Genomic DNA, 57671 nt, shown 5'->3' on the forward strand with positions numbered 1-57671 from the left:
TCAAGTGCACAATGAAAAAAGCCAGTAGAAAATCTACTGGCCTTTGAAAAACCGTCAACCTATTTCAGGACGACACAAGAACTTAAAGCTTATCGCTGTTTGCAGATAAGTAGGCAGCAACACCTTCAGGGTTTGCGCTCATACCTTTATCACCTTCCTGCCAACCAGCAGGACATACTTCACCATGCTCTTCGTGGAATGCTAATGCATCAACCATACGAATCATTTCATCAACGTTACGACCTAAAGGCAGATCGTTAACAACCTGATGACGAACAACACCGTTTGCATCAATTAAGAAAGAACCACGGAAAGCAACACCTGCGTCTGGATGCTCAACGTCATACGCCTGGCAAATTTCGTGTTTAGTATCAGCAACCAAAGTATACTGAACCTGACCAATACCACCGTCGTTGATGGCAGTGTTACGCCATGCGTTGTGGGTGAACTGAGAATCGATAGATACACCGATTACTTCAACGCCACGTTTTTGGAATTCAGCATAACGCTTATCAAAAGCGATCAGCTCTGAAGGACAAACAAAGGTGAAATCCAGTGGATAGAAAAATACAACGGCAGGTTTACCTTTAATTGCTTCACTTAAGGTAAAGCTGTCAACAATTTCACCACTTCCCAGTACTGCTGCTGCTGTAAAATCCGGAGCCGGACGACCAACCAAAACACTCATATTATGTTCCTCAGATTAATTTATAGTAAATATTTATTGCGTGACCATATGTGACTGAATCACTCACAAAGGATTATAGGGTCGAAAGCTTAAAAACCAAGCCGTTGACAGAATTTATTTAAATGTTAATCACTTACAAAGTTATGCATGTATTTACCGTAAAAAACACACTTTTTGAAAATAAAACTTGGCTTTTAGTTAAATGGCAATTATTATCATTTGCAGTTTTAGTTAGAGGTTATGTTGAATGTACGTTTGTCTTTGTTACGCCATTACTGACAAGCAGATCAAACAAGCAGTGCGCGAAGAGGGAGTCGGCTCCCTGCGCGAACTGCGTAAACATTTGGGTGTCGGTGGCCAGTGTGGTACCTGTGTGCAAATGGCACAAAGTATCATTGATAACACCATTATCGATGAATCTTTGTTTAAGGAAGTGTGTTAAACAGCACGCTTTCGCACTAAAAACTGTATTAATAATGAGAATGCTTAACATTCATATCCCATTGTTTTTATTAGGTTTTTTATTTGATTTTCTTGTAATCCCCCAGCAAAAACACTAAAGTTAGCCCACTCTACTGTTCCGTAAGGACTTGTTATGCGTGGTGATAAATTAGCGCTGGAACACTTAGCCAAAGTGTTAACCTGCGAATTAACCTCTATTAATCAGTACTTTCTGCATGCCCGTATGTGTAAAAACTGGGGACTGAAAGGCCTGAATGAAAAGGAATACAAAAAATCGATTCTTGATATGAAGCAATCTGACAAGTTGATTGAACGTATTCTGATGTTAGGTGGCATCCCTAACCTGCAACAACTTGGCAAACTGCATATTGGTGAAGATGTACAGGAAATATTGCAGTGCGACATGAAATTACAACTGGAACATCTGCAAGTTAGCAAACAAGCCATTCAAGCTTGTGAACAACAAGGTGACTTTGTATCCCGCGAAATTCTGGACGAGATACTCACCCAGGAAGAAGATTACATAGACTGGCTGGAAACCCAGCTGCATTTATGGGATCAACTTGGTTCAGAAAATTACCTTCAATCTATGGTCAACGATTAACCGGAGCAACGCGATGAAAGGTCAACAATCGATTATCGATCACATGAATACGTTGCTGGGCGCAGAATTAGCAGCAATGGATCAGTACTTCATTCATGCAAAAATGTATGAGGACTGGGGTTTAAATAAGCTACATGAACGCATCGCACACGAGTTTGATGATGAAAAAGGTCATGCATCATTACTTATCGAACGTATTTTAATGCTGGAAGGCACACCAGATATGAGCAGTCGCAGTGCAGTTCGTATCGGTAAAACCGTGCCAGAAATGCTGGAAAATGACTTGTTGCTGGAGCAAGAGGTCGGTGATGCATTAAAAGCCGCGATTCAGGAGTGTGAAAAAAGTCAGGACTATGTGACCCGTGAAATGCTGGAAACATTGTTAGATGATACCGAGCGTGATCATGCGCATTGGTTGGAGCAGCAGTTAGGTTTAATCAAACTAACCGGGCTGGCTAATTATCTGCAGTCGCAATTATAAGTATTGAACAACAGACAATAAAAAAAGCCTGACATCGTCAGGCTTTTTTGTATTCAGAATAATTTTAACTTATTCGTCTTTAGCAAATTTAGCTGCTGTTTCTTTGATAAGAGGCTGTAATTCGCCCTGTTGGAACATTTCTAAAATGATGTCACAACCACCCACTAACTCACCTTCCACCCATAATTGCGGGAAGGTTGGCCAGTCTGCATAGGCTGGCAGTTCAGCGCGGATGTCAGGGTTTTGTAAAATATCGACATAGGCAAATTGCTCACCACATGACATCAACGCCTGACTAGCCTGGGCTGAGAAACCACAGCTGGGTAATTTAGGTGAACCTTTCATATAAAGCAGAATCGGATTTTCGCTGATCTGCTGTTTAATTTTTTCAATCGTTTCCATTAAATTCGGCCTTTAACACTTGATAATGAGTAATTGGATACCATTTTACCTTTATATGAGCAGATACCCAATAGCAACGAACTGAAATCGACGTTATTAGATATAGCAAATACTTTGTTTAAATCTGATTTTTCGCTTTTACTTCAATGCATAACCGACTAGGATCTGTCTGTTCAACACACACTTTCAACTAAAACGGAGAATGAACATGGCTTTTGAATTACCAGCATTGCCTTATGCTAAAGATGCACTGGAACCTCATATTTCTGCAGAAACGCTGGAATTTCACCACGGTAAGCACCACGCAACTTACGTGACTAAGTTAAATGGTTTAATTGCCGGCACCGACTTAGAAAGCAAATCTCTGGAAGATATCGTTCGCAGCTCAGAAGGTGGTATTTTCAACAACGCAGCTCAAATCTGGAACCACACTTTTTACTGGAACAGCTTAAGCCCGAACGGCGGTGGCGCTCCAACTGGCGCATTAGCTGACGCAATCAATGCAAAATGGGGCTCTTTCGAAGCGTTCCAGGAAGCATTTAACGACAAAGCAGTTAACAACTTTGGTTCAAGCTGGACCTGGTTAGTAAAAACCGCTTCTGGCGACTTAGATATCGTTAACACCAGCAACGCCGGTACGCCTATTACCGAAGCTGGCGTAACACCACTAATGACGGTTGATTTGTGGGAACACGCTTACTACATCGATTACCGTAACGTGCGCCCTGAATACCTGAAAGGTTTCTGGGCCCTGATCAACTGGGATTTCGCAGCGAAAAACTTCGCTTAATCGATTTCTGAGTTAAAAAGCCCCGCTTAGCGGGGCTTTTTTGTTGGGATAATACAACACACCTCATCTAACGCCAGTCATGCTTAATAAAATCAGCCGCACGCTCGGCAATCATAATAACCGGTGCGTTGGTATTCCCACCTACAATGCTTGGCATAACCGACGCATCGGCAATCCGCAGTCCTTTGATACCAATACATTTTAGTCTTGCATCAACCACAGCCATTTCATCATTGTCATGCCCCATTTTGCAGGTTCCGACGGGATGATAAATAGTTTGTGCATTGAGCCGAATATAACTCTCTAATTCCTGGTCGCTTATGCGTTCATTGCCTGGCTCAATTTCAACCGCACCTTTTATCGTATAATTCATGGTCTGCATAATTTGCCGGGCTAGTTTTAACGCGTTAATTAAAACGTTGAGGTCATCCGGTTCAGCCAGATAATTAGCTTTAATTATCGGTGCTGATTCAATACTGGAAGATTGTAATTGAATCTCACCACGACTTTTTGGATACAAATGGCACACGTGCAGGCTGGCACCGTGACCAAAGGCAAGTTGTCTGCCGTGATCTCGCAAAATCGCAGGAATAAAATGAAATTGTAAATCGGCTTTTGTTTGCCGTTTATCACTTTTACAAAATCCCCCTGCCTCAGCCACATTACTGGTTAACATGCCCCTTCTGGATCGATAATAACGCCAGCTTTGGCGAATCAACTGCCCTATACCACTCAAACTAATGCCGTAACCCTGTGAACTTGAATGTCGGCTTTGCACCATAATATCTAAGTGATCCTGCAAATTTTTTCCGACACCCGGTTTGATTACTGTCGGCGCAATATTGTGTTTACACAGCTGTTGCTCGTCACCAATTCCAGACAACATTAAAAGCTGAGGTGTATTAATCGCACCTGCACACAGCACCACTTCTTTGGTGCTTCGAATAAGCGTTTGTTGTTTGTTTAACGTGATATAAACACCAGAAACATGATTATCCTGAATGTGCAGTTTCTCGACTTGTACATCGCACAACACAGTTAAGTTAGGTCGGTGTTTGGCTGTATCCAGATAGGCTTTGGCAGCAGAACAGCGCTGGCCATTAGTTTGGGTAACATCGTAAATACCGACGCCATCCCGGAATTCAGCATTAAAGTCATGGTTTGTCGCCAACCCATGTTTATTGGCCGCTTGAATAAAGGCATCAGATAGCGGATCAGGGTCGGTTAACTGAGTGACTTTCAACGGTCCCTGATTGCTGTGAAATGAGTCAAACCTGGAAGTATGTCCTTCAGCCTTAAGAAAATAAGGCAACACTGATTGCCAGTTCCAGCCTGACGCGCCTGCGTTTTCCCATTCATCATAATCGCTGGCATCACCACGGATATAACACATGGCATTAACACTGCTGCTGCCGCCCAATACTTTACCTCTGGGCCAATATAACTGACGGTTAGCTAAGTGGGACTCTTGTGAGGTCTGATAATTCCAGTTAAGTGATTTAATTCTGGCCAGTGCAGCCAGACCAAACGGAATATGGATAAAAGGATTTGAATCAGCTTTTCCCGCTTCAATTAACAAAACCTGATAATGGGAAACTTCAGACAAGCGACTGGCAATTACGGCTCCGGCAGAGCCACCACCAATAACAATAAAATCGTAGGAAGAATTTATAAACGAAGACATTCCCTATCTCCGTATTTAGATGTGAACCGAAAAACACATTGGGTAGCGTATCACGGTTGTTTTATTAGGTTTAATCAACCAAACCTTTAGGCATGTTTTCACGCACGCTATTCCAGATATCACCGCTTTCTTTGCCATAATCACGCACGAGAACAGGAACAGCTTCAAAATTAGCGTTTTGCGCCAATTCACATAATTGCTGGTAATATTTTCGACTCAGGTCGCGTGCAGCCTGATGTGAAAAATAATAACCACCAATACGTGAATACAGGCGTTTAAACCCATTCATCAACAATACATAAATATAGTTACCTGACGCCATGGCGATATCATGGTTAACCTGGTAGTCATAGTCAGCAAACGCCTGACCATCATCTTCAACCTGCTCATATCCACTTAGAATTTCGCGCACTTTCTCTGGATTGTTTTTGATCGCACCACGAATAAATATGGCGCTGACCGACGTACGGGCAGCCAACAGATTGTCTACTAACTCAGGAATGCCTTCTTCGTCTAAACGTGCCAGGGTTTCCAAAATATTAAGGCTGGACGTTTCCCAGAAGTTATTCACTTTAGTCGGTTTACCATGTTGAATAGTTAACCAGCCATCCCGGGCTAAACGCTGCAATACTTCACGTAATGTTGTGCGTGTGACACCTATTAATTCTGACAGCTCGCGCTCTGCGGGTAAGATGGTGCCAGGAGGAAACCTGCCACTCCAGATAGACTCAACAATATATTCTTCAGCGAAACCTGCAGGACTTTGCGCTTTATAGATCATAAAAGGTAACCAATTGCGATTCTTGTTCTTTTAGTTAACTGATTGTACCAGATGAATTTTACAAGGAACAATTTATGTTTACAGTTTATTAAAGTAATTCTGGTGTTAAATGATTCATATTAGCTATATATGTCTTAATAAATATCGTTGCGCTTCCGTTTTTCCAATCTAAGGCTATGAAAATGAAAGGGTTTATCTTTTTAATATTACTACTGTTACCGAACCTTAGTCAGGTAGAATCAGCAGAGTTACCCTCGACATTTGAGCGCCCACAAAAGTTGCTGGTAACCTACGTCGACCATCCATCCATCAAACCCTATCTCGAATTATTCACCCAGGTCTACCAGCAGGATTTACATATAGACATAGAACTAAGGCCAATCCCTGCTATGCGTGGTCTGATTCAACTGGAAAAAGGATTAACCGATGCTGACGTGATAAGGGTTCCCGAGAGCATTGCTTCTTTTGAAAACATTGTGGAAGTAGAACCGCAACTGGGTTTCGCACAAATTCAATTGTTATGTCTCCCGGGCGAGCTGTGCGACTTAACGATTCTTGAAAATCCGGCACTCGATATTGAAACCAATATGGGTAATAGCTACTTACTGCAAGGCTATAACATCAAAGCCCAGCTACATTTTAACGAAAACATGCAAAGCACACTCAACATGCTAAGAGCCAAACGGATTAAATATGCGATTTTTGTTACACCCAAAAATAACTATCAGGTGTTGCAAGATGAGTTTAACCAACTTCCTTTAAAAACGGTTAAGTTAATTCACATTATCAATAAAAAATACGCTCCTTTGCTGCCAGAACTAACAAAATCACTGCAAAAACGTCTGCCTTCTTTCCAGAAAGAGCGTCACCTAATCAATTTGCCCAGCAATTAAAAATCAGCACTGATGTGGCAATTTAGCTCAAATTTGTAATTTCTATCAGGCCGAACAAGGTCACATTAGGTCTGATTGAAATCAGCAATTCTGCTAACAATGGCTGGTGGTGAAATTATCATCATCTACTATTAAACTGATGGAACCTGTAAGGCAAAAACAAGCATAACTATTCAATTTTTCTTGATTTTTTGCTCGTGAGCTTTTACAACATACTCTGTTAAATCAGCATAAATAAGGATGCGCATTCATGCAGCAATCTGCAGCTACGGCCCTTTTCAGGAATTTTCTTGGACACTCGCCTGACTGGTACAAAAAATTCATCATCGCCTGTTTAGTCATTAATCCCATACTGTTTCAAGTTAACCCCTATATGGCAGGCTGGGCTCTGGTACTGGAATTTATCTTTACGCTGGCAATGGCACTGAAGTGTTATCCTTTGCAACCCGGTGGTCTGCTGGTGATGGAAGCGGTTGCTGTTGGTATGACGTCGCCGGGTCATATCAAAACCGAAATAGTCGCCAATATTGAAGTGGTGCTTTTGCTGGTATTTATGGTTGCAGGTATCTTCTTTATGAAAGATTTACTGCTTTACCTGTTTACAAAACTTCTGATCCGTTTACGCAGTAAAGTCATACTTTCACTGGCCTTTACTTTTTCAGCCGCATTTTTATCGGCATTTCTGGATGCGCTCACGGTAGTTGCAGTCATCATCGCGGTTGCTACCGGCTTTTACAGTATTTATCACAAAGTAGCGTCAGGTAAGGAATATCACCACGATCACGACCATACACATGATGATCATGTTAACCATGTGAACCGTGAAGACCTTGATTCTTTCCGTGCCTTTTTACGTAATCTTATGATGCACGCGTCGGTGGGTACTGCGCTGGGTGGCGTTATGACAATGGTCGGTGAACCACAGAATCTGATTATAGCTGATCGCGCCCACTGGAATTTTGTTGAGTTCTTTATGCGTATGTCACCTATTACCGTTCCGGTATTTTTCGCAGGTTTGTTAACAACCTTCCTGCTGGAAAAGCTTAAATTATTTGAATATGGTGCAAAATTGCCCGACAGCGTGCGGAATATTCTTACCGATTATGCTGCCGAACTGGATAACAAACGCACTCGTCAGGATAACGTTAAACTGGCGTGCCAGGCACTTATTGCCATTTGGTTAATTGTTGGACTGGCGCTGCATCTGGCCGCTGTAGGCCTGATTGGACTATCAATTATCGTATTAGCCACCTCATTCTGCGGTATTGTTGATGAACATAAATTAGGCGCAGCATTCGAAGAAGCGCTGCCTTTTACCGCTTTATTATGTGTCTTTTTTGCTGTTGTATCCGTAATCATTGATCAAGGGTTATTTACCCCTGTCATTAATTGGGTACTCACCTATGAAGGTAAGACTCAGCTCGTTATGTTTTATATCGCTAACGGCTTGTTATCTATGGTAAGTGACAACGTTTTTGTTGGTTCCGTTTACATTAACGAAGTTGCATCCGCTCTGGCCAAAGGTGAAATTACCCGCGATCAGTTCGATATGCTTGCTGTAGCCATTAACACAGGTACTAACTTACCGAGTGTTGCAACACCAAATGGTCAGGCCGCATTCCTGTTCCTGCTGACCTCTGCGCTAGCCCCCCTGCTTCGCTTGTCTTATGGAAAGATGGTTTACATGGCACTGCCTTATACTATCGTATTAACCGTGGTTGGATTGTTATGTACCTATTTCGGCCTGCATGATTTAACCGATTGGTTGTACCAAATGCATTTAATTAATCACCACAACCCTGGTGATGTAGGTGCGCCTCTTACTCACTAAGAGAGCAAGGCTACATGGGAAATAAGAAAATTTATTGCGGAAACAATAATGATAAGAAATATCGCAAACTCGCCTGAATATTCAGGTGCCTGGAAACTACTTTTTATATCAGCTTTAGGCTTAGAACTGGCTGCGCTGTATTTTCAGTATGTGCTGGATTTACAGCCCTGCATTATGTGCATTTACCAGCGAACCGCAGTATTTGGTATTTTATTTAGTTCGCTGGTGGGTATATTTCTTAGCCAAATGTTGATTTTCCGATTGATCGCATTGCTTGGTTGGGGCGTAAGTTCGGTTTGGGGGGCGCTGATTGCCTATGAACATGTTGATATTCAAACCGCCAGCAACCCATTTTTTGCCACCTGCGAAATTGTGCCTAATTTTCCAAGTTGGGCACCATTACATGAGTGGATCCCACAAGTTTTTGCCGCAACAGGTGACTGTGGAGACATTGACTGGCGTTTTATGGACTTAAGCATGCCGCAGTGGATGTTAATTCTGTTTGTCGCGTATAGTGCGGTTATGGCCGCTGTAGTGATTTTACGTCTGGCGTTATTGCGAAAAATCTAATTTCGCTGCTTAATTCAGAATAAAACAAGATCTAAAAAGCCAGCAATTCGCTGGCTTTTTGTTTTCTAACATAAATATCTAATCAAGATCGCTTAATGGCCATAGCGCGATGTAATCTTCAAAGTCATCGATATCCACTTGTGACTCATAAATGGTTTTCCCTCTGACTGACATACCAGCTTTGTGCATAGCAGCTTTCTTATCCCGGTTTAATAAAGGGTGCCAACCCGGCAACCCTCTGCCCTCCTGCAAGCGCCTGTATGTGCAACTTGGAGGCATAAAGAAAATATCTTTAAGGTTAGCTTTGGTTAATTTTACACAGTCTGGTACCAGTTCGGTACGTTTCTGATACTGAGTACAACTGCAGGTCCTGGTGTTTAACAGGTCACATACAATATTGGTAAAATGGACACGCTCACCTTTAAACACCACATCAGTGGGTTGCATGTCGCCTTCTTCATCATCAATAAATTTATGCAGGCAACATTTTCCACACCCATCACATAATGACTCCCATTCAGCATCCGTCATCTGCTCCAGAGATTTTTCCTGCCAGAATGGCTTATCACTCATGGATCAAATACCCGCTTTAATCTTGTCTGCCAGAATACCGACTGCGCTGCCAAAATAGGTGGAACGATTCCAGTTCATCAGTGAATGGAAATTGTTATAAACCAGATATATACGTCCATGTTCATCATCAGGCATTATTAAGCTGGCCTGCATATCACGCACTGGCAGATCACTGCCGTCGTATCGACGCACGCCTAATTCCTGCCATTGCAGTAATGATTTCATCTTGGACTTATTTAGTCCGCTAAGATTCAAATCAAAGCCTTCAGGAATAACAACCTGCCTCCCCCACGTTTGGGAGTTGTTCCAGCCAACTTGCTTGAGATAATTTGCGATTGAAGCAAATACATCCGCTTTGTTTTGCCAGATATTCTTTTTACCGTCACCATCAAAATCCTGCGCATAAGCTAAAAATGAGGTAGGCATAAACTGACTCTGCCCCATAGCGCCAGCCCATGAACCCAGGAAATCATCTTTATCAATATGTCCTTCATCAAGAATTTTAATCGCAGCAAAAAGCTGTTTTTTAAACATGGCTTCCCGACGGCCTTCATAGGCCATAGTCGTCAATGCAGAAATTACCGGGAATTTCCCCATATAGGTGCCGAAGTTACTTTCATTTCCCCACAGGGCAACAATAAACCGCGCCTGAACGCCATATTTGGCAGCGACGTCATCCAGCACCTGTTGATTCTCTTTGTATAATTTAATCGCCTTTTTGACTTTCCAGTCTGGCAGTCTGGATTTCAGGTAGCGATCGAGCGTTAGTTTAAATTCTGGCTGGTTTTTATCGGCTTTAACTGAACGTTGGTGAAACTTAACATCAGCAAATGCCATATCGACTACTTGCTGACTAAAACCTTTTTCCAGTGCTTCCTGTTTTAGCTCAGTTACATAGTCATCAAAATTGGGCTTTGCTTGCGCTATACAACAAAACAACATCGTTGTCAGGGCAATCAGTTTTTTCATAATGGATTATTTCCTTGATTTTTGATTCTGTGTTGCTCAAGTAGGTTTTCTGTTGGAGGAGGCAATTGCAAATAAAACCCCTGCTGCTCAAGTGCAAGTTTAACTGCGTGCGGGTCACTTATTGCCATTTTTCTTGATGGTTTTAACAATAACATCATAACAAACAAAGGTTTACCAAAAGTTTGTAATAGACTGTCAGGCACGTCAGAAAAATCATCTCTTTTATTTACAAACAGGTAGGTTTCCGCTTTTTTACTACTTTTATAAACGGCACATAACATTAGAAAAACTCAATTTAACCATAAATATCAGGCCATTTTAGCACTTAGCAAAGGCTCAAGCTCAGCTTTTAACAGTTCTCCTCGCCAGCCAGTAACCAAATCAGGCATTAAGCCCTTTAAACGTGTTTCATCCTGTTGATACCATAACCACTGAAGTAATTGATTTATCTGTTTTTTAGAGCCCAGCACTTCCACTGGTATACCCACTCTTTCCGCCGTATCAGCACAACGCTGCCTGATTAAATTACTCAGTGATTTATAGTCAGCAAAATCGGTTAATCGTTCAACTTTTTCAGGATAGAGGGCCTCATCCACTTTAGTCGCTTGTTGTACTGCCTCGATAATATTTTGATGGTAACGCCTTATTTCCTGTGGCGACAAACCACTAATCGTATACAAATCACCTTTACTTTGGGGCTGTCGCTTGGCAATACTTAACAAATTAACTTCTTTAACAACAAAGTTCAGAGCCATGTTTTTTTGTCGCGCAAATTCAAGACGCCATTTAGCCAGATACTTCAGGATGTTTAACTGACGACGATTTAATTGCCAGGCATTTTTAATCGTTACATAGGCAAAGTCTGCTGGTAGATCAGCTTTTTTCTTTGCAGCCAACTGCCGAATTTCATCATAAACCCAGTCAAGGCGTCCACGCGCTGCGACTTCTTGTTTCAACGCAGGATATAACTGGAATAAATACAGTACATCATTCGCCGCATAATCGAGTTGCTGTTCAGTTAAGGGGCGAGCTAACCAGTCAGTGCGTGACTCCCCCTTATCCAGCACCACATCTAAGCGCATTTCAACCAGTTTGGCATAACCAAGCATGGTGCCAATTTCGCAAATACTGGCAGCAAACTGACTGTCAAATACCGGCTCGGGCATTACCCCCAACGCAGTTTGAAAGGTTTCCAGGTCTTCAGAACAGGAATGCAGTATTTTTACTACGTTTTGATCAGTCAACAATGTGGCAAGCGGAGATAAATCAGACCCCTGTACAGGATCAATCAATACCAGTCGCTGACCATCATAAATCTGAATCAAGCCTATTTGAGGATATAAAGTGCGGGTACGAACAAACTCGGTATCAACCGCTATCGCTTCCCTGCCAGATGCCTGATGACAAAACTCAGCCACCTCTGAATTAGTTGTTAAATACTCGTACAAAACTCACTTCCAAATAAAAAGCCGGCAATTGCCGGCTTTTACATCGCTATACTTAAAAATAATTTTATTTATCTCTAAGTTCGCGGCGTAAAATTTTTCCAACATTCGATTTGGGTAATTCATCTCTGAATTCAATCACTTTGGGTACTTTATACCCAGTCAGATATTCACGGCAATGGCTAATAATCTGTTTCTCGCTGAGTGATGGATCTTTTCGGACAACATACAGCTTAACAACTTCGCCAGAACTTTCATTTGGCATCCCTATAGCTGCGACTTCCAAAACACCGTCCATCATTGCCACAACGTCTTCGATTTCATTTGGGAAAACATTAAAGCCGGATACCAGAATCATATCCTTTTTACGATCAACAATATAGAAGAAACCCTGTTCATCACATTTGGCAATGTCGCCTGTCGCCAACCAGCCATCATTCAAAATTTCAGCGGTCGCTTCCGGACGGTTTAAATACCCCAGCATAACCTGAGGACCTTTTACGTGCATTTCACCGGTTTGTCCCAGTGGGACTTCATGACCCTGTTCATCAACCAGTTTGATATCAGTAGAAGGCGCAGGTAAACCGATTGAAGCATTATATTTATTAACAGAAGGAGGATTAACTGTTACCAGTGGTGAACATTCGGTTAGCCCATAACCTTCGAGCAGCACATGCCCGGTAACTTTTTCCCATTTTTCGGCAACACTGCGCTGTACAGCCATCCCCCCACCTAACGCAAATTTATAATTTGAGAAATCGAGGTCAGAAAATCCGGGCGTATTTAACAGCCCGTTAAATAATGTATTGACGCCGGTTATTGCAGTAAATGGATATTTGCCCAGCTCCTTAACAAAGCCAGTCATATCGCGCGGATTGGTAATCAGTAAATTTTGACAACCAAATTTAACAAAAGTCAGGCAGTTCGCTGTTAAAGCAAAGATATGGTATAGCGGCAATGCGGTGACGATAATTTCCTTACCACGCTCAAGAAATGGTCCCAAAATCGCTGACACCTGCTCAAGATTGGCAATGAGATTGCGGTGAGTGAGCATAGCGCCTTTAGACACACCCGTCGTTCCCCCTGTATATTGCAAAAAGGCAATATCATCACCTTTTAATTGCGGGCGCTGATAACTATGCGCGCGCCCCAATGACAACATATCATTGAACCGAGTCCGGTGAGGTAACGAAAATGCGGGCACCAACTTCTTTATATATTTAACGACTAAATTAACCACCAGCGATTTTGGAGCACCCAGCATATCGCCTAATTGTGTGGTAACAACCTGCTTAATCCCGGTTTCATCAATTATTTCGGCCAGTGTATGAGCAAAATTCTCAACAATAATGATGGCTTTAGCGTCAGAATCCACCAGCTGATGTTTTAATTCACGGGCTGTATACAAAGGATTTACGTTAACCACTGTCATGCCTGCACGCAAAATACCAAAAATCGACACAGGATTTTGCAACAAGTTTGGCATCATAACCGCCACTGCATCCCCTTGTTTAAGGCCACTATTTTGCAAATATGCAGCAACAGAGCGACTTAATTCATCCAGCTGATTAAAGGTGATCGATTTTCCCATGTTGGTAAAAGCGATATTTTCACCGTAATCAACCACACTCTGCTCAAGCACATCTACCAAAGATGCAACACAATCAGCATCGATTTCGTGGGGAACGGATGGGGAATAACTGTTTAGCCAGATTTTTTCCACTTGGCCTCCTGAACGGGTATTTTTTAATTCTTATTAATAGGGAAAGACAAACAACGTGTGTCAATTTTGTAAACATAATATTAACTGCGTATCTTATCTAACCCATCGGCAAAGATAAATGTGGTCTAACCAGATTTATTACAAAATTTCGCTTAAATTGCACTAAGTTGCGAGATTTTAGCGGGAAACTGAGTGGAACAGGCCTAAACACTTAAGAAGTCGATTATTTTTTGCGCAACCGGAAATGGATAATCCATATGTAAATGATGCCCTCCCGGTGTTTGTGCAATCGTCAGTTTTTTTACCCATGACTGACGCTTTTGCAGATTAAGTTTGAGCTTTTCAAATCCTTCTTGTCCTAACACTGCCAGTACAGGGCACTCAATGGCCTGTAAAAAGCTTTGTGCCTGCGCTTCGGTTTGTCTTAGCGATGAAATCGTTCGCAAACGTCTGTCTGTGCGCCATTGTAACTTACCATCAATTTCAGCAAGGTTGCGGCTAACCAGTAACCGCGCAGAATCAACCGATAAGTCACCCGCGACTTTGCGAGCCTGCACAGCCTGACGCAATGTCTCAGGATGTTTAGCTGTTTTATGTTGGATCGCGATTCGGCTATCTACCGATTTTCTAAGTTGTGCCACACTGGTTTCTTCTGGCTCAGTTAATGGCCCAAAGGATTCGAGTAAAATAAGCTTTTGCACTTTTTCCGGAAAAGTGGCGCTGTACAAACTACCGACAATCCCCCCAAGCGAGTGTCCCAATAAGATTATATCCTGCCAGTCATTCAGGCAGATGAGTTCATGTAAATCCTGTACCCAGTCAACCAGATGATAATGCGCGTCAAGACTGCGATGCTGGCTTTCACCATGTCCTGCCATATCAATCGCAACAAACTGATAATCAGGGAAATGAGCTGCGAGTGGAATGAAGCTCGCTGCGTTATCCAGCCAACCATGAAGGGCAAGTATAAGGGGCTTACCCTGTGCCCCAAAGCGTAATCCAGTCAACTTCAGATGATTCAATTGATATTCTACAGACTGCATTTTTCCTCCCGGAAGCGGCAAATTATTGCCCAATAATCAACAACGCGGCAATGATGACATAAAAAAAGCGGCAATAAATAGCCGCCTTTTCAGAAAAATACACGTCAGAGATTTATTGCATTCTTGGCTCTCTGGTTCTTAAAACTTTTTTAGGTACATCTCTCAGATGCGAACCTGACTTATCAACTGAAATACTGCGTCTGACCCGGTTACTGTTGTTTGAGCTAACACCTGGATTATCATTGCTACGAATAACGACGCGACTGTGATAAGGGTAAAATCCACCATATCCCCATCCGTACCAACGATTCCAATACCCCATGCCATATGAAAAACTGGTTACGTTGACATTTTTCTGAACCTGCCACATGTGATAACCACTGGCCTGCAGTGTAGGGTAGGTATATTTATGTTCCCCGACTTTGCCATTTTCGGTACCAATGACTTGTCCAACAAAGGTAATATCACGCCCGGTCTGATACACCATGGGATCTAAAAAGCTTTTAACATAAACCCTGAAACGCCCCGGACTATCATCAGATGAAACGGGTCGCGTACTTGATTTTAAAGACTGTGACAGCACTTCAACAACGGTTACATCAGCCTTATTATCAATTCTGGCAATGGTTCCACCCCACCGAGCCTGTTTTCCAATATTGATTTGAGGATTAGACATCACTTGTGTATAGGTAACCAATTGCTGTCCTTCAGGCACTTTAAGACTGTCCGGTACCGAAGCACAGGCACTTAACAATACAACACCTGCTAAAACCGTTAATTTCTTAAACATAAATTCCTCGTAACATTTCAATCTGCACATTATTAATAATGGCGATAGGTGTCTGAACCATAACTGAATTTCACCTCAGAAAACAGTAAAAAAGCAGTAACAAATTGAAATCAAAAACGCCGGGTAAAGTACTCAATAGATGATATAAATTGACATTCAGGTTAATACCTGTGATCACACGTAAGTATCGACCCCCAGACTATTGTGAATACCTTCTCGTTGCGACTGGCGTTGTAGGCTTTGATAGGCTTGAATGGCATTCCTGCCACGGGAGTCAGGTTGATCATATATTGCTTTTTGTTCGCGATAATTGTCGGCTTGTTTAAAGGCTTCACTATTACCCTGGCGAATGACAACCTGTGTTTTTGGATGTTCAGTAACAGCACGTTGCTGTTGTTGCTGGCGTGCGTCAGCATCCCGTTGCGGTTCCCTGACCGACGGGTTAATGCCAAGGGCATTTTGTGACGCGATAATAGAAGACTCAATTTCCATCAACTAATCCAAACAACAATAATGGCAACGTTCATTTACTGCTAATGGTAGTGCAGCAGATTGACATTCAAATACCAAATAATGCACTACAAACGCGAAACTCTGCAAAATTTATTCCATTCTAAAATGGATCACCTTATGTTACTCGCGGCCAGGCAGCTTTTTCCAGGTTACTTTATCACGCAGATAAACCGGCTCCACATCTTCAACTGCACTAAATTCACCGCTGGAAATAGCGTATTTTGCTAGTGCCGCCATATATCTGGCATTGGGGTACAACACCGAATCAATTAACTGAATATTTTTGCCTGTATCAAGTTCAGCATAAGCTTGCCAGCCAGTACCAGCTCCAGCAGTGTCCTTATTTGCGACGTTTATAATTAGCTGGTTCGCATCCTGAGGCGCTAAAACCTGCTCATCGTTAACAGGTAACATAATGCCGTTTTTTGCAGCATAGGCGCCAATATACACTTCATTCATGCGTGCATCTGTAGCACTAATAACCTTTTGCAGTGAATATTGTTCATAAACCTGCTGTGCCATGGCTTGCAATGTAGAAATACCTACAACGGGCAAATCGGCGCCTAATGCCAGTCCCTGAATAATCCCGGTGGCGATACGTACACCGGTAAAACTGCCAGGTCCGCGCCCAAATGCCAAATAATCGATATTTTGCAATGTCAGACCCGCCTCAGCCAGAACCTCATCTACCATAGGTAAAATACGCTGACTGTGCTGCTGTGGACAAATTTCAAATCGATGAAAGATATGATTCACACCGGCCAAAGCTACTGAACAGGCTTCTGTGGCGGTATCAATAATTAAAACATTCATTAATGTGTTGAATCCTGCTGATGAATTGCCTCTAAAAAGTCGAGGGCATGACTTAACGTACGAGTACGACGCATGGGTGGCAAACTACTCACAAATATTTTGCCATAATCACGGGTAACCAGTCGATTATCGCATATCACTAATACACCTTTATCCTGTGAATCCCTGATCAACCGTCCTGCACCTTGTTTCAATGCAATGACGGCCTGCGGAATCTGAATCTGGCCGAAGGGATTACCTCCGGCTTTTCGACAATCATCAATCCGGGCTTGTAGCAGCGGATCGTCCGGTGACGCAAACGGAATTTTATCTATCATTACACAGGTCAGGTCACTGCCTCTGACATCAACCCCTTCCCAAAACGCCCCCGTTCCAAGTAACACCGCATTATCAGATGATAAATATTGATTAAGCAATGCCCGTTTACTGGTTGAACCCTGCACCAGAATTGGATTATCAATTTTGTCTTCCAGCATCGCCGCCAGCTGTCGCAACATGGCGTGGCTGGTAAATAACAAAAAACAACGCCCACGACTTGACTGAATCAGTTTAAGTGCAATATCAAATAACACGTCCTTCATTCGTCTGTCACTGGGTTCAGGTAAAAAACGTGGCACGCACAACATTGCCTGTCTGGGATAATCAAAGGGACTGCCTACCAATAAGGTATCAGCAGTATTGAGTCCCATTCGACGGGTGAAATGATTAAATCCACCATCAACCATCAGAGTAGCAGAGGTAAACACCCAGCCACGTTTGGGTTCAGCCATAAATTCGGCAAACTTTTTAGCTATACTCAATGGGGTTAAATTGATCACCAAATGGCGATGAGTGGTTTCATACCAAAGGCTGACTCCCTTGCGTTCAGTATCAGTTAAAATTTTTAATGTCGCCTTTATCTGAATACACCGTTCAAGTATCGAATCCAGATCCTTATCTCTGCCAAGGTGCAGTTTTACCACGTCATAAAATTGTTGTAGCGCATCTTCCACTCGCGCTATCTGAGCAAGCACTTCATCGCGCGCCAGCTCTTCTCTCCAGTTACCTTTTTGCGCTTGTTCCGGGTAGATGATCCTCAAATCAGCACTTACTGCTTTGAGTTTGTCTGCCATTTTAGACAGCTGCTGGGCATCTTTCAGAACCGTACGATAAACAATCTCGGTATCACGACACATGTCATGAATTTGACGTGTGGATAAGGTATCGCCGAAGTACTGGCTGGCAATATCGGGTATCTGATGGGCTTCATCAAATACAATTAAATCCGCATCCGGGATAAGCTCTCCAAAGCCGGTATCTTTTAACGCCATATCAGCGAAGAATAAATGATGGTTAACCACCACTAAATCTGCGGCCAGCGCTTTAGCACGCGCTTGTACCATATAACAATCTTCGTAGGCGGGGCATTCTTTCCCCAGACAATTGTCTACGGTAGAGGTTACAAATGGTAAAACCTTGGCATCTTCCGGAATACGGGTTAGCTCCCCCATATCCCCCGATTTGGTAGTGAGTGACCAGTCTTTGACCTCCCCCAGTTGTGCCAATGTGTCTTTATCCATCAGGTTACTGTGACTACCGTGCTGATTAAGGCGATGAATGCAAAGATAATTTACCCGGCCTTTAAGCAACGCCACCTTTTTATAACTACCCAGCGCTTTTCTCACGACAGGTAAGTCCCGGTGAAACAATTGCTCCTGCAGGTTTTTAGTCCCGGTGGAAATAATGGTTTTTTTATTACTGTTAAGCGCAGGTACAAGATAAGCGAAGGTTTTTCCAGTACCGGTACCTGCCTCAACAACCAGTGCAGATTTTTGTTTAATCGATTTTTCCACTGCCACGGCCATATCTGTTTGCGCCTGACGAGGAGCAAAACCGTCTATTGCTTCTGACAGCAAACCATTTTTAGCAAAGAGTTGTTTAATTGTGGGCATAGGGATAGCCCTTTAGAAACTGCATTAAACCTGACTGATAATAATTGGTATAAATGAACTTGGAGCGCATATTAACACGATTTTGCCAACGATTGGCTGCGACAATAACGTGCAAGCAAGAATATGTTTACTTCAGTATATTTCGTCATATTTTTATTATCTAATTACCATTTTGAACCAATGAGCAGTTTATAGATGAATATAAAAATAAAACACGTCATGGTCTTTTTTCTCACTGGCATGACATCCTGTTTTTTTCAATTACCCCCTGCGTTAGCAGCCGTTCCTTCCAACCCGATTGTACTGATTTCCATTGATGGCTTTCGTTACGACTATCTGGATAAATATCAGGCTCCCAATCTTCAACTGTTGGCTAAACAGGGAGTACGGGCACGAAGCATGCGCCCCAGTTACCCATCGGTAACCTTTCCCAACCATATCACTCTGGTTACCGGCCAATATCCGGCGCATCACGGACTGGTTCACAATGAATTCTACGATCAAAAACTTGATGATATTTACACCATGGGTAAAGCGGCAAAACAGCCCCAATGGATGCAAGCTCTGCCCATCTGGACTTTGGCCGAACAAAAAGGATTAATCACTGCAACTTTCTTCTGGCCTGAATCTGATGCTGAATTAGATGGCGTACAACCTCATTACTTTTATCACTACAACAAATCGACACCATATCAGCAACGCATCGATCAAATTATTAAGTGGTTACAAATGCCAGTGGATAAACGTCCTGTTTTTATTGCCAGTTACTTTTCAAAAGTGGATACCGCAGGACACAACTATGGACCGGATTCTCCTGAAGTGGCAGAGGCTGTGTCCATGGTTGATGCTTACATAGGCGATTTAAAGCAGCGTATCGACCAGCTACACATCCCTGTGAACCTGATAGTTGTATCAGATCACGGCATGCAAGCCATACAAGCAAGCTCACAAATTAACTGGCAGACGATGCCGGGCATTAATAATTACCGGGTAGTAGACAGACACACACAACTGTTTTTATATAATAAACGGAATAAAAGTCAGCAGGAGCTGCGTCAATACGGACAGCAATTACGCGATATTAGTGACGGCCGTTATTCAGTGTACTTAAAAGGAGAGTTTCCCGATTATCTGCACTACAATGACAACGCACGTATTGCCGATATTGTGCTTGATGCCAATCCCCCAGCGTATTTTCCCGGATGGGATCTACGTAAAAAAATCAACACACAACAACAACCTGACAAAGATAATGGCGCACACGGGTTTGACCCGGTAAAAACGCCCAACATGCAAGCATTGTTTATTGCTAACGGCCCTAATTTCAAATCAGGAATAACTATTGACACATTCGATAATATCCATGTTTTCCCCGCTATGATGGCTATTCTGGGCTTACCTTTACCAGCCAAAACAGATGGAAAACTAAAGGTATTAAAACCTATTTTAAAAAACCTGCCTGACTCAAATAACTAAAACCACCTCCAACGCTGTTTTAACACGAATAAGAATGCCGCTTAAAAGCGGCATTCTTATCTATAAGGATTAACTTACTGCTCTAAAAAATATTGACCATCACATTAAACACCAAAGCAGATAACAATCCGGCCGCAGGCAGGGTAATTATCCATGCCAAACCAATGGGTTTCATTAGCGACCAGTTAGTCTGCTGATTTACCATGCCGACTCCCAGCACTGCTCCGATAAGAATATGTGTACTCGACACCGGTAGCCCTAACATAGTCGCAACCATCACAACGGTCGCCGCAGCCAGTTCTGCGGAAAAGCCTGACGAGGGATGCATTTTTGTTAAATTATGCCCAACGGTTTGTATGACTTCCTTACCAATAAACCAAAGACCGACGATAAGTGCCACACCAAACGTCATCATAGCAATACTGGGAACAGCAACTTTATCGCTAATTGCATCGTTGCGCAGTACATCCAGAATAGCCACAAAAGGACCGATAGCATTGGCAATGTCATTTGAACCATGGCTAAAGGCAAACCCGGCAGCAGTGAAGACCTGCATCCAGCTAAACATTAAAAATGTCGAGCGTGAAAGATCCTTACCTTTTAAGGTTTTTGCAAAAATAAACGTTGCCATCCAGATAACAGCACCGATCATGCCCATGATCAGATAGTTATGCAGCGTGCTTAATCCCAGCTCCATATGTTTAAGGCCTTTAAACAACAGCATACCGGAAATCAACATACCGCCCATTGCAGCAAATATAGGAACCCAGTTTTCCAGCGCATGAGTCGCATTAACATTATGTTTATGTTGCTCAATTTTTATTAGCTCCCGGTAATAATCAGATTCCAATTCATCAGGATTAAAATCATCATCGGTGATCACATGAGCATCCCGGGCCATAGCCCCGGTATAGGCAATTTGCTGGATATCCGTTAAGCGTTCAAAAGCCCGCTTATGTTCTTCCTTATGGCGTTTTTTACGTGATTTGATATCGCGCAGCGCCGCTTGTGCTGCATCATTATATTTAAGAACGTGACGTTTAATTTGCGAGTACAACAAATAAGCAACCATGCCGCCCAACAAAGGTGACAATACCCAGGAAATGGCAATCAGGCCTATTTGATCCCATTTAACCAGACTCAGGGCCGCCTCAACACCATTTGCATGAATGCCCAGTGCCATTGAACTGCCTACGATTCCACCAACAATGGAATGGGTGGTGGACACCGGCCAACCTTTTTTTGTCGCAATCAGCAGCCAGACAGCCGCCGCCAGCAGCGCAGACATCATAATGTAGACAAATAGCATCGGATCGAGATCCATGTGTGATAAGTCCACTATGCCCTTGCGTATGGTTTTGGTGACCTCGCCACCAGCAATAACGGCACCACTAACTTCGAAAATAGCAGCGACCAACAGTGCTTGTTTGATGGTTAACGTGCCTGCTCCCACACTGGTACCAAAGGAATTGGCTACGTCATTACCACCAATATTAAAGGCCATAAACACACCAAACAAGGTGGCCAGAATCAGTAACAAAACGTGGTTGTAGTGGGTATATTCCAGCGCCCAGTAAAGAAAGTAACTGGTAAACAAGGTAATCAGTGCAAAGAAAAAACGATTAAAATTGGAGTGAGAATTGTGCGACATGGATGAAATATCTTTTAGTGATGACAGCAGTCATTTTGTTAATAGCGCAACGGCTATAATTTCATCCATTTGTTACAAAAATGTGACCGTTTTCAGGTCGATTTTAGAGCGTGTTGAACTTTGCGGTATATTTTTGCAACGAGTTGCGCGGTATTTAAACAATGAAGCACGAATGTGGTGTAGTTGTTCTACATAAAAGAGTGCTGAAGCAGTAGAAATGCCGCACAAACGTTGCCCGAAGGGTTCGTCCTAAACACTTTTTACTCTTTATGAAAGACTCCTGTCTTTCACCGCTTTGCGGCCAGCTAAAGCTGTTTTATGGCGTTCCCTACGCGTAATGTTGCTTATTTTTGACTTAATCCATTAGGCCTGCAAATAAGCGTCGCGATTAAAAAGTGTTTAGTTAGAACAAAATTCATACAGCAAAGTTCAGCACGCTCTAATTAGAAAATCATACCCTTATTCTCCACAGGTTTAAAAATAGCGCTCCGCATGTAAGAAAGGAGCCATGGCATGGATAATAGCTTGTTCATAGCTGGAGCCCCGGGTTGCATGTCCGTTGGTTAATAATCCAATAGCACCGCCCTTTTGTTTTATATTTTGTGTATTAAACAATTTATCCATTAGCGGGCCGAGTTCTTCTCCCATTGCCAAATCCTGATAAATGCTTGTTGGCAAAGGCAGATTGGCGCTTCTTCCGGTTACTAACCTGTCACCCTGTTTTATAACAACAAAGGCAAAAGTTGCAGCACCATACTCAAAACAATCTACCCCACCTTCAATGGCCACGCTAAAATCAGCGGGATAATGAGCAGAACAGTATTCCACCCGGTTTTTCGCTCCAAGTAAGGTTTCATGTTCCGTCATAGGCTGCTCATCCACTCCTGATGGAGCTTTAACCCCCTGACATTCTATTTCTGAATCACTAAATAATAATTCAAAGGTATTTTTTACTGCGCTAACTTTGACCGGATTAGTTGAGCCAACAACAACTGACAGTTTTTTCATAAAGCAGAACGACTTTCCATTATGTATTCACGCCACTTTTGTAACGCAATTTTAAGATCGGTTAACCCACAACCAGCACCGTTTTCAATGCTCATTATGTGCTCTTCTTCAGCCGTGAGTTGTGCTGAGTATTGCGCATCATATTTGAATTTAAGCTCAACCTCATGCTGATCCATATGCAATACATATTGTGCACTTATAAACTCATGTTCAAGCTTTTGGCGATTTTCCAGCTGCTCAATCATAGTAAGCAATTGGTCAATGACGTGTGCATCAGCGCCAATATCATTCGACATCCAGTCACCAATGGCCTCAAAACCTGAAGAGAATTCAGCCACAGGAGGACCGAAGCTCGATGGAAAAAAGTCGTATTCCATATTAACGCCCCGAATCAAATAGAAAATAGTTAGAAAAACAGTGTCTTTTGCAGTGTGATAATAAAAAAAAAAGCAGATGGCGACAATTCTATGCCGCCAAATAATAACTAGAACAGAATTACAGCAGGCGTATTAGATAAACATCCCTCCCGATGCTTCAATTCGCTGTGCAGTAATCCAGTGATTATCACCAGCCAGTAAACTGGCAACCACACCACCAATATCATCGGGCAACCCCACTCTTCCCAGCGCAGTTTGCGAGGCTAAAAACGCATTCATCTGTTTATCATCCCGCACCGCTCCACCGCGGAAATCCGTTTCAATCGCACCCGGCGCTAAAACATTCACCGAGATACCCCTTGCTCCCAACTCTTTGGCAAGATATTGAGTGAGAACCTCAATTCCCCCTTTCATCATGGCGTAAGCAGCGTAACCCGGTACGCTGAAGCGCGTTAAACCGGTAGACACATTCAAAATACGACCACCATCGGTGATAGACCCCAATAAGGACTGAGTTAAAAAGAACACCCCTTTTAAGTGAATATTCATTAACTGGTCAAATTGCGCTTCGGTGGTTTCAGCGAATGTTGCATGTAAACCAATGCCGGCGTTATTCAGCAGAAAGTTAAAACGCTCAGTTTGCCAATGCTCTTGCAATGCATTGTTTAAATCTTTTGCAAAATCAGCAAACGTTTCTGCCTTCTCAGTATCAAGCTGCAATGCGACCGCTTTGGCCCCCAACTTATTAACCTCAGTGATAACTTCCAGCGCTTTATCCCGATTTGACTGGTAGGTAATCACCGAATCAATCCCCTGCTTTGCCAAATGCAATGCAGCACTTGCCCCTAAGCCCCGGCTTCCGCCTGTAATTAATGCAATTGAATGACTCATATTCGTCTCCGCTATGTAATGAACGCAGACCAGCTTATTGTTTTAATTTGAAGTGATAAACACCATAAAAATGACTACACTGTTTATTATTTAATAACAATTAAAGCACTATGGACCGAATTAGCGCGATTCAACATTTTATTCGGGTAGCCGACCTTGGCAGTTTTACACAAGCAGCTAATCTTGCGGGTGTACCCAAAGCAACAATATCCAACGCTATAAGCCAGCTTGAAAATCAATTAGGCGCACAATTGCTCCACAGAACAACCCGTAAGGTCAGCCTCACACATGATGGACAAACATTTTATGACAGGAGTATTCATCTCCTGTTGGAATTCGATGATTTACACAGTTTGTTTCAACAAACGGATGCCCAACTCACTGGCATAATTCGGGTCGATATGCCCATCGGCCTGAGTAAAAATGTAGTCTGCCCCGCGTTACCGGCATTTTTACAATCGCATCCACAACTTAATATTCAACTTAGTAGCACCGACAGACGAGTTGACCTTATCCGTGAAGGATTTGATTGCGTGGTACGGGTTGGAAAATTAGAAGACTCTGATTTGATCGCCCGTCCACTTGGACATATGCCCATTATCAGTTGCGTTAGTCCAGCTTATATTGCGCAATACGGTGAGCCTGATTCACTTGAATCGCTGGGAAATCATAAACTGGTGCATTATCAGCAAAATCTCAGTGTCCGTGATGATAACTGGGAATACTGGGATGGAAAAAACTATCAAACCATCAAAATGAAAGGGGCGATCACGGTTAATAATTCAGAAGCCTACACTGCTGCTTGTATCGCTGGACTTGGTATCATTCAGGTCCCGGCAATGGGAGCAAAGCGCCTTATTGAGCAAGGCCAGTTAGTACATATTTTAAAACAATATCAGGCCGAAGCCATGCCGGTTAATTTGCTTTATGCCAACCGCCACAATTTGTCAAAACGAGTAAAAATATTTATGGATTGGTTAAGTCAGTTGATCAATCAATATACCGAATAAATCACACACGAGTTACTCGACTACAATTAAGTCAAATACATTATCAGGATGATAATTATGCTCTGGTTTAGCAACTCACAATCTGTTCATTTTCTACTGGTAATACTGATTTATTTCACCGTTTTTTCAGTAGCATCCGCCCCCGTAAAAAACCAAATACCAACTGAACTGGCAAGTGTTTTTAACCAACAACAGTCAATCGAAAACTATTGGATAAGCGAAAAGCTCGATGGCATTCGCGCCAGATGGGATGGCAAACATCTTTTTACACGTCAGGGAAATCGCATTTATGCACCAGCATGGTTTACTGAGGGATTCCCCGACCAGGTGATGGATGGAGAGCTATGGACTGGCCGCCAGAACTTTGAATTTACGGCAGCAACCGTACTCGACGAAGAACCAGGTAAAGACTGGCACAAGGTACATTTTATGTTATTCGATTTACCTACTGAACCTGGCACTTTTTCACAACGAATATTGCAAATGCAGCAGATAGTTTCAAAATCACACAACCCCAGTTTAAAACTGGTTCACCAGTATAAAATTGAAAACCGCAAACAACTGGATGCGGAATTAAATCGTTTGACCAAAGAAGGTGCAGAAGGACTCATGCTGCATCATCAGGATGCTTTATACGAGGATGGACGCAGCCAATACCTGTTAAAACTCAAAACCTTTAAAGACGATGAAGCGCTTGTGATTGAGCATATTGAAGGTAAAGGCAAGTACACTGGAAAAATGGGCGCATTACGAGTGCGATGGAAACAAGGTATCGAGTTTAAAATTGGCACTGGCTTTAGTGATGCAATCAGAGCCAATCCTCCAGCCATTGGCGAAACAATTACCTTTAAATATTATGGTTTAACCAAAAACGGCATACCCCGTTTCGCCAGTTTTTTGCGCATCCGGCCAGATAAAACCATACCCAGCTACACAGCTAAATAAAATGGCGGTTACCCCTTGCTGAAAAGTTCGACCGATGATTAGATTGCGTCGGAGTAACCAAGCCATATGCAGCCATGCGCTACAAACGACATCAGAGCCGTCCCTACAGCATCAAAAAAAACGGTATTAAAGATGAAAATATCGATCGCCAAATATTGGCAATTCATCGCGCAATGGCCACCAAATTGTTAAAACACCCACACTTAATTGAGCAGGTTAGAGAAACGCTTGAAGACCGCAAAGTAACGGGTCGCCTGCCCTACGGTCATCACTTAATCTGGCACAGTATTCTTGATCATATTGACCAGCCCGAGACATTTATTACCAGCATCACAGAAGACAGCCCGCGTATGCGAAAGTTAAGGCGCAATACGCCGCCGGTAGGCATACTCAACGAGCAGGAAAGACAACTGGCCCTGGAGCAAAATGCGCTAGGCCAGCTGGATTCAATTGATACTCTTATTTATTGAATTGGTTATTTCTCACAAACCACCTCAGCCAGCAACAGCTTAACAACAACAGAAGCATTATTGGCCCGCTAATCCCACCTGATTTTTTACCGGCCTTAACCTCCAGGACTTTCGTCACTTTGTTGCTTTGTAATTGCCCGTCAGATGCCGTTACCTCAAAACGCATGGGCTCTGTTGTATTTACATTGCTCAGCGACACCGTTAGTTGATTGCCATTTTTTAACGTATCCACAATAACACCTGAGGTTTGCTGCCAGTTAAAACTCAACTCATCGTCATCAGCATCGGATGCTTGAACACTAATAGTCAGCGAATCACCGGCGGTGATAGAGAAACTCTCCAACGCTGGATCGTGGATAACGGGAGCATCATTTTGTGCTTTCACATTCAGCGTAACTTTTGCCGCAGCGTTAAGCCTTCCCTGACTATCGGCAACTTGATACTCAAAAACGTCGGTTCCATTGAAGTTAGTATCAGGTGTATACACAATTTTGCCCTGCTCTACGCTGGCTACGCCATGATTAGAGGCTTTTGACACGATCAATGACGAATCATCAAGAGGCATCACAGGAAGTTGTTGGGTTGCAACCGCTTTGTAGGTTTGTTCGGTAACCAGCTCGGAATGTATTGCGACAAAAGGCCTTTGTTGATCATTATTTAATACATCAATACTAACAGATGCATCTTCATCAACTACCGCACTGTCATTTTGTAATTGCCTGACCCCGTCCCGAACCTGTAAGTTGGCGGTAATTGAGGCAGTTTCGGGTTGATAAGTCACTAATTTCAGCGTCTTACCATTTGGCGGAATATCCTGCCCCTGACCATCCACATAATAATTTGTCCCAATATCCCCTTGCATATTCTCAGCGCCGATTGTTGCTGATTCAGGCATAGAGGGCACATTGATATAATGGAACCAGATATTATCTGTATTTTGCTCAATCCAAAGCTGAAACAGATAAGGACGGATTTCTGTCTTTTCTCCCATTTCATCTTCAAAATAAGCCAGAATCACATTGTCCCATTCCACCACTAAATAATGACGTTGGTTTAAATTACGTATTGCGGTGCGTAAATAACCACTGCCCTGCACAGATTCAGTTTGGTAACCACTTAAGTAAAATTCACTCCATAATGGCGCAATCACATTATTTAAATTATCCGCCTGAGGAAAAGTCTGGTTAAAGATGGCCGTAAAATCACCAATACTCACGTCGCCCGGCACCACAAAACCATTATCCGAGATCGTCAGGCTGGTATAATCCTGCCCGTTAAATGTAAAGTGAAAATCCACAACGGCGCCAAAAGAGGCGCATTCAAAACCATTTTCGTTGCACGGCACCGGCATAATGCCCTGCTCTCTCAGCAAAATGGTATCTGGCACCTCACTATCAATCAGCTCCATACTTCCGGGTTGCAAGTTACCTTTCCACAACAGCTGATGTTGATCTGGCTTATAGATTAACTGATTTGTCTGGCCATTTTTGGTTGCAACATCCTCACTGGCCTCAACTAACCCGAGCTCAGCAGGCAATAAAATCTTAAGCTCCGGAGGCGCATCAAACCCTTTATTACGTAACTGAACATCTAATTTGAGCATTTGCGAATCTAGTTGATCACTTGTGCGCAAACTGGCACTTAATGCCCCGGCATCGGAAACATCATTGGCATACAAGGCAATGGGCAAATGCTGGGTGCCATTAGTTAACTCAAAACTCAACTGACCAAATTGCCAGCTTCACGGTGTTGCAAGGCTGGTATCGGCGTGCAGAGAAAAGGTTGCACCATCTTGCCCGATTTGTTCCGACTTAATAAAACTATCTATACCATCTAATCTTGCTTCAACAAGTGGGTTCTCAAACTTAACGTTAACGCTCCAGCTGTCCACAGACTCAGTATTATTCAGCGACACTTTATTACTAAAGGAACAGCCGCCAATACAAGCCCCACTAGCAAAAGATACCTGTTCAAACCCAAGGGCAGCTCTTAAAGCAGAATCAATATTGATCCGACCCGCCCCCTGCCAGAAGGGACTGGCTTTTTCCACCCCCAAACGAATGTCATCTGTTGCGGTTGAGGTTAATGCCGACTTGATTTGCCCCACACTCCAATCTGGATGTTGTTGTTTTAATAATGCCACTGCCCCTGCAGCCTGAGGAGTCGCCATACTCGTTCCTGTCATTAGTCCAAATACAACGTCATCCTGCTTTACTGAAGTGCGGGAGGTAGATAAAGGCAATCCCCCAAAGCTAAAAATGTCAGGCGATAGTGCAGACAAAACGTGGGTGCCCGGCGCAGATAAATCCGGTTTTAACACTGCCGGATTATTGTTGGGGCCGGTTGAACTAAAAGGATGCATCATATCCACAAACTGGGGCTCCACATGCGCCTTAAATGTCGCGTCCAGTGTTGCGATGTTTTTACCGGTATAGGCCAGCTCAAATAACGCCAGCCCCGTTTCTCTGGACACACCATAAACGGGAATGACATATTCGCCCTCTAATGGCACAAAAGGTTCGATGGTTGCCATTCCAAAAGCACCGCTTTGATAAACCAACACAGCACCACCACCGGCGGATTTCACATTTTGCGCAACCTGTTCAAGCGTACACATATGGCGGTAATCAACCATAACCAAAGCGTGTTCAAAAATAGCAGAATTAAACGGTGTGCAACCATCATCGGCTAACGGCGCAATGCTGTTTAGCGATGCTAACCTGAATTCAGTCGAGGCAAGTGAATAATGATTATCCCCTGGATAGACAGGGTAGTTTTTTGCAGAAACCTGTAACGTTTGCCCAAAGTAACGGCCATGAGTCGTGTTCGCCACTGCAATACCCGACTCGATACAAGCCGGGCAATTTATGCTTTTACCCTGAGCTGAATGCACATCGTTTCCTGCGGCATTCACCATAACCACTCCCAGAGCTTCTGCATTGGCAAAAACCTGACTAAAAATCGAATTGGCCGGATCAGCTGCAGCGGCCGCCCCCAGGAATTATTGATAATATCAGCGCCGTCTTTTACCGCCAGTTCCAGCGCCTCCAGCAACATGGTATCCGTACCGGTTGCCGCGCCGCCAGGCTCTACGTACAAGGCTTTATATATCATCAGATAACTGGCAGGTGCGACACCACCAACTTGCTGATTGACACCATTAAATTCGATATTCACCGGGGTTCCCAGAGCAATACCTGCCACATGTGAGCCGTGTCCATTAAATCCAAGAGGACTCATATGCTCCTTTTCGTAAACCCATAAACCATGTTGAGCAGGGTCAATCCAACGTGCCACAATCAATTTTTGATTACAAAACTGTGGGTCACCATTTTCACTGCGACAATAGTCAGGGTGTTGTTTAACGTAGGCGTCGTCAGGAATCTGCCACTCTGATACAGATCCGTCGCTAAACATGGGGTTATCATTACGTATCCCGGTATCAATCACCGCAATTTTAATACCTTTACCAGCTAGTTGCTGTCCCCCCACCAGACTCCACGCCTGCGGTGCTTTTATAACCTGCTGCCCCGGCGTCGCGCTGATGTAACGCTTTTTTACAGGGTAAACAGCCTTTACGCCAGGCAAACTTGCAAGTTTGGCAGCTGATGCACGACTACTTTTGACTGCCAATCCATTAAATAAAAACTGATACTGATGCTCTATCTGCAAGTCCGTAATGTGAGCCTTTGCTACTGTTACAAATTTCTGCTGTGCCCGACTAAGCTCCGCGACATAGGCCAGTTTTAACGCCTGAGCAGAAGAATTAACTTTTGACTGTTTTGCACTTGCAGATTGCGATTGCATAAAACGGCTAAGTGGTGCTTTTTGTAACTGCACAAAATAGCGGTCAGCAAGCACTTGTGTATTAGGTTTATGGTCAGTGCCCGCAATACTTTTTGGCATTGCCCGCACCTGTGCAGGGAGTAATTCAGTGCTTTGCACATGTAATGTCACAATGGTAAATAAAAGACATAACTTACAGATAATTTTCACTGTTCTTCTATACGGAACATTAATCACTTTCAGATTCCTTCCAAAAACAAAATTGCACATTTTTCAGTCAAAATTGTGCATGAGTTTTAGGGGATTAACCTGAACAAATCTTAATCAATTGTAATTTTGTGTAATGCTAAAACCTACCATTTAAACTCGATTTGAAAAGGGATAAGTCCCCCTTCTACAGGGTAATTCTGCATATACAAAAATTAATCATGAGTAACTACTGCACACCACTGCCTGTCTGTAGTAGTATTATTTTACAAGCACTTAACAACTATAAATAAAGCTAACTATCTGAATGCAAAAACAAAAACCGGAACTTTCATTTTGGCAGATATGGAATTTATGCTTTGGATACTTTGGCATTCAATTTGGCTTTTCCCTGCAAAACGCCAACTTCGGGCGCATTTTTGAAACCCTGGGCGCCAGTTATTCCAACATGGCCATTTTGTTTGTTGCCGCCCCTATTACCGGCCTGATTGTACAACCACTAATTGGGCACATGAGTGACCGCACCTGGAATCGATTTGGGCGGCGCAGCCCTTACTTTCTCGGTGGGGCATTAGCGGCCAGCGCTGCACTATTTATCATGCCCAACTCCCCAATGTTGTGGGTGGCAGCCGGCATGTTATGGATTATGGATGCCTCAATTAACGTATGTATGGAGCCGACCCGCGCGTTTGTGGGGGATATGTTGCCCAAGCAACAACGCCCCCTGGGTTATGCCATGCAAACCCTGTTTATTGGCATAGCATCAGTTATTGCATCGGCATTACCCTGGCTTCTGACCAACTATTTTGGAGTAAGTAATAGCGCCGCTGCGGGTGTCATTCCAGACTCGGTTAAATACGCGTTTTATAGTGGCGCCAGCATCATGTTAATTGCGGTTGGCTGGACTTTTTTCACTACCCAAGAATACAGCCCGGAGCAACTCAAAACCTTTGCTGAAAATGATAATGAGGAAAACTGCCGTCAGGCATTAAGCCAGGATAAACGCAGCGCAACTGAGTTTATTAAAGCCGGTAAAAAGTGGGTTATTGGTGGACTGATTAGCGCCTTGGCAATGCAAATTTTCATTCAGTATTTACATAACGGCGTATTTATTTTGGCCCTATCAGCAGTGGCATTTGGCTTGTGTCAGTTTGCAGCAGGTTACCTGCTGGAGAAAAACGCTGAAAATGGTTTTACTCATATCATGCAGGATTTATTTGCCATGCCGCCCACCATGAAAAAACTTGCCTCAGTGCAGTTTTTTAGCTGGTTTCCGTTTTTTGCCATGTGGGCATACCTAACCGCGGCCGTTACCTCTTTTCATTTTGGCACGACAATCCCTACCGATGAGGCCTACAACCAGGGCGCCAACTGGGCGGGCATGCTGCATTCAACCTATAACGCTGCGACTATTTTGGCGGCGATTTTGATTCCACTAATGGTGCGTCGATTCAGCTTGCGTTTTGCCCACATCATTAACTTATGTTTGGGTGGTCTGGGCTTTATTTCATTTGCCTTTATTCAGGATCCTGACTGGTTATTGCTGGCAATGACAGGCGTGGGTTTTGCGTGGGCATCAATACTGGGTATGCCTTATGTACTGCTTTCTAACGCCATTCCTTATCAAAAAATGGGCGTGTATATGGGCATTTCCAATTTATTTATTGTGTTGCCACAAATAGTAGCCGCAAGCGTATTGGGCATGATGGTGCATAACTGGTTTAACGACCAACCTATTTATGCGATTGTGGCTGGCGGCGTCAGTATGCTGATCGCCGCCCTGCTCACGTTGCGGATTAAGGATGAATAACGGCTTTTAGGCCAATTGCCCTTAATGCCGGATGTTAACCAGAATATATAGAAGCGAAAATTCAGTCGCCATTCAGCCCGGTCAACTTACTCTTTAGCCATGATGCATTCAGGATACGAATAGAAACGTCACTTTTATCAGTTTTTGCTGACCAGAAAAATTAAATTATCTTTTTATAATCAACATCTTTCACGTCAGCCAAAGATAGGAGTAAACTAAAAAGGAAAATAATAAATCAACGTTAAGGCAGTATCTGCGCCACAGAAATTAAGAGGACATATGTTTCGCACCACATCAATAATGAACAGTTTAACGCTATGTGCTTTTCTGTTGATGTTTGTTACATCCTCAGCCCTTGCTTTGCCAGAACAAAAGCAGCAACAACAAAAACGCCAAATTCAGCGTGATCCGCCCAAAGTGCAACAGCGACGCGAGCACATTGATCGTTCACAAGCCATTCAGCGTGCACGACGTGAAACACAGGGACGGGTACTAAAAGTCAACCAGAACCGGGAGCGTTTCCAAATTAAAATGTTGCAGAAATCAGGCCGGGTGCGCTCCATTCATGTTGACAAGCACTCAGGTGAAGTCACCAATCCTAAACCCAGAACCAAGGATAATCGGTAATGAGATTGCTGGTAGTAGAAGATGACAGCCGTTTATTAATGCAACTGGATGCATTTTTAAGACAAAGTGGCTTTAGCGTGGATTTAGCCGATAACGGCGAACATGGCTTATTCCTTATTCAGGAATATCCTTACGACCTAGCCATCATTGACATTGGTTTGCCTAAAATTGATGGTCTTGAACTGATTCAACAGGCACGTAAAAACCATGTGAACTGCCCTATTCTTATTTTGACTGCCCGTGATCGATGGCAGGAAAAAGTCGAAGGATTAGACAGTGGTGCCGATGATTACCTGACAAAACCCTTCCATAATGAAGAATTACTGGCTCGGGTTAAAGCCCATATTCGTCGTTCATCAGGTCAATCTAATCCGCTTATTGAAAAAGGCCCATTGGTACTGGATACCCGCGCTGAAGAAGTAAAAGTCAATGATATATCAATTGATCTCACCGCCTACGAATACAAAGTGCTGGAATACCTCGCGCTAAATCCGGATAAAATCGTGTCTAAAACCGAATTAACCGAGCACATTTATGATCAGGATTTTGATCTCGACAGCAATGTTATCGAAGTCTTTATTGGGCGTTTACGTAAAAAGCTCGATCCACAAAATAGTTTTAATCCCATTGAAACAATGCGAGGACGTGGTTACCGCCTGAATCGTCACCTGTGAAAAAACTCTCACTTAAACGCCGCAGTACCATTGCCGCATTAATTGTGGTGTTTATTTTTATTCCATTAACTGCACTAACGCTGGAACAGGCTTTTGTAAACAGCTTAACCCAATCCATGTATCAGCAACTTAGCATTCAGAATCTGGGTTTGATTTCTGAATTTGAACTTGAAGACGGCGAAGTTCATATGCCCCAATTGCTGTTCAATGAACAGTTTAACTTACCGGATTCAGGCACATATGCCTTTATCAATATGCATCTTATCCCCGCCTGGCAATCGGCATCCTCAATAGAATGGAAATCGCCTCCGGTACTCGAACAACCGGCGGTAGGCGATGAAATAAGACAAGTTATTATCCTCGATAATGAAGAATATTTTCAGTACAGCTATACCGCAGAATTCGAAGATAATGATCTGTATTTTCCAATTACCTTCCATATCCTGCAAAGTAAAACCGTATTTAATATGGAAGTTTCTAACTTTAGGCAAACCCTGTGGTACTGGATGGGTATGATCGCGTTTTTCCTGATATTTACTCTGGTGTTTAGTTTATCTGCGGCATTGCAGCCGATAGGTCATTTAATTAAACAACTCCAGAAAATAGAGCAAGGTCAGTCTGACAATATTTCAGGTCACTATCCAACTGAATTGGAACACCTTAAATCGAACATAAACCATCTGTTGGCGGTCGAACAAAAGCAACGTTTGCGTTATCAACACAGTTTAAGTGACCTCGCACATAGTTTAAAAACGCCATTGGCAGTATTAACCAATATGCAAAATATGCCTTCCGATGCAAATGCCCCCTTGCAACAAATTAAAAATCAAATTGAAAGGCAATTAAAACGTGCTGTAGGTGGCAAAGGTACAGGCTGGAAACAAGCGGTTGATGTACCGCCGGTGTTAAATCAACTGGTCAATGCAATGCACAAAGTTTATCAACATAAGTCGCTATCAATCAGTTTAAAAGCTGATAAACAATGCCGCTTTTTGGGTGATAAAACCGATTTACTGGAATTATTAGGTAATGTGATCGATAACGCCTGTAAAGCAGCCAGACACAAAGTGCAAATTGCAGCTCAACAAAACGAAAATCAGTTACTGATTACGGTAGAAGATGATGGGCCAGGGATCCCATTGCAACAACGTGAAGCTATGATGGACAGAGGCGCCCGGTTAGATACCTATGGCGAAGGTCAGGGTATTGGCATGGCCATCGTGGCAGACTTACTTTATGCCTACGATGGCCAGTTTGATGTGACAGAATCAATCCTGGGCGGAGCCAGAATTATCTTAACGTTTGATTCCTGATTTATTTGGCATCGGGCTTTTCCAACCCTAAATTTTCTGAACCTAATAAAGTCGCCAGCCATCGACTATCGTTATTACTTTCCAGCGCGATTTTAACAATCATGGTCAACGGTACTGATAACAACATTCCCACGGCCCCTAACAACCACCCCCAGAAAATCAAAGACAGAAATACGACTAAGGTTGATAAACCCAGTCCCCTCCCCATAAACTTTGGCTCAACAACGTTGCCCATTAGCATATTGATAAATACATATCCCAAAGCAACAATCCCCGCCTCAGCACTGCCCAGTTGCACCCAGGCCAGCAATACCGCAGGAAGCGCCGCAATAATTGAACCAATATTAGGCACATAGTTGAGTAAAAACGCGAAAACCGCCCACAACATCACATGGTCAACACCCACCGCCCATAATAATAAGCCTGCCAGTACACCCGTTGCTAAACTGACACCGGTTTTTATCGCCAGATAGTTTTTTACTGATAATAAAAATTTGTCGATATGCTGCATCTTCATTGCTGGGTCATCCAGCGCTATGTGTACCTTACGCGGAAAACTCTCTGCCTCAAACAACATAAATACCACGGTCAACAAAATGAGCATAAAGTTAGCCATGACACCACCGAGTCCACTTAACAAATTACTCGCCAATCCCATTGCCATGCCTGGATCAAACTGGGTCATCAGTTGTTTTTTATCCAGCTGAATATCGAGCTGTTTTAGTTGTTCGGACACCCACACAATTTTCCCGCTTAATGCCTCCTGATACTGAGGCAACTTATCGCTGAAGTTATTCATCGACTGTCCGACTAATGCCGCCAGCACCATTCCAAGAAACACCACCATCAGGATCACACACATAATGGATAACCAACGCGGTACTTTGTAGCGACTGGCCAGTTCAATCAGCGGATAACAGGAAATGGCGATAAAAATGGAAAGTAAAAACGGAACCAATAAGGTGCTGGCTGTTTTTATCCCTGCTAAAACAATGACAACGGCTGCCATAATCAACAACATTCGGGTGGGTTTGGTCATAATAAATCCCTGAATTTTAACTAAGTTTAACCTACCAGATTCCCAATGCAGTTAACATTATCTATTTGATATTAGAGCCTTCACTTTACGAATTTGATACACTTTGACTCTGTTTACCAATACGGAATCACTATGCTCAATCAGGACCTGGCCACTATACGTATAAAAAATCTTCGTTTACGTACTTTTATTGGTATTAAAGAAGAAGAAATTAACAACAAGCAGGATGTAGTGATCAATATTAAAATCCAGTATCTGGCTGAACAAGCAACCCAGTCTGAAGATATCCATGACGCATTAAATTACCGTACTATCACCAAAAAAGTGATAAGTCTGGTGGAAAATAATCGTTTTTCGTTACTGGAAAAACTAACAGCAGAAGTACTTTCCATTGCCAGCCAACACGAATGGGTGACGTTTGCCGAGGTTGAAATCGATAAACCTCACGCTCTGCGCTTTGCCGATTCAGTTTCAATGAGTCTGTCTTACAATAAAAAGTGATCTGATTACTTAAATATTACGTACTGACACTAATATAAATCACCTGAACCAGTGTACTGCGTTCAGGTTTTACTACATATTAACTTCACGGAGTGGAGTTTTATTTGCATGTCAGACGTACCGTAAAAGAGGGGAAAACATATTCGGACGTTCATCCAACTCTGGGCTCTTCATGTTCAACAAACGCTTAAAGAACCAATTAATTGAACTACAACAAGTCAATACCAACCAGCAGGCATATATAGAATCCATCCGCAATCATGTGGCTTACATTGAATTTACCCCAACAGGAGAGGTGACATATGTTAACTCACTGTTTTTAAATGTGGTGGGCTATTCACAGCAAGAGATTGTTAATCAACATCACAAAATATTTTGTGACCCCGCATACGCTCACAGCCAGCAATATAAACAATTTTGGCGCGACTTGGCTGATGGCAAAGTGAAACAAGGCTTGTTTAAACGATTAGACAAACAACAAAATACCCTGTGGCTGGATGCAACTTATTTTCCCGTTGTTATTAACGGCAAAGTACAAAAAGTAGTCAAGATTGCCTCAGATAATACTACTCATTATACCCACTTACAGCGCCAGCTGTCAGTGGCTGAAGCCTTGGATAAAGCACTGGCGATAATCGAATTTGAACCGGATGGTCATATTATTACCGCAAATAAAAACTTTTTAGAGACTATGGGTTACGCTCTGAGAGACATCCAATCTAAGCACCATCGCATGTTCTGTCATGAAGCCTTCTATCAGGAGAATCCGGCTTTTTGGCAACAGTTAGCCGGTGGTCAGTACAAACAGGGACAATTTGAGCGTAAAAATGCTAATGGCGACAGTATATGGCTGGAAGCAACCTATATCCCCATTTTTGATGATAACGGTCAGGTCTGTAAAATCATTAAATTTGCCAGTGATATCACTGAACGAATTAATCAAAATCAGGCGATAAAACAAGCCGCAGAAATTGCCTATCACGCTTCAAATCACACAACAACTTTGTCACAGGATGGAAGTAATCTATTAAAGGATACTATTGATTATTCACGTAACATTGACCATCAGGTAGAACTTGCAGTTGAGTTAATTGAACAACTCAATACTCAGTCCAGCCAGATTAGTACAATTGTATCAACCATTACCCAAATAGCGGATCAAACCAACCTGCTTGCATTAAATGCCGCAATTGAAGCCGCCAGAGCAGGAGAATCCGGCCGCGGTTTTGCAGTGGTAGCAGATGAAGTCAGATTACTGGCCTCGCGAACCACCAGTTCAACCGATGAAATTGGTGATGTTGTTAAACACAATCAACAATTAACCAGTAATATCACTAGGCAAATTTCATCAGTGGCCCAGTCGGTGAAAAAGAGTAATGAACTGATTTCGGATGTATCCACTGTGATTGAAAAAATCGCAGGAAGCGCACAAAACGTTACCGATACAGTGTCATCATTATCGATAGACAGGAAAGCGGGCTAAAAAGCCCGCGTTTTGAATATTTACACTTAGAACATATTACGCAATAAATGTGCAGTATTAAGCGACAGCAGTCGCCAACAACTTGCTGCACCTAAAGCACCCACCAAGCCAGCTCCAATAAGCGGTGCCTGCCACCAGAACTGCCAGTGAAATTGCGATTCCATTTCGAATATCTGGCTTTGCAATAAATATAATGTCAATTCATTAGCCGCAGCGGCCATCAAGCCAGCGACAAGTCCGATGATGACAAACTCAAAAATCACACTGAGGCGAATTAAGCGCCCTTTTGCCCCCAAAGTACGCAAAATGGTTAGCTCCTGCTGGCGCTCATCCATGCTGGCTTGTACTTGCGAAACTAATACTAAGGCACCGGCAATGAGTACCAACACCAGGATAAACTCCACGGCCAGTGACACCTGATCAATAATTTCGCGCAACTGGTTAATCCGCGCATCCACATCAAATAAGCTGATACTGGCAAAAGGCGCCAATAACTGGGTTAACAGCGCTTTATCCTGACCATCTAAATAAAAACTGGTGACATAGGTTGCGGGAAAATCCTGCATGGCCTGAGGCTGTAACACAAAGTAGAAATTAGGCTTCATGCTTTGCCAGTTGACTTCTCGCAAGCTGGTCACTTTGGCTTCCAACACCCGTGCACCGATATTAAAGGTCAGCACATCGCCGAGTTTAATATCTAAACGTTCAGCAATTTTTTGCTCAACAGACACTTCCAGCTCATCACTTTGTCCAGAGAACCACTTACCGGCAACCAGTTTGTTACCATCCTGAATTTGATCAAGCCATGTCAGGCCCGCTTCACGGCCCAAGCCACGACGGCCGCGATTTTCAGTGTCGTCGTCATCTTTTGATACAGCCGTGCGCACCATTTCACCATTGACTGCCGCCATACGGCCGCGGATAAGCGGGTACAAATCGCCGGTTTTAACATTTAAATCAGCAAAGTGTTGTTTTAGCTCAGGTAGCTGCTGCGCGGTAATATTGGCAATAAAATAATTTGGCGTATCCTGTGGTAGCTGTGCACGCCACTGTCCAATCATATCGTTGCGCATCACCAGTACCACCAATAACAATAATAATGTAATGGAGAAACTAATTAACTGGACAGCATTGTCCATAGAGCGACGTCGAATGCGCGCCCATGCCAGTTGCCATGCACTGATCCGCCCCTGCCCCAATTTGTGACCTAAGCGAATTAAAACAAAGGTAAACGCAATTAATCCCAATACCAGCAATATGCCGCAACCAAATAAAATCAGGCTCATTTTCCAGTCACCGCTGAAGATCAGCATCAGTAGAAAAATCGCGCCGCCACAACTTAATAGTTGAATGGATTTCGAACTTAAATTGGCACCGATATCACGACGTAATACACGCAATGGCGGCACCGAAAACAAACGCATCAAGGGATACATGGAAAATAACAAGGCACAAATGAAACCGGTAAAAACCGCCATTAATATCGGCTGCCAGTACCAACCGGATAAATCCACGCTAACTTTATCGGCAACAGCCTGGATCACTAACTGTTGAACAGCAAAACCAATCACTAAACCAATGGCGATGGCACTAAAGGTAATTAGCAACAGTTGTACCAGATAAATTTTTTGCACCGTTGCACGACTTGCGCCCAGTGTTTTCATAATGGCGACAGGATCAAAGTGACGCTGTGAATAACGCTGAGCGGCTACAGCAATCGAAACCGACGCCAGCACAATTGCTAATAAACTTGCGAGCAAAAAGTAGCGCTCGGCGCGTTTTACCGAACGACCAATGGCCGAGTCATCATCTTCAATAGAACGCCAGCGGTGTAATTCACGATTAAGATTCGGCGTGATCCAGTCATCGTAATCAGACAGTTGCGCCGCGGTTCCCGTAAAGAAATAACTGTACCCAATGCGGCTGCCCGGTCCATCCAAATGGGTCGCGGCAAAATCCTGCATCGACATCAGCAATAAATGGTCATTTCCAAAGACACTAAAACCCCGATCAGGGATATCTGCTACCACACCGCCAATTTTTAAAACGGCATCACCTATTTCGATATCGTCGCCCAGATTAACCTGCAGCACTTGAAACAAGCGTGAATCAATCCACACTTCTCCGGTTTTAGGTAATGTGTCGGTTTCCTGTGGTGGTGCAAACGGTGTCACGCTGATTTTTACTTTGCCTTTTAGTGGATAGTGATTATCCACTGCACGCACATCAACCAATTGCATCTTGTTGTTAGCAAAGACCATAGAGCGAGTGTAGCGTTGCAGTGCCTGATTAAGCCCCAGCTGACTCGCTTTTTGTAACCAGCTGTCCTCTACTTTTTTTGACGACACCAACTCACGATCAGCAGCAATAAACTCAGCGCTTTTCTCAGTCAGAGCAGATTGCAATCGGGCACTGAATAAAGACAAAGACAACACGGCTGACACTGACAGCACGATGGCAAATAAGATAATGGTCAGCTCACCGCGGCGCATTTCGTGTCGGAACAATCGCCACGCAAGATTAGCCCACACGTTGCGCCTCCTGCTTAATGGCTTCGCTCAACTGGCCTGCCTGCATAATTAACTGACGGTCACATTTTTGTGCCAATTGTGTATCGTGTGTTACCAAAACTAAGGTCGTACCCGACTCACGGTTTAAGCTAAATAAAAGCTGTTCTACCTTTTGGCCGTTTTCCGCATCGAGATTACCGGTCGGTTCATCGGCAAACAATATTTTGGGTTTACAGATAAAGGCGCGTGCAATAGCTACTCGCTGCTGCTCCCCACCACTTAACTGATTAGGATAATGATCGGCCCGGTGCGATAATCCCACTTGCTCCAGAATGTTTTTTGCGTGCTGTTCAGCATTCTCCAATCCGGCTATTTGTGCCGGCAATAGAATATTCTCTAATGCAGTTAAACTTTGCACCAGCATAAAAGCCTGAAAGATAAATCCCACATCCTGTCCGCGCAATGTTGCTCGCTGTTCTTCATCCATTTTATCCAGACGCTGACCATTTAATTCAATTTCGCCGGATGTGGCTGTATCCAGACCAGCCAACAAACTCAGTAAGGTTGACTTACCTGAACCTGAAGCCCCTACTATCGCTACAGTTTCACCAGCTTCAATCGAAAAACTTATTGGTTTTAATATTTGCAATGTACCGTCACTGGTTGGTACTGTTTTGGTCAATTCGCGGGTTTTTATCATTGAATCGAGGATCCTTTTAATGCGCAGTAAAGCATTGATGATGTGTTTATCTTTTTGTCTGTTTTTTAGCTTCAGCCTGCAGGCGCAACAGCAAAAATTACTCGTACTTGGAGATAGCCTAAGCGCAGGTTACGGGGTGACGCAAGAGCAAGCGTGGGTAACTTTGTTACAAAATGCGTGGAAAAGCGACAATATTCAAGTGGTTAATGCGGCAATTAGCGGAGACACAACGGCTGGTGGTCTGGCGCGTTTACCCGCGCTGCTTAAGCAGGAAAAACCCAGCCATCTGTTACTTGAGCTGGGCGGAAATGACGGATTGCAGGGTTATCCGGTAGCTGAAATGAAATCCAATCTGGCCAGTATGATAGAGCTTGCAAGAACCCAAAATGTAAAGGTGATATTGCAGCAAATGCAAATCCCCACTAACTACGGTAAACGTTATACCCAGATGTTTATGGCAGTTTATCCAGAACTGGCGGAGCAATACGATGTGCCTTTGTTACCCTTTTTGTTGCAAGAAGTAGCGCTAAACCCTGACTTAATGCAAAAAGATGGCATTCATCCCAATGCCAAAGCACAGCCTATGATATTAAAATTTATGCAGACACATTTGAAACCACTGCTCAGTCAGTAAATGAAAACAAATTTGCTAATTTTCCAGCTAATACTGCGATAGTTATCTATACTATTCACACTAACAAATCCTATCGTGGAGTCACTAATGGAAGTCAGCAACAGCAGCGCTACGACGTCATTGCGTAATGAACAAGTTCAGCAAATTCAGGGCCCACCAAGCCAGCCTGAACAATCTGAATCAACGCAGCAAACACCATCCTCTTCGCCACAACCCAATGAGCGTGTAGGCAGTATTATCAACACCACAGCGTAGCAGTTATAACCACTCTTAAATTTGCATAAATTTACCGTGCAAATTTATCACTATCATCAATACTTGTTTAATATCAGTAACTAAGAGCCGCTATACAGGGAATTATTATCATGCAGCTTGCTCGTTATCTTCTGTTGTCCTGTTAAACAGCCAATTATGCAACCCAGGCACAGTGCAACATTCACCACGCGATGTAAGAACGCAGTACGAAGATCAGGAGAGTGGCTAAGTTCTCAACTGGCATATGTGCTGGTGTCTTTACTGGTGTTAGTTCCAGCTTTGTTTGTGGGCTATTACGTATACCATGTTGATTATCAGACTTTTCAGCAAAATCAGCGCAATCAGGTGTTTGACTCATTAAGTACAGTGCGGGCTAAACTTGAAGGTGCAATTAACAAAAACCTGCAAATAGTTAATGGCTTAGTCGCAATTGTCAGTACAAATCCCAGCATCAGCCAACAAGAGTTCTCACGTCTGGCGGCTTATATCCTAAATGAGGATGATGAACTACATAGCATAAGCCTGGCGCCCGATATGGTTATTCAGTTTATTTATCCGCTGGAAGGTAATCAACAAGCCATTGGTCTGAATCTGGCACAGCATCCCAGCCAAAAAAGCGAAGCGATAGCGGCAAGAGATTTTCGTCGCACCATAGTGACAGGGCCAGTTACATTAGTTCAGGGAGGTAACGCTTTTATTAGCCGGGCGCCTATTTTTACTCAGGATGATGGAGGTGAAGGACAATTCTGGGGATTGGTATCCGCAGTAATAGATGCGGACAAATTATTTAAGCACGCAGAGTTGTCAAATGTCGCATTGCCACTTTCAATCGCAGTTCAAAGTAGTGATATTGACGGTAACAGGCATACTTTTTTAGGTGAAGGCTCTGTCTTTGACGCAGACCCGATTCTGATGCAAATAAATTTGCCCTACGGAAGCTGGAAAGTAGCCGCGACGCCCCAAAACGGATGGGCAACCTCATCCCCCACCGCCATGAACTCTCTACTGACAATTGTAGCTATTACGACCTTTATTCTGGCTCTGTTACTGTACCTGACTTACTTATCCAAGTTGCGTCGTCAAAATGAAAGCCGTCTTCAGGGATTATTTGAGATGTCTCCTATCGGCATCGGATTAAATGACTATGAAAACGGTGATTTTCTTGATGCAAATAAGAACCTGTTGGAATTCACCGGTTATACCAAAGACGAGTTTATGGCACTTAGTTACTGGGAAATTACACCACAAAAATTTCAGAGCAAAGAAGAACAGCAACTGGAATCATTGCGTCAAACCGGCCGGTATGGCCCTTACGAAAAAGAGTATTTTCATAAAGACGGACATCGGATTCCGGTATCCCTGAATGGCATGTTAATCACAGATAATAGTGGTAAGAAACTAATTTGGAGCATTATCGAAAACATATCGTCACGTAAAGAAACAGAAAAAAAACTAATCGAACAGCAACAACAATTAACCACAATTATTGAAAATACCGCGGTAGGAATGTGGGATTGGGATCTGGATAAAAAAGTTATCACCGTCAATAACCGCTGGTGTGACATTTTAGGTTATTCGCTGACCGAACTTGCCCCATTAACCCCCAATAAAATTGAACATTTCATTCATAAAGACGACTTACATCTACGGGCCAGACAGTTAGAAAAACATGTCGCAGGTCAACATCATCACTTTGTTTGTGAATACCGCATGCTGCACAAGGACGGACACTGGGTATGGGTAATGGATTCGGGCAAAATTGTACAATGGAATGGCGATCTGCCAATCCGTATGGTAGGTACTTTGCTGGATATATCCGAACAAAAACAGACCACTGCGTTAATCAGCCAGCAAAGAGAATTGCTTGAAGAAATAGGGGCAGTCGCTCTAATTGGTGGGTGGGAACTTAATTTGTCAGCCCTGGATGAGCCAGTACTGGATGACTTGCTTGACCTTGAAATAACCTGGTCAGGCATGGCCGCACAAATTCATCAGGAGCCAACCGACAAAACCATCACCCTGGCACAAAGTTTTAACTACTTTAAACAACCTGAACAGCTTAAACGGTTAAAAAATGCGTTTCAGTCGGCATTAACAAAAGGCCCTCCCTGGAGTCTGGAACTTGAACTGACGACACATTCGGGTCACAAAGTCTGGATCCAGCACAGTGGGCAGGCAGTTGTACAAAATAACCGATTAACCCGGTTATTTGGTTCGGTGCAGGATATCCATACCCGTAAACAAGCTCAGTTATCCGATGAAAAATCTTTACGTCTTAATCGAGCCATATCAAGGCTGATTACTAACCCAGCAGTGATGAATAACAACTGGTTTGAAGCCAGTAATATTGTTATTAAAAAAGTGGCGCAGGAACTTCAACTGGAACGCAGTAGTTTGTGGTTATTTAATCACCAGGCAGATCAACTTGATGGCGTCTGTTTATATGACAACTCCACTGATCAATTCACTACGTGTGGGCAATTAAACAAAAAAGATTTTCCAAATTACTTTAGCTATATGCAACAAAATACACTGGTTGCGGCAGATGATGTACACACCCATGAAGCAACCCAGGATTTTGTTGGAAACTATATTGAGCAGCACAAGATTGGAGCGATGCTGGATGCCGTTATTCCGGGTGGAGACACAATTACAGGAATACTATGTGCTGAACAATGTCACCGTCCCAGACACTGGGAGCGCGCAGAAATATTTTTTATCAGCACAGTTGCCACGTTACTTGGAAATCTGTACGCCACTCACAAAATGAATGAGGCTCAGACTGCAATGAGTGTGGCTTTAGAGCAAGCACAGGACGCAGCTAAAGCTAAAAGTGACTTTTTAGCCATGATGAGCCACGAGATACGCACACCTATGAATGGCATTATCGGCATGCTTGATTTATTACAAAAGGATATTCAGGGTAAAGAAGCAATACGCAAATTAACCGTAGCAAGCCAAAGTGCCACTTCTTTGTTATCACTGCTCAACGATATTCTGGACTTCTCAAAAATCGACGCTGGCAAGATGCCACTTAATACCTCTCGATTTAATATATTTGAATTGATTGACGATACCACCAATTCTTTGGCTTATATGGCTGAACAAAAACAACTAACATTAGTTATCCAAACCAAAGATGTTCATCATCCGGTGCTCGAAGCCGATGCCGGCCGTATACGCCAATTACTGGTAAATTTAGTTGGAAACGCGATTAAATTTACTGAGCAGGGATTTGTAAAAATTGAATGCGCAACCCACGAAATCGAATCTCATATAGAACTTAGTGTTAGCGTAAGCGATAGTGGTATCGGCATTGCCAAAGACAAAATTACAACGCTGTTTGATCCTTTCATTCAGGCAGATATTTCGAGCACAAAACAATACTCAGGAACGGGACTGGGACTCGCAATATGTAAAAACCTTTGCCAGCTGATGCATGGCGATATTGATGTGAACAGTGAACTGGGCATAGGCAGTAAATTTCATTTCCATTTGTTAACAGACAAAGCTGATGTTCAGAGCAATTTAATGCGTTATGTACCTGAGGTAATTCAGTCAGCTAGTGTTTTGTTACTAAGCGATAACCCCTATCGCATTGAAAATCTTAATCAGTATTGTCAGCATTGGTCACTGGCTAATGACCACTTTGCTTCTGCTACCGAACTGTTTAACTACATACAACAACAATCAAATAACCAGATTAATCTTATTTTTGTAGATGCAACATTGTTAAATGAACATGATCCGGCAACAGATGAATTTGAAAAACTCTCCGCCGATCCACAAAACCTTATTTGTATTATTGATGCACTCAGTCATAACACTACCCTATCCTCCACACATCATCTTTACTGGCCGCTAAGTACCCCAAAACTGTTTAATGTATTTCAGTCTATGCAGCGTCAATTAAGTGGTCGTCATGGTCAGGAGCAATCACTACCAGTGGTGACAGACCAGAGAACATTACGCAATAAACATATTTTGCTGGTTGAAGATAATAAAATTAACCAGGAAGTGGCACTGGCGATGCTGGAAGACATAGGTATTAGCGTTAGCATTGCAGAAAATGGTCAACAGGCACTGAGCATGTTTAAAAAGCAGCCGCAATCGATAGACTTAATATTAATGGATTGCCACATGCCGGTTAAAGATGGGTATCAGACAAGCCGTGAATTGCGACAAGGAAAAGCGGGGAAACTGGGGCAGTCGGTTCCGATTGTAGCAGTAACAGCTAACGCTATGTCTGGCGATGATTTAATTTGTATTGAAGCAGGTATGAATGACTACCTTAGCAAACCAATTAACAGAGAAGCTCTGCACAATAAATTAATAAAATGGCTAATTGATGATGATTGGCAAACAACCAAACAGTCTGCGACTGAAGAGACTGAAGAACCACCCAATCATAACCAGCTACATGACTGGGATGAACAGGCGGCACTTAACAAAGTACTGAACAAACAAAGTATCCTGATCAAACTGGTCACCCATTATCTCGACCAACTCCCAGACAACCAAAAGAAAATGCGCAAAGCCATTGATACAAAAGACTGGCAACAACTGGCATTTACCGCTCATAGTCTTAAAGGGTCCAGTGGACAATTAGCAGCGGACCGCTTGTATCAGTTATGTATGCAACTGGAACAAACAAGCAAACAACAACAGTCGGACATTATCCCGTCATTGTTTGAGGAATTTGAACAAGCAGTCGATGCACTGAATCAACAAATGCATGCTTATCTGCAACGCATGCAAAATCTGGCATAAAAAGCCCTTCAGGAGGCAATGCAATGCCGCAGGCGCATCAGCACTAACAATTAATATCCCAAATAACGTATTAATTTAATGTCATTTATCGCTTTTTACTGCATTTCAACTCACAGACTTTTTAGGCACATTATTTGCTGTTGAACACGAAACATCAGGATTTTTAGTTTTAGGAGTACACAATGCGCAAATGGCTACTGGCTTCCGCCATAATGTTGGCAATGCAAACACAGGCCGCTGATACTGAAGAATTTATTGGAAAAATTACCAATATTTATTTGGGCAAAACCGGCAATGTCAAAATAGGAGTCAAACTGGCAGATGAGGAATACCTGAGTTGTAAAAGTGAAACCTGGCCATTCTATTTTGCAGCAAATGAAAGTTACTCCAAAAGCTGGATCGATATGGTTTTTCAGGCACGTTATTACGGCAGTACATTACGTATCGGTTATACCCCCAGCGAAGAAAACAACTGTGATATAGAATACCTGGCCATGGTTTCCGATGATGGTGTCGACTCAGGTGGTGGTGATACCAATTCAATGGTACGTACAGGTGCATATGGTAACGTTGCTTTGGTTAACACCAATAGCCTGACCGAATCCAGTTATTCAGCCAGTGACTATTACAGCGGAGATTATCCAGCTGCAGCGTTTGATGGATACATGTACGCAGATAAAATCAATGATGATGCGGATGAAAAAATCAGTCGCGGTATCTGGATGGTGAAAAAAGAGGTTGATGAAAGCACGGGTCTCAACAAAGATATCTGGCTGCAAATAAGTTACGAAAACACAGTTAAACTCACTGGTATGCGTTTTATGATCAATGCAAAATCTCTTAAGCTTGGCCGTTTGCCCCGTAATATTATTATTCAGGGCTCAAATGACGGTTCAAACTTTACCAATCTGCAATCGGTACAATTAAGTCAACTGGCCGATCAGGGAGTATCATTCAATGCCGCTATTAACGTACAGCATTTGCGTTTATTGGTACAAAATAATTTCGGTGATGACTTTGTTGAAATCGACGAAATTGAACTTTATTCAGAATAATCAATAAAAAAGGCGGTCAATGACCGCCTTTTTTAAAATTTAACGTACAAAAAACCAGACAGATATCCCTGCCCGCTCACCGCACTATCAGATTAACTTATTGAATTGCCTCAGATTGTGACACTGATAATTCAGTGAAACTTTGAGCATCAGCCTTGGCACCAAATACGGCAGACAATACCAGCAGCACCACAGCAAACACCACTCCAAACAACCCAAATCCTCTATCTGTACGATTCATAAACACTCTCTTTGTGTAATTATTGTTTTTTGCGCTATAAATCAAAAACTTGTAACTGTTCAGATACTAAACAGCATTTTTGCATATTACAATAGGGATTTAATGTAAACCGCTAATTTTATTAAAATTTAACGACAATTTTGCAATTTAACCAACAGCAAAGATCAAATCTGACGACTAAGATAAAAAAACGGTGCCAATTGGCACCGTTAAAAAGAAGTGTAAGCATTCAGCTTAAAAGGGATTAAACAACAGAGAAAAACGTAAGCTCCCGCATTTCCTCTGTCTAACAGACCCATTTAATTCAATTTTAATTTCACCTTATCCCACAAATACTCGCGCATTACGGAACATTCTCACCCAGGGACTATCTTCCTGCCATTCATCCGGATGCCATGAATTCGCAACACTACGGAAAACACGCTCAGGGTGCGGCATCATAATAGTGGCACGACCATCTTTAGACGTAAGGCCTGTGATACCACCAACCGAACCATTTGGGTTAGCCGGGTATTGCTCCGTTGGCTTGCCATAGTGGTCAACAAACTTCAGTGAAACTGCATTGGCCTGTTGCGCCGCATTTACCACATCAGCTGAGGCAAATTCCGCATGACCTTCACCGTGAGACACAGCAATCGGCATACGAGAGCCTGCCATACCAGCAAACAAGACAGAAGGTGATTCCTGTACCTCAACTAAAGAGAATCGCGCTTCGAAACGTGCCGATTTGTTTTGTACAAAGTGCGGCCATAAATCGGCACCCGGTATCAGAGATTTAAGGTTAGACATCATCTGACAGCCGTTACACACACCTAGCGAGAAGGTATTATCGCGATGGAAAAACTGCTCGAACTGCTCTTTCGCCATTTGATTAAACAGAATCGATTTAGCCCAGCCTTCCCCGGCACCTAATACGTCACCGTAACTAAAACCACCACAGGCGACTAAACCGTGGAAATCATCGAGCTTGATACGACCCGATAAAATATCGCTCATATGCACGTCAATGGCACTAAAACCGGCGCGATCAAATACCGCTGCCATTTCAACATGTGAGTTGACACCTTGCTCACGCAAAATGGCCACTTTAGGGGCAATACCTTTGGCAATATAAGGTGCGGCGACATCTTCATTCAGATCAAAGCTTAATTCTGAGTGCAGACCAGGATCTTGTTGATCGAACTTGGCATCAAACTCCTGTTTGGCGCAATCAGGGTTATCACGTAACGCCTGCATGCGATAGGTTGTTTCTGCCCAGATGGTGCGGAACTCGGTGCGGCTCGCTGCCAATACCTGCTGACCACTGGCGCTAAAACGTATCTGATCATCGGTATTTAACGAACCAATATCATGTAAACAACCGGCTAAATCGTATTTTGCAAAACGCGCTTTAACCTCATCCACGTGCTCAGCTTTAACCTGAATCACAGCGCCTAATTCTTCGTTAAACAGCGCAGATAAATTGTCACCTAATGCGAAAATATCAATATCCACACCACAATGTCCAGCGAAGGCCATTTCGGTAACTGTCGTGAATAAACCACCGTCAGAACGGTCATGGTATGCCAGTAATTTTTTCTCAGCCAGCAAGGATTGAATCGCATAGAAGAAACCATTCAATAGCTCAGGTTTATCCAGGTCCGGCGTGGTATCGCCCAGTTGTTTATAAACTTGCGCTAAACAAGAGGCACCTAAACGGTTTTTGCCCTGACCTAAATCAATCAGTAACAGACGTGTCTCACCTTTGTCGGTACGCAGCTGTGGCGTCGCTGTTTTGCGCACATCCTGCACTCGACCAAAAGCGGTAATTACCAGTGATAAAGGCGCAGTGACGGCTTTATCATCCCACTGAGTTTTCATCGACATCGAGTCTTTACCCACAGGAATCGTTAAACCTAATGCCGGACACAATTCTTCACCCACCGCTTTCACTGCAGCATATAAACCGGCGTCTTCACCTGGGTGACCAGCAGCAGCCATCCAGTTGGCGGATAATTTAATGTGTTTCATATCACCAATATCAGCAGCCGCGATATTAGTAATCGCTTCGGCCACTGCCATACGCGCTGATGCAGCGTAATTTAATAACGCAACCGGGGTACGTTCGCCCATCGCCATGGCTTCACCATGGTATGTATCATAGGCAGCCGCGGTAACTCCTACATCGGCTACAGGCACTTGCCAGGGACCAACCATTTGATCACGGGTAACTAACCCCGTAACCGTGCGGTCACCAATGGTAATTAGGAAGGTTTTTTCAGCAACGGTCGGTAACCGCAAAACACGTTCTGCAGCATCTTTTAAATCAATATTATCTAAAGATAATACTTGTCCTGTCGCCTGCTGGCTTTGCACATCACGGTGCATTTTAGGTGGCTTGCCTAACAATACGTCCAAAGGTAAGTCGATGGGTTTATTATCAAAATGACTGTCATTTACGGTTAAGTGTGGTGCGATGGTCGCCTCACCCACTACCGCATACGGCGCGCGTTCACGGGCACAAATATCTTCAAATAACGCCATATTTTCCGGCGAGACAGATAATACATAACGTTCCTGAGATTCGTTACACCAGATTTCCAGTGGAGACATGCCAGGTTCATCATTATTTACATTGCGTAATTCGAAATGACCGCCACGGCCACCGTCGTTAACTAATTCAGGGAAGGCATTGGATAAACCACCAGCGCCTACATCGTGAATAAACTGAATGGGGTTGGCATCACCTAATTGCCAGCAGCGGTCAATCACTTCCTGACAACGACGTTCCATTTCCGGGTTATCACGCTGAACCGACGCAAAATCTAAATCTTCATTTGACTGGCCAGAGGCCATTGAAGATGCCGCGCCGCCACCTAAACCGATATTCATCGCCGGGCCACCCAGTGCAATCAGTTTCGCCCCCGGTGTAATTTCACCTTTTTGAGTATGAGATTTACGGATGTTACCCATGCCACCCGCCAACATAATTGGCTTGTGGTAGCCACGTATTTCATCACCGTTGTGGCTAGTTACTTTTTCTTCAAAGGTACGGAAATAACCGGTAATAGCCGGACGGCCAAATTCGTTATTAAACGCAGCGCCGCCCAACGGGCCGTCAATCATAATATCCAGTGCGGATACAATACGCTCTGGCTTGCCAAAATCGGTTTCCCACGGCTGTTCAAACCCCGGAATACGTAGGTTAGAAACGCTAAAACCAACCAATCCAGCTTTAGGTTTTGAGCCACGCCCGGTGGCACCTTCATCACGAATCTCACCACCAGAACCAGTTGCTGCACCGGCAAAAGGCGCAATCGCTGTAGGGTGGTTGTGGGTTTCGACTTTCATCAGAATGTCGATATCTTCATGGTGATAGTTATATTCACCGCTATCGGCATCAGCAAAGAAACGACCGGCAAACGAACCTTCCATTACCGCCGCATTATCTTTGTAGGCGGAATGCACATTATCGCTGCACATTTCATAGGTATTTTTAATCATTTTGAACAACGACTTAGGCTGTTGTTCACCATCAATGGTCCAGTCGGCATTAAATATTTTATGGCGGCAGTGCTCTGAGTTAGCCTGCGCAAACATGTACAGTTCGATATCGTGAGGATTGCGCCCTAAAATCATGAAATTGTCGTACAGGTAATCAATTTCATCATCAGCCAATGCCAAACCTAAATTGATATTGGCGCGCACTAATGCCTCTTTGCCCAGCCCTTTAATGTCCACTTCTTTAAGCGGTGCTGGCTGATCATGACGGAATAGCTGATTAGCATCATTTAGCTCAGTTAACACACTTTCAGTCATGCGATCATGAATTAACGCTGCAACCTGTTTAATTTGCTCATCAGTAAGCGCCACGTCGCTTTGTACAAAATACGCACAACCGCGTTCCAGACGTTCGATATGTGCTAATCCACAGTTATGAGCGATGTCTGTCGCTTTGGATGCCCAGGGAGAAATCGTACCTAAACGTGGCACCACCAGAATTAACTGACCGGCAGGCTGATGCACTGACATACTTGGTCCATAGGTCAGTAGCTTTTCAACCACTGCCAGTTCGGCCTCGTTTAATGACTGTTTTACATCAACAAAATGATAAAACTCAGCGTAGATGTCAGAGACAGGTAAATTCTGAGCAGCAAATTGTTCAAGCAGTTTTTTAACACGAAAATCAGACAGCGCTGGCGCACCACGGAGAGTCAACATAAAGGCGATACCATTAAGTTAGTTGGGGGATCATTTATGGCCGCGAATTATACCCTATCAGCACCTAATTAAGCCAGTTAATAAGCCGCTTAAAAATATGATTATCAAGGACAATTTTCGCACTAACCCATTTACGATTTAATTATATTTTGGCTGGAAGTCGGCTCTGATTCAGTTCACAATGTAACGGAAGATTTTAAGATGATGAGTACCAATGGCGAAGACAAACTTTTGTAGGAAAAACATAACGTTAACTAATATATGCCGCAATATGTTGCTGATGTTAAGTATTATCCTGCTACCTGCCTGTCAGCCCCAAAGTGAGCCCAATACCCTGCAGAAAATCCTGAATCAGGGGGTGTTAAAGGTCGGCACACGTTATGGACAAACCACCTATTATATTGGCGCAGAAGGCCCGCAAGGCTTTGAATATGAACTGGCTGCCGGGTTTGCAGATTATCTCGGTGTGCAACTGGAAATTTTCCCCTACTACAATCTCGATGAATTATTCCCCAAAATACAATCACGTAATCTGGATATTGTTGCCGCTGGTTTAGCCATTACCCCGGAGCGGGCTGAGCATTTTCGGTTTGGACCGGCTTATCAGCAAATCAGCCAGAAACTGGTATTTAAACAAGGTCAGCCCTGGCCTAAAACCATAGAAGAATTAAACGGTAACATCAAAGTCGTGGCGGGCAGCAGCCATGCAGAAATGCTGCAATTCGAACAAAATGAATACCCGGAACTGCAGTGGCAGGAAACCAATGACGCCGATGAAGCAGAATTACTTGAGCAAGTGCTGGATGGTGAGCTGGATTACACTATTGCCGATTCGAATATTTTGTCAGTGATCCGCCGCCGACACCCTGAACTGAGCATCGCTTTTACCTTAGGTGAAGAGCAGCAAGTCGCCTGGCTGTTAAGTCCCGATGTGGATGACTCCTTAATTGCAGCGATGATCGATTATTTTGGGCAAATGCAGCAATCAGGTGAACTCACCGCACTGGAAGATAAATATTACGGTCATGTGCAGCAATTTAATTATGTAGACACTCGCTTGTTTATTAAAGCGGTGGAAGATGTACTGCCTAAATATCGCGACTGGTTTATTGAATATTCCGACGATCTTGACTGGCGTCTGCTTGCAGCTATGAGCTATCAGGAATCCCACTGGAATAAACGCGCACGTTCGGCCACCGGTGTTCGCGGGCTAATGATGTTAACCCTGGCAACCGCACGCGATTTGGGCATTAAATCACGTCTTGATCCCAAACAGAGTATTCAGGGCGGGGCGAAATACGTGCAACAGCTTATATCACGTATCCCTGAACGCATTAAGGAACCTGATCGTACCTGGTTTGCCTTAGCGGCATATAATCTGGGTTGGGGTCATGTGGAAGATGCACGTATTCTAACCGAGAAACAAGGCGGCAGCCCGGATCTATGGGTGGATGTTAAACAGCGTTTACCATTACTTCGTCAGAAAAAGTACTATAAAACCACCAAATATGGTTATGCTCGTGGTAATGAAGCCACAGCCTACGTAGCAAATATTCGTCGTTATTACGACACGCTAAAATGGTTGGAAGATCAACGACTCGCTGAAGAATTGAAACAACAGCAGGAAGCACAAATGAATGCATCTCCTGCCACTGAACAAACACCAGCGGATACAACCGAACTAAATGGTGATGCACAGCAGCAAGCCGCTGACAGCACCAGTTAACTCGAGTAATCAATAATGAAAAGATTGTATAAATGTTGCAACTATAATTGTTGAATATTTTTAACTTTAATTAAAACAACTAATTATGGTGATTTATGTGTAACATATAAATTCAGTTTAAAATAGCTTAAGTGTTGCTAACTTGCAAGTTGCATCAGTTCAAAAAATATAAATTGTAATGTTGGAATAATATGAGACAAAGCCGGATTAGCGATAGTGAAATACAAGGATTCAATTGGAAAATACTAAAGTACGTATTCCCATACCTTGTTGAACATAAAACAAGAATTGCTATTGCAATCTCTTTTATGGTTTTTGCTAAGTTAGCGAGTGTTTCGATACCAATCATTCTTAAGAACATTGTTGATGGTCTGGAACTTTCTAACAATGAACCAGCGGCAATCATTGCATTACCTATTGGGCTTTTGGTCGCATATGGGGGATTTAGGCTTGCAAATGTATTGTTTGGGGAAATTAGGGATTTACTGTTCGGGCGTGTGACTGAAAGAACTATCCGAAGAATTAGCCTTAAAGTTTTTCAGCATTTACACAATTTGGATTTGGACTTTCATTTAGAACGGAAAACAGGCGGACTTGCTAGAGATATAGAGCGTGGTACATCAGGCTTTAATTTTTTAATGAGGTTTATGGTGTTTAACATAGTGCCAACCTTAATAGAAATTGGCTTAATAATCGGTATTTTGCTTTATAACTTTGAAATAGGTTTCGCAATTATCGTGTTTATTTCGGTTTTTGTTTATGTTGGCTTTTCTGCACTTGCTACGGAATGGCGTATTAAATTCATCAGAGAAGCGAATCAAGCGGACTCAAGCAGCAATAATCAGGCTATTGATTCCCTTTTAAATTATGAAACTACGAAATATTTTTCTAACGAAGAGTATGAAGCAAATCGTTATGATGTGGAGTTAGAAAAATGGGAATTAGCTAAGCGTAAAAACAGATTGTCGTTGTTTGCTCTTAACGGTGGACAGGCATTAATCATATCAATAGCCATCACTGCAATGCTAATTTTGGCAGCAAAAAACGTTATTAACGGAAGTATTACGCTTGGCGATTTTGTACTGATCAATGCATACATAATGCAATTATTCCTACCTTTAAACTTCCTAGGGTTTGTTTATCGGGAAATTAAAGGCTCTTTAGCCAACATTGAACAATTGTTTGGGCTTTTGAAGGTAAAGCCTAAGATCAATGAAGATAAAGATGCGAAAGACTTGATACTTAGATCGGGGGCGATTAGTTTTGAAAATGTTTCCTTTAGCTACAATGAAAAAAGGGAAATAGTTAAGGACGTTAGCTTTGAAATTAGAGCGGGAGAGAAGCTGGCAATTGTAGGTCCTAGTGGACATGGAAAATCGACACTAGTGAAGCTTTTATTTCGATTTTATGATGTTTCGCAAGGTTCTATATATAGATGGGCAAAACATAAGAAATGTAACATTGAAGTCTCTTCGTAATGCAATTGGTGTTGTTCCGCAAGACACCGTGCTTTTTAATGATACTATTTTTGAAAATGTTAGATATGGAAACCCTGATGCTTCAGATGAAGCTGTTTTGAATGCAATAAAGCTTGCTCATTTAGACCTTTTTATAGAAAAGCTACCCGAAGGCGTTGATACGTTGGTTGGTGAAAGGGGATTAAAACTAAGTGGAGGAGAAAAGCAAAGGGTTGCTATAGCGCGAACCATATTAAAGAATCCACCCATTTTAATATTTGACGAAGCAACATCGTCACTAGATAGTCATTCTGAGCAAGCTATTTTAGCCGCGTTTAAAGAAATCTCACAGGGTGTCACAAGTATTGTAATAGCTCACCGTTTATCGACAGTTGTAGATGCAGATAGGATCATTGTTGTAAGAGATGGAAAGCTCGTGGAGCAAGGGACACATTCTGAACTTCTTTATTTAGGTAGTGAATATGCAAAATTGTGGAATGCTCAACAAAGTAGCTCAGTTTAGTCAGTTAGGTGAAAGCACCATATTACCTAATTCATTAATTATTCGTGTTATGCAATAATAAGATAGGTGGCTTTTCAGAGAAGCCTGTTCCCACGAAAATAGGACGAAATGGATTTACTCTGACCTAAAGATTAAATAATTCACAAAAAAAACTCAGTGACATAGGTGCGTGGCCTAGCGTTGCCGTTTTTTGGTGTATTGATGTCTTTTAATAAAGAAGACCTGTTAGTAAACATAAAAAGGCAGGCAAAACGATTATCTAAATTATTATCTATTCCCCTTGGACAGGCCCAAGAAGCATTAGCTATTTGTGTTTATGGGTGCGACAGTTATAGTCAACTATTATCATTCCTAAATTCTGAATCTTTTGGTGATTCTAGAATCGCATTGACTGCATTATCTCCGAAATCTGAGATATTTTTATTTAAATTATTACAACAGCACATTTCCGAAATCCTAAAAAAATTTGAAAATAAATTTCCTAAGTCTTCATTAGATGAAAAAAACGTTGTATCCCTTTTTGGGCTTGGCTATCAAGAGTTTAAAGACAAAATATCCAACTAAATATTATACAAATACGTAAGTTGTCATTTTAAATTTTGGCGATATTATGAAATTAAGGCTGATCGGACAGCCTATGCCTACACATGATTTTCAAATCGTTAATCGTGAACAATGAAGCGGAGCATCCGAAAAAATTTGGTGATTCAAACTGAGTAAACATCGTGTCCTGTAGGCCGTTGTTTGTTCGTAATTTTGTTTGGAGAACTAAATGATTTTGCTTGAGCAATTGCATACTAAACTTCAATATCAGGCCAAGCTTTTTGCGTGGTTACTTGAGATTCCCGAATTAATAGCAGAAGGGTTATTCGCGAGAGGTGTTTATAATTTCGCTAATTTCTCGGCTGCTGAAAACGCCCTACATCAGGAATATTCTAAAAATAATCTTCATGCCATTTTTGAACATGACACTTTAAAGTATCTTTTTATCTGTGAAGTTGATGACGATGAATTGATTGATGAACTTCATGAAGAAATTGAAGTGATGTCGGCAAGAATAGTGTCACTTAATCTTATAGAAAAGCCACAATTGCAAATAATCTCAGCGATTTATAAATCAATGGGGTTACTTGATGAGTCTCGCTTTATTGTAAACACAGGCGCTGAATTCCAATTAAATTGGAAACCTTATTTTAGTACACTGACTGATCCTACAGAAGTGCTTTATGCTGATTTGTTGGTTCATACGCGAACATTTAGATTGGTCGCTTCAAAATATCCACTGAGTAAGTTGTCATACGACAATATAAGTACTTATCTTTCAAGAAGACTTAAACAAGATAGTA

50 protein-coding genes and 2 pseudogenes (1 of these 52 running past the window's edge) are annotated in these 57671 nt (G+C 42.8%); 26 read left to right on the plus strand and 26 right to left on the minus strand.

Features of this window, described 5'->3' with window-relative positions:
* Positions 1-82: 82 nt before the first annotated feature.
* Positions 83-688 (minus strand): peroxiredoxin, encoded by a 606-nt coding sequence (locus H8B19_RS15165; RefSeq protein ID WP_186507738.1) that lies wholly within the window; start codon positions 686-688, stop codon positions 83-85.
* A gap of 247 nt (positions 689-935) precedes the next feature.
* On the opposite strand from H8B19_RS15165, the gene H8B19_RS15170 reads away from it, so the two are divergent.
* From H8B19_RS15170 to bfr (H8B19_RS15180), 3 genes are all read left to right on the plus strand, one after another.
* Positions 936-1130, plus strand: a complete 195-nt coding sequence (locus tag H8B19_RS15170) for a bacterioferritin-associated ferredoxin (protein WP_186507739.1) — start codon at positions 936-938, stop codon at positions 1128-1130.
* A gap of 153 nt (positions 1131-1283) precedes the next feature.
* Complete coding sequence (bfr, locus tag H8B19_RS15175) at positions 1284-1754, plus strand: bacterioferritin (RefSeq protein WP_186507740.1); 471 nt, start codon at positions 1284-1286, stop codon at positions 1752-1754.
* 13 nt (positions 1755-1767) lie between these two features.
* Entirely contained in the window at positions 1768-2235 is a 468-nt protein-coding gene (gene bfr / locus H8B19_RS15180; protein WP_186507741.1) for a bacterioferritin, read from the plus strand.
* A gap of 69 nt (positions 2236-2304) precedes the next feature.
* On the opposite strand, the gene H8B19_RS15185 is transcribed toward bfr (H8B19_RS15180), so the two are convergent.
* On the minus strand, positions 2305-2637 hold the full coding sequence (locus tag H8B19_RS15185; protein ID WP_186507742.1) for a Grx4 family monothiol glutaredoxin: 333 nt from the start codon (positions 2635-2637) through the stop codon (positions 2305-2307).
* A gap of 208 nt (positions 2638-2845) precedes the next feature.
* Here H8B19_RS15185 and H8B19_RS15190 point away from each other — a divergent pair, with 208 nt between their 5' ends.
* On the plus strand, positions 2846-3427 hold the full coding sequence (locus H8B19_RS15190) for a superoxide dismutase (RefSeq protein WP_186507743.1): 582 nt from the start codon (positions 2846-2848) through the stop codon (positions 3425-3427).
* Positions 3428-3494: 67 nt separating this feature from the next.
* Here H8B19_RS15190 and H8B19_RS15195 read toward each other — a convergent pair whose 3' ends face one another.
* On the minus strand, positions 3495-5111 hold the full coding sequence (locus H8B19_RS15195) for a GMC family oxidoreductase (RefSeq protein WP_186507744.1): 1617 nt from the start codon (positions 5109-5111) through the stop codon (positions 3495-3497).
* A gap of 70 nt (positions 5112-5181) precedes the next feature.
* Positions 5182-5892, minus strand: coding sequence for a fatty acid metabolism transcriptional regulator FadR (gene fadR / locus H8B19_RS15200; RefSeq protein WP_186507745.1), 711 nt, complete (start codon positions 5890-5892; stop codon positions 5182-5184).
* Positions 5893-6074: 182 nt separating this feature from the next.
* Here fadR and H8B19_RS15205 point away from each other — a divergent pair, with 182 nt between their 5' ends.
* The 3 genes from H8B19_RS15205 to dsbB all read left to right on the plus strand — a co-directional run bounded on the left by H8B19_RS15205 (position 6075) and on the right by dsbB (position 9186).
* On the plus strand, positions 6075-6785 hold the full coding sequence (locus tag H8B19_RS15205) for a hypothetical protein (RefSeq protein ID WP_186507746.1): 711 nt from the start codon (positions 6075-6077) through the stop codon (positions 6783-6785).
* Positions 6786-7035: 250 nt separating this feature from the next.
* Complete coding sequence (gene nhaB, locus H8B19_RS15210; RefSeq protein ID WP_186507747.1) at positions 7036-8616, plus strand: sodium/proton antiporter NhaB; 1581 nt, start codon at positions 7036-7038, stop codon at positions 8614-8616.
* Positions 8617-8667: 51 nt separating this feature from the next.
* Positions 8668-9186 (plus strand): disulfide bond formation protein DsbB, encoded by a 519-nt coding sequence (gene dsbB / locus H8B19_RS15215; RefSeq protein ID WP_422121164.1) that lies wholly within the window; start codon positions 8668-8670, stop codon positions 9184-9186.
* A gap of 78 nt (positions 9187-9264) precedes the next feature.
* On the opposite strand, the gene H8B19_RS15220 is transcribed toward dsbB, so the two are convergent.
* From H8B19_RS15220 to H8B19_RS15265, 10 genes are all read right to left on the minus strand, one after another.
* The gene (locus tag H8B19_RS15220) at positions 9265-9759 is read right to left on the minus strand and encodes a YcgN family cysteine cluster protein (RefSeq protein ID WP_186507749.1); all 495 of its coding nucleotides are present in this window, start codon (positions 9757-9759) and stop codon (positions 9265-9267) included.
* A 3-nt stretch (positions 9760-9762) separates the two neighbouring features.
* A complete protein-coding gene (locus H8B19_RS15225; RefSeq protein WP_186507750.1) occupies positions 9763-10728 on the minus strand; it encodes a lytic murein transglycosylase in 966 nt (321 codons plus the stop codon).
* Positions 10725-11009 (minus strand): YcgL domain-containing protein, encoded by a 285-nt coding sequence (locus tag H8B19_RS15230; protein WP_186507751.1) that lies wholly within the window; start codon positions 11007-11009, stop codon positions 10725-10727. Before H8B19_RS15230 ends, H8B19_RS15225 begins: the two co-directional genes overlap by 4 nt.
* Positions 11010-11036: 27 nt before the next feature.
* A complete protein-coding gene (rnd, locus tag H8B19_RS15235) occupies positions 11037-12176 on the minus strand; it encodes a ribonuclease D (protein ID WP_186507752.1) in 1140 nt (379 codons plus the stop codon).
* Between the two features lie 64 nt (positions 12177-12240).
* The gene (gene fadD / locus H8B19_RS15240; protein WP_186507753.1) at positions 12241-13896 is read right to left on the minus strand and encodes a long-chain-fatty-acid--CoA ligase FadD; all 1656 of its coding nucleotides are present in this window, start codon (positions 13894-13896) and stop codon (positions 12241-12243) included.
* Between the two features lie 203 nt (positions 13897-14099).
* Positions 14100-14939: an alpha/beta fold hydrolase gene (locus tag H8B19_RS15245; RefSeq protein WP_186507754.1), complete on the minus strand. Its 840-nt coding sequence runs from the start codon at positions 14937-14939 to the stop codon at positions 14100-14102.
* Between the two features lie 112 nt (positions 14940-15051).
* On the minus strand, positions 15052-15729 hold the full coding sequence (locus H8B19_RS15250) for a Slp family lipoprotein (protein ID WP_186507755.1): 678 nt from the start codon (positions 15727-15729) through the stop codon (positions 15052-15054).
* Between the two features lie 174 nt (positions 15730-15903).
* On the minus strand, positions 15904-16221 hold the full coding sequence (locus H8B19_RS15255) for a hypothetical protein (RefSeq protein ID WP_186507756.1): 318 nt from the start codon (positions 16219-16221) through the stop codon (positions 15904-15906).
* A gap of 141 nt (positions 16222-16362) precedes the next feature.
* Positions 16363-17055: a tRNA (adenosine(37)-N6)-threonylcarbamoyltransferase complex dimerization subunit type 1 TsaB gene (tsaB, locus tag H8B19_RS15260; RefSeq protein WP_186507757.1), complete on the minus strand. Its 693-nt coding sequence runs from the start codon at positions 17053-17055 to the stop codon at positions 16363-16365.
* Positions 17055-18986: a DNA repair helicase YoaA gene (locus tag H8B19_RS15265; protein ID WP_186507758.1), complete on the minus strand. Its 1932-nt coding sequence runs from the start codon at positions 18984-18986 to the stop codon at positions 17055-17057. Before H8B19_RS15265 ends, tsaB begins: the two co-directional genes overlap by 1 nt.
* 195 nt (positions 18987-19181) lie before the next feature.
* On the opposite strand from H8B19_RS15265, the gene H8B19_RS15270 reads away from it, so the two are divergent.
* Positions 19182-20462: an alkaline phosphatase family protein gene (locus tag H8B19_RS15270; protein ID WP_186507759.1), complete on the plus strand. Its 1281-nt coding sequence runs from the start codon at positions 19182-19184 to the stop codon at positions 20460-20462.
* Positions 20463-20544: 82 nt separating this feature from the next.
* On the opposite strand, the gene H8B19_RS15275 is transcribed toward H8B19_RS15270, so the two are convergent.
* From H8B19_RS15275 to H8B19_RS15290, 4 genes are all read right to left on the minus strand, one after another.
* A complete protein-coding gene (locus H8B19_RS15275) occupies positions 20545-22113 on the minus strand; it encodes an inorganic phosphate transporter (protein WP_186507760.1) in 1569 nt (522 codons plus the stop codon).
* Between the two features lie 474 nt (positions 22114-22587).
* Entirely contained in the window at positions 22588-23121 is a 534-nt protein-coding gene (yjjX, locus tag H8B19_RS15280) for an inosine/xanthosine triphosphatase (RefSeq protein ID WP_186507761.1), read from the minus strand.
* Positions 23118-23498, minus strand: a complete 381-nt coding sequence (locus H8B19_RS15285) for a YacL family protein (protein ID WP_186507762.1) — start codon at positions 23496-23498, stop codon at positions 23118-23120. Before H8B19_RS15285 ends, yjjX begins: the two co-directional genes overlap by 4 nt.
* A gap of 132 nt (positions 23499-23630) precedes the next feature.
* The gene (locus tag H8B19_RS15290; RefSeq protein WP_186507763.1) at positions 23631-24389 is read right to left on the minus strand and encodes an SDR family oxidoreductase; all 759 of its coding nucleotides are present in this window, start codon (positions 24387-24389) and stop codon (positions 23631-23633) included.
* A 110-nt stretch (positions 24390-24499) separates the two neighbouring features.
* On the opposite strand from H8B19_RS15290, the gene H8B19_RS15295 reads away from it, so the two are divergent.
* The 3 genes from H8B19_RS15295 (at position 24500) to H8B19_RS15305 (ending at position 26814) form a co-directional block, all read left to right on the plus strand.
* Entirely contained in the window at positions 24500-25399 is a 900-nt protein-coding gene (locus H8B19_RS15295) for a LysR family transcriptional regulator (protein WP_186507764.1), read from the plus strand.
* Between the two features lie 57 nt (positions 25400-25456).
* Positions 25457-26344, plus strand: coding sequence for a DNA ligase (locus tag H8B19_RS15300; RefSeq protein ID WP_186507765.1), 888 nt, complete (start codon positions 25457-25459; stop codon positions 26342-26344).
* Between the two features lie 74 nt (positions 26345-26418).
* A complete protein-coding gene (locus tag H8B19_RS15305; RefSeq protein ID WP_186507766.1) occupies positions 26419-26814 on the plus strand; it encodes a hypothetical protein in 396 nt (131 codons plus the stop codon).
* On the opposite strand, the gene H8B19_RS15310 is transcribed toward H8B19_RS15305, so the two are convergent.
* The 3 genes from H8B19_RS15310 to H8B19_RS19170 are packed head-to-tail and all read right to left on the minus strand — an operon-like array spanning position 26804 to position 30720.
* Complete coding sequence (locus tag H8B19_RS15310) at positions 26804-28537, minus strand: Ig-like domain-containing protein (protein WP_186507767.1); 1734 nt, start codon at positions 28535-28537, stop codon at positions 26804-26806. The genes H8B19_RS15305 and H8B19_RS15310 overlap by 11 nt on opposite strands.
* 18 nt (positions 28538-28555) lie before the next feature.
* Positions 28556-29731: a S8 family serine peptidase gene (locus H8B19_RS19165; RefSeq protein ID WP_186507768.1), complete on the minus strand. Its 1176-nt coding sequence runs from the start codon at positions 29729-29731 to the stop codon at positions 28556-28558.
* The gene (locus H8B19_RS19170) at positions 29725-30720 is read right to left on the minus strand and encodes a S8 family serine peptidase (RefSeq protein ID WP_186507769.1); all 996 of its coding nucleotides are present in this window, start codon (positions 30718-30720) and stop codon (positions 29725-29727) included. Before H8B19_RS19170 ends, H8B19_RS19165 begins: the two co-directional genes overlap by 7 nt.
* A 394-nt stretch (positions 30721-31114) precedes the next feature.
* Between H8B19_RS19170 and H8B19_RS15325 the strand changes: the two genes are divergently transcribed.
* The 4 genes from H8B19_RS15325 to H8B19_RS15340 all read left to right on the plus strand — a co-directional run bounded on the left by H8B19_RS15325 (position 31115) and on the right by H8B19_RS15340 (position 35231).
* Positions 31115-32617 (plus strand): MFS transporter, encoded by a 1503-nt coding sequence (locus H8B19_RS15325; protein ID WP_186507770.1) that lies wholly within the window; start codon positions 31115-31117, stop codon positions 32615-32617.
* Positions 32618-32896: 279 nt separating this feature from the next.
* Positions 32897-33244, plus strand: coding sequence for a PepSY domain-containing protein (locus H8B19_RS15330; RefSeq protein ID WP_186507771.1), 348 nt, complete (start codon positions 32897-32899; stop codon positions 33242-33244).
* On the plus strand, positions 33244-33918 hold the full coding sequence (locus H8B19_RS15335) for a response regulator transcription factor (RefSeq protein ID WP_186507772.1): 675 nt from the start codon (positions 33244-33246) through the stop codon (positions 33916-33918). Before H8B19_RS15330 ends, H8B19_RS15335 begins: the two co-directional genes overlap by 1 nt.
* Positions 33915-35231, plus strand: a complete 1317-nt coding sequence (locus tag H8B19_RS15340; protein ID WP_186507773.1) for an ATP-binding protein — start codon at positions 33915-33917, stop codon at positions 35229-35231. The genes H8B19_RS15335 and H8B19_RS15340 overlap by 4 nt, the downstream gene beginning before the upstream one ends.
* A 1-nt stretch (position 35232) precedes the next feature.
* On the opposite strand, the gene H8B19_RS15345 is transcribed toward H8B19_RS15340, so the two are convergent.
* A complete protein-coding gene (locus H8B19_RS15345) occupies positions 35233-36270 on the minus strand; it encodes an AI-2E family transporter (RefSeq protein ID WP_186507774.1) in 1038 nt (345 codons plus the stop codon).
* 132 nt (positions 36271-36402) lie between these two features.
* On the opposite strand from H8B19_RS15345, the gene folX reads away from it, so the two are divergent.
* The 3 genes and pseudogenes from folX to H8B19_RS19305 all read left to right on the plus strand — a co-directional run bounded on the left by folX (position 36403) and on the right by H8B19_RS19305 (position 38254).
* The gene (folX, locus tag H8B19_RS15350; RefSeq protein ID WP_186507775.1) at positions 36403-36771 is read left to right on the plus strand and encodes a dihydroneopterin triphosphate 2'-epimerase; all 369 of its coding nucleotides are present in this window, start codon (positions 36403-36405) and stop codon (positions 36769-36771) included.
* Positions 36772-36943: 172 nt separating this feature from the next.
* Positions 36944-37711 (plus strand): annotated as a pseudogene (locus H8B19_RS19300) (PAS domain-containing protein); the annotation flags it as partial.
* Positions 37712-37774: 63 nt separating this feature from the next.
* A complete protein-coding gene (locus tag H8B19_RS19305) occupies positions 37775-38254 on the plus strand; it encodes a methyl-accepting chemotaxis protein (protein WP_422121165.1) in 480 nt (159 codons plus the stop codon).
* Between the two features lie 26 nt (positions 38255-38280).
* Here the strand turns inward: H8B19_RS19305 and H8B19_RS15360 are convergent, their stop codons facing one another.
* Both H8B19_RS15360 and H8B19_RS15365 read right to left on the minus strand, forming a co-directional pair.
* On the minus strand, positions 38281-40746 hold the full coding sequence (locus tag H8B19_RS15360; protein ID WP_186507800.1) for an ABC transporter permease: 2466 nt from the start codon (positions 40744-40746) through the stop codon (positions 38281-38283).
* A 28-nt stretch (positions 40747-40774) separates the two neighbouring features.
* A complete protein-coding gene (locus tag H8B19_RS15365; protein ID WP_186507777.1) occupies positions 40775-41464 on the minus strand; it encodes an ABC transporter ATP-binding protein in 690 nt (229 codons plus the stop codon).
* Positions 41465-41483: 19 nt separating this feature from the next.
* On the opposite strand from H8B19_RS15365, the gene H8B19_RS15370 reads away from it, so the two are divergent.
* The 4 genes from H8B19_RS15370 (at position 41484) to H8B19_RS15385 (ending at position 48178) form a co-directional block, all read left to right on the plus strand.
* Complete coding sequence (locus H8B19_RS15370) at positions 41484-42098, plus strand: arylesterase (RefSeq protein WP_186507778.1); 615 nt, start codon at positions 41484-41486, stop codon at positions 42096-42098.
* 87 nt (positions 42099-42185) lie between these two features.
* Positions 42186-42353, plus strand: a complete 168-nt coding sequence (locus H8B19_RS15375) for a hypothetical protein (RefSeq protein ID WP_186507779.1) — start codon at positions 42186-42188, stop codon at positions 42351-42353.
* Positions 42354-42509: 156 nt separating this feature from the next.
* Positions 42510-47123: a PAS domain S-box protein gene (locus tag H8B19_RS15380; RefSeq protein ID WP_186507780.1), complete on the plus strand. Its 4614-nt coding sequence runs from the start codon at positions 42510-42512 to the stop codon at positions 47121-47123.
* Between the two features lie 182 nt (positions 47124-47305).
* Positions 47306-48178, plus strand: a complete 873-nt coding sequence (locus tag H8B19_RS15385; protein ID WP_186507781.1) for a hypothetical protein — start codon at positions 47306-47308, stop codon at positions 48176-48178.
* A gap of 97 nt (positions 48179-48275) precedes the next feature.
* Here the strand turns inward: H8B19_RS15385 and H8B19_RS15390 are convergent, their stop codons facing one another.
* Positions 48276-48419, minus strand: a complete 144-nt coding sequence (locus H8B19_RS15390) for a hypothetical protein (RefSeq protein WP_186507782.1) — start codon at positions 48417-48419, stop codon at positions 48276-48278.
* Between the two features lie 321 nt (positions 48420-48740).
* The gene (gene purL, locus H8B19_RS15395; protein ID WP_186507783.1) at positions 48741-52619 is read right to left on the minus strand and encodes a phosphoribosylformylglycinamidine synthase; all 3879 of its coding nucleotides are present in this window, start codon (positions 52617-52619) and stop codon (positions 48741-48743) included.
* A 214-nt stretch (positions 52620-52833) separates the two neighbouring features.
* On the opposite strand from purL, the gene mltF reads away from it, so the two are divergent.
* The 4 genes and pseudogenes from mltF to H8B19_RS15415 form a co-directional block, all read left to right on the plus strand.
* The gene (gene mltF / locus H8B19_RS15400) at positions 52834-54345 is read left to right on the plus strand and encodes a membrane-bound lytic murein transglycosylase MltF (protein WP_338401534.1); all 1512 of its coding nucleotides are present in this window, start codon (positions 52834-52836) and stop codon (positions 54343-54345) included.
* A 191-nt stretch (positions 54346-54536) separates the two neighbouring features.
* A pseudogene (locus H8B19_RS15405) lies at positions 54537-56325 on the plus strand (ABCB family ABC transporter ATP-binding protein/permease).
* A 201-nt stretch (positions 56326-56526) separates the two neighbouring features.
* Positions 56527-56889 carry a hypothetical protein gene (locus H8B19_RS15410; RefSeq protein WP_186507785.1) on the plus strand — a complete coding sequence of 121 codons (363 nt, stop codon included), beginning with the start codon at positions 56527-56529 and terminating at the stop codon, positions 56887-56889.
* Between the two features lie 208 nt (positions 56890-57097).
* On the plus strand, positions 57098-57671 hold the 5' portion of the coding sequence (locus tag H8B19_RS15415) for a hypothetical protein (RefSeq protein WP_186507786.1). It continues 461 nt past the right edge of the window; the window shows 574 of its 1035 coding nt (coding positions 1-574); it begins with the start codon at positions 57098-57100; the stop codon falls past the right edge of the window.

The sequence above is a fragment of the Neptunicella marina genome (assembly GCF_014270035.1).
Lineage (GTDB): Bacteria > Pseudomonadota > Gammaproteobacteria > Enterobacterales > Alteromonadaceae > Neptunicella > Neptunicella marina.

Excerpts from the sequence above, each read along its gene's own strand:
- H8B19_RS15220 (WP_186507749.1), bottom strand. The coding sequence starts at position 9,759 with ATGAGTGATAAGCCATTCTGGCAGGAAAAATCTCTGGAGCAGATGACG.
- H8B19_RS15330 (WP_186507771.1), top strand. The coding sequence starts at position 32,897 with ATGTTTCGCACCACATCAATAATGAACAGTTTAACGCTATGTGCTTTT.
- H8B19_RS15295 (WP_186507764.1), top strand. The coding sequence starts at position 24,500 with ATGGACCGAATTAGCGCGATTCAACATTTTATTCGGGTAGCCGACCTT.
- H8B19_RS15285 (WP_186507762.1), bottom strand. The coding sequence starts at position 23,498 with ATGGAATACGACTTTTTTCCATCGAGCTTCGGTCCTCCTGTGGCTGAA.
- H8B19_RS15270 (WP_186507759.1), top strand. The coding sequence starts at position 19,182 with ATGAATATAAAAATAAAACACGTCATGGTCTTTTTTCTCACTGGCATG.
- tsaB (WP_186507757.1), bottom strand. The coding sequence starts at position 17,055 with ATGAATGTTTTAATTATTGATACCGCCACAGAAGCCTGTTCAGTAGCT.
- H8B19_RS15375 (WP_186507779.1), top strand. The coding sequence starts at position 42,186 with ATGGAAGTCAGCAACAGCAGCGCTACGACGTCATTGCGTAATGAACAA.
- H8B19_RS15205 (WP_186507746.1), top strand. The coding sequence starts at position 6,075 with ATGAAAGGGTTTATCTTTTTAATATTACTACTGTTACCGAACCTTAGT.
- H8B19_RS15410 (WP_186507785.1), top strand. The coding sequence starts at position 56,527 with ATGTCTTTTAATAAAGAAGACCTGTTAGTAAACATAAAAAGGCAGGCA.
- H8B19_RS15360 (WP_186507800.1), bottom strand. The coding sequence starts at position 40,746 with ATGCGCCGCGGTGAGCTGACCATTATCTTATTTGCCATCGTGCTGTCA.
- H8B19_RS15300 (WP_186507765.1), top strand. The coding sequence starts at position 25,457 with ATGCTCTGGTTTAGCAACTCACAATCTGTTCATTTTCTACTGGTAATA.
- H8B19_RS15190 (WP_186507743.1), top strand. The coding sequence starts at position 2,846 with ATGGCTTTTGAATTACCAGCATTGCCTTATGCTAAAGATGCACTGGAA.
- H8B19_RS15255 (WP_186507756.1), bottom strand. The coding sequence starts at position 16,221 with ATGGAAATTGAGTCTTCTATTATCGCGTCACAAAATGCCCTTGGCATT.
- H8B19_RS15370 (WP_186507778.1), top strand. The coding sequence starts at position 41,484 with ATGCGCAGTAAAGCATTGATGATGTGTTTATCTTTTTGTCTGTTTTTT.
- yjjX (WP_186507761.1), bottom strand. The coding sequence starts at position 23,121 with ATGAAAAAACTGTCAGTTGTTGTTGGCTCAACTAATCCGGTCAAAGTT.
- H8B19_RS15185 (WP_186507742.1), bottom strand. The coding sequence starts at position 2,637 with ATGGAAACGATTGAAAAAATTAAACAGCAGATCAGCGAAAATCCGATT.
- H8B19_RS15230 (WP_186507751.1), bottom strand. The coding sequence starts at position 11,009 with ATGTTATGTGCCGTTTATAAAAGTAGTAAAAAAGCGGAAACCTACCTG.
- H8B19_RS19170 (WP_186507769.1), bottom strand. The coding sequence starts at position 30,720 with ATGCCAAAAAGTATTGCGGGCACTGACCATAAACCTAATACACAAGTG.
- H8B19_RS15385 (WP_186507781.1), top strand. The coding sequence starts at position 47,306 with ATGCGCAAATGGCTACTGGCTTCCGCCATAATGTTGGCAATGCAAACA.
- bfr (WP_186507741.1), top strand. The coding sequence starts at position 1,768 with ATGAAAGGTCAACAATCGATTATCGATCACATGAATACGTTGCTGGGC.
- H8B19_RS15170 (WP_186507739.1), top strand. The coding sequence starts at position 936 with ATGTACGTTTGTCTTTGTTACGCCATTACTGACAAGCAGATCAAACAA.
- H8B19_RS15325 (WP_186507770.1), top strand. The coding sequence starts at position 31,115 with ATGCAAAAACAAAAACCGGAACTTTCATTTTGGCAGATATGGAATTTA.
- H8B19_RS15195 (WP_186507744.1), bottom strand. The coding sequence starts at position 5,111 with ATGTCTTCGTTTATAAATTCTTCCTACGATTTTATTGTTATTGGTGGT.
- H8B19_RS15305 (WP_186507766.1), top strand. The coding sequence starts at position 26,419 with ATGCGCTACAAACGACATCAGAGCCGTCCCTACAGCATCAAAAAAAAC.
- H8B19_RS15265 (WP_186507758.1), bottom strand. The coding sequence starts at position 18,986 with ATGCCCACAATTAAACAACTCTTTGCTAAAAATGGTTTGCTGTCAGAA.
- H8B19_RS15165 (WP_186507738.1), bottom strand. The coding sequence starts at position 688 with ATGAGTGTTTTGGTTGGTCGTCCGGCTCCGGATTTTACAGCAGCAGCA.
- H8B19_RS19165 (WP_186507768.1), bottom strand. The coding sequence starts at position 29,731 with ATGGTGAATGCCGCAGGAAACGATGTGCATTCAGCTCAGGGTAAAAGC.
- H8B19_RS15250 (WP_186507755.1), bottom strand. The coding sequence starts at position 15,729 with ATGTTTAAGAAATTAACGGTTTTAGCAGGTGTTGTATTGTTAAGTGCC.
- H8B19_RS15245 (WP_186507754.1), bottom strand. The coding sequence starts at position 14,939 with ATGCAGTCTGTAGAATATCAATTGAATCATCTGAAGTTGACTGGATTA.
- H8B19_RS15225 (WP_186507750.1), bottom strand. The coding sequence starts at position 10,728 with ATGAAAAAACTGATTGCCCTGACAACGATGTTGTTTTGTTGTATAGCG.
- bfr (WP_186507740.1), top strand. The coding sequence starts at position 1,284 with ATGCGTGGTGATAAATTAGCGCTGGAACACTTAGCCAAAGTGTTAACC.
- nhaB (WP_186507747.1), top strand. The coding sequence starts at position 7,036 with ATGCAGCAATCTGCAGCTACGGCCCTTTTCAGGAATTTTCTTGGACAC.
- H8B19_RS15335 (WP_186507772.1), top strand. The coding sequence starts at position 33,244 with ATGAGATTGCTGGTAGTAGAAGATGACAGCCGTTTATTAATGCAACTG.
- H8B19_RS15380 (WP_186507780.1), top strand. The coding sequence starts at position 42,510 with ATGCAACCCAGGCACAGTGCAACATTCACCACGCGATGTAAGAACGCA.
- H8B19_RS15365 (WP_186507777.1), bottom strand. The coding sequence starts at position 41,464 with ATGATAAAAACCCGCGAATTGACCAAAACAGTACCAACCAGTGACGGT.
- fadR (WP_186507745.1), bottom strand. The coding sequence starts at position 5,892 with ATGATCTATAAAGCGCAAAGTCCTGCAGGTTTCGCTGAAGAATATATT.
- folX (WP_186507775.1), top strand. The coding sequence starts at position 36,403 with ATGCTCAATCAGGACCTGGCCACTATACGTATAAAAAATCTTCGTTTA.
- purL (WP_186507783.1), bottom strand. The coding sequence starts at position 52,619 with ATGTTGACTCTCCGTGGTGCGCCAGCGCTGTCTGATTTTCGTGTTAAA.
- mltF (WP_338401534.1), top strand. The coding sequence starts at position 52,834 with ATGGCGAAGACAAACTTTTGTAGGAAAAACATAACGTTAACTAATATA.
- H8B19_RS15345 (WP_186507774.1), bottom strand. The coding sequence starts at position 36,270 with ATGACCAAACCCACCCGAATGTTGTTGATTATGGCAGCCGTTGTCATT.
- H8B19_RS15275 (WP_186507760.1), bottom strand. The coding sequence starts at position 22,113 with ATGTCGCACAATTCTCACTCCAATTTTAATCGTTTTTTCTTTGCACTG.
- H8B19_RS15290 (WP_186507763.1), bottom strand. The coding sequence starts at position 24,389 with ATGAGTCATTCAATTGCATTAATTACAGGCGGAAGCCGGGGCTTAGGG.
- H8B19_RS15390 (WP_186507782.1), bottom strand. The coding sequence starts at position 48,419 with ATGAATCGTACAGATAGAGGATTTGGGTTGTTTGGAGTGGTGTTTGCT.